Annotated in this window: 51 protein-coding genes (1 of these 51 running past the window's edge); 27 read left to right on the top strand and 24 right to left on the bottom strand. The window is 68.5% G+C overall.

Features of this window, described 5'->3' with window-relative positions; genetic code table 11:
• The 4 genes in view from AC07VX_RS25115 to AC07VX_RS25100 are tightly spaced (at most 16 nt apart) and all read right to left on the bottom strand, a layout consistent with a single transcriptional unit that may run on beyond the window.
• Positions 1-847 carry the 5' portion of an SMP-30/gluconolactonase/LRE family protein gene (locus AC07VX_RS25115; protein ID WP_493167586.1) on the bottom strand. The gene continues 74 nt to the left of window position 1, outside the view, so 847 of the gene's 921 nt are visible here — the first part of the coding sequence; the start codon lies at positions 845-847; the stop codon falls past the left edge of the window.
• The gene (locus tag AC07VX_RS25110) at positions 834-1,319 is read right to left on the bottom strand and encodes an acyl-CoA thioesterase (protein ID WP_493167585.1); all 486 of its coding nucleotides are present in this window, start codon (positions 1,317-1,319) and stop codon (positions 834-836) included. Before AC07VX_RS25110 ends, AC07VX_RS25115 begins: the two co-directional genes overlap by 14 nt.
• A gap of 16 nt (positions 1,320-1,335) precedes the next feature.
• Complete coding sequence (locus AC07VX_RS25105) at positions 1,336-2,397, bottom strand: aldose epimerase family protein (protein WP_493167584.1); 1,062 nt, start codon at positions 2,395-2,397, stop codon at positions 1,336-1,338.
• A complete protein-coding gene (locus AC07VX_RS25100; protein WP_493167583.1) occupies positions 2,397-3,164 on the bottom strand; it encodes an SDR family NAD(P)-dependent oxidoreductase in 768 nt (255 codons plus the stop codon). Before AC07VX_RS25100 ends, AC07VX_RS25105 begins: the two co-directional genes overlap by 1 nt.
• A gap of 219 nt (positions 3,165-3,383) precedes the next feature.
• Between AC07VX_RS25100 and AC07VX_RS25095 the strand changes: the two genes are divergently transcribed.
• From AC07VX_RS25095 to AC07VX_RS25035, 13 genes are all read left to right on the top strand, one after another.
• Positions 3,384-4,313, top strand: coding sequence for a dihydrodipicolinate synthase family protein (locus tag AC07VX_RS25095; protein ID WP_493167582.1), 930 nt, complete (start codon positions 3,384-3,386; stop codon positions 4,311-4,313).
• Positions 4,313-5,236 carry an arabinan endo-1,5-alpha-L-arabinosidase gene (locus AC07VX_RS25090; RefSeq protein ID WP_493167580.1) on the top strand — a complete coding sequence of 308 codons (924 nt, stop codon included), beginning with the start codon at positions 4,313-4,315 and terminating at the stop codon, positions 5,234-5,236. The genes AC07VX_RS25095 and AC07VX_RS25090 overlap by 1 nt, the downstream gene beginning before the upstream one ends.
• A gap of 16 nt (positions 5,237-5,252) precedes the next feature.
• Complete coding sequence (locus AC07VX_RS25085) at positions 5,253-6,344, top strand: ABC transporter ATP-binding protein (RefSeq protein WP_493167579.1); 1,092 nt, start codon at positions 5,253-5,255, stop codon at positions 6,342-6,344.
• Positions 6,341-7,231: a carbohydrate ABC transporter permease gene (locus AC07VX_RS25080; protein ID WP_493167578.1), complete on the top strand. Its 891-nt coding sequence runs from the start codon at positions 6,341-6,343 to the stop codon at positions 7,229-7,231. Before AC07VX_RS25085 ends, AC07VX_RS25080 begins: the two co-directional genes overlap by 4 nt.
• Entirely contained in the window at positions 7,228-8,064 is an 837-nt protein-coding gene (locus AC07VX_RS25075) for a carbohydrate ABC transporter permease (protein ID WP_493167577.1), read from the top strand. The genes AC07VX_RS25080 and AC07VX_RS25075 overlap by 4 nt, the downstream gene beginning before the upstream one ends.
• Entirely contained in the window at positions 8,061-9,389 is a 1,329-nt protein-coding gene (locus AC07VX_RS25070; RefSeq protein WP_493167576.1) for an ABC transporter substrate-binding protein, read from the top strand. Before AC07VX_RS25075 ends, AC07VX_RS25070 begins: the two co-directional genes overlap by 4 nt.
• Positions 9,389-10,915, top strand: coding sequence for an arabinosylfuranosidase ArfA (gene arfA / locus AC07VX_RS25065; protein ID WP_493167575.1), 1,527 nt, complete (start codon positions 9,389-9,391; stop codon positions 10,913-10,915). The genes AC07VX_RS25070 and arfA overlap by 1 nt, the downstream gene beginning before the upstream one ends.
• The gene (locus AC07VX_RS25060; protein ID WP_493167574.1) at positions 10,912-11,853 is read left to right on the top strand and encodes a glycoside hydrolase family 43 protein; all 942 of its coding nucleotides are present in this window, start codon (positions 10,912-10,914) and stop codon (positions 11,851-11,853) included. Before arfA ends, AC07VX_RS25060 begins: the two co-directional genes overlap by 4 nt.
• 3 nt (positions 11,854-11,856) lie before the next feature.
• The gene (locus AC07VX_RS25055) at positions 11,857-13,752 is read left to right on the top strand and encodes a glycoside hydrolase family 97 protein (protein ID WP_493167573.1); all 1,896 of its coding nucleotides are present in this window, start codon (positions 11,857-11,859) and stop codon (positions 13,750-13,752) included.
• A 29-nt stretch (positions 13,753-13,781) separates the two neighbouring features.
• Positions 13,782-14,534 carry a FadR/GntR family transcriptional regulator gene (locus AC07VX_RS25050; protein ID WP_493167572.1) on the top strand — a complete coding sequence of 251 codons (753 nt, stop codon included), beginning with the start codon at positions 13,782-13,784 and terminating at the stop codon, positions 14,532-14,534.
• A 2-nt stretch (positions 14,535-14,536) separates the two neighbouring features.
• The gene (locus tag AC07VX_RS25045) at positions 14,537-15,517 is read left to right on the top strand and encodes a LysR family transcriptional regulator (RefSeq protein ID WP_493167571.1); all 981 of its coding nucleotides are present in this window, start codon (positions 14,537-14,539) and stop codon (positions 15,515-15,517) included.
• A 364-nt stretch (positions 15,518-15,881) separates the two neighbouring features.
• Positions 15,882-16,139 (top strand): type II toxin-antitoxin system RelE/ParE family toxin, encoded by a 258-nt coding sequence (locus AC07VX_RS25040; RefSeq protein WP_493167570.1) that lies wholly within the window; start codon positions 15,882-15,884, stop codon positions 16,137-16,139.
• A gap of 39 nt (positions 16,140-16,178) precedes the next feature.
• Positions 16,179-16,484, top strand: a complete 306-nt coding sequence (locus tag AC07VX_RS25035; protein ID WP_493167569.1) for an addiction module antidote protein — start codon at positions 16,179-16,181, stop codon at positions 16,482-16,484.
• Between the two features lie 10 nt (positions 16,485-16,494).
• On the opposite strand, the gene AC07VX_RS25030 is transcribed toward AC07VX_RS25035, so the two are convergent.
• On the bottom strand, positions 16,495-16,800 hold the full coding sequence (locus tag AC07VX_RS25030; RefSeq protein ID WP_493167598.1) for a hypothetical protein: 306 nt from the start codon (positions 16,798-16,800) through the stop codon (positions 16,495-16,497).
• Between AC07VX_RS25030 and AC07VX_RS25025 the strand changes: the two genes are divergently transcribed.
• Positions 16,714-17,286, top strand: a complete 573-nt coding sequence (locus AC07VX_RS25025) for a DUF6998 domain-containing protein (protein ID WP_493167568.1) — start codon at positions 16,714-16,716, stop codon at positions 17,284-17,286. The genes AC07VX_RS25030 and AC07VX_RS25025 overlap by 87 nt on opposite strands.
• A gap of 345 nt (positions 17,287-17,631) precedes the next feature.
• On the opposite strand, the gene AC07VX_RS25020 is transcribed toward AC07VX_RS25025, so the two are convergent.
• From AC07VX_RS25020 to AC07VX_RS24965, 12 genes are all read right to left on the bottom strand, one after another.
• A complete protein-coding gene (locus AC07VX_RS25020; RefSeq protein WP_493167567.1) occupies positions 17,632-18,588 on the bottom strand; it encodes a glycoside hydrolase family 43 protein in 957 nt (318 codons plus the stop codon).
• Positions 18,588-19,565, bottom strand: a complete 978-nt coding sequence (gene yjfF / locus AC07VX_RS25015) for a galactofuranose ABC transporter, permease protein YjfF (protein WP_493167566.1) — start codon at positions 19,563-19,565, stop codon at positions 18,588-18,590. Before yjfF ends, AC07VX_RS25020 begins: the two co-directional genes overlap by 1 nt.
• Entirely contained in the window at positions 19,562-20,557 is a 996-nt protein-coding gene (locus AC07VX_RS25010) for an ABC transporter permease (protein ID WP_493167565.1), read from the bottom strand. The genes yjfF and AC07VX_RS25010 overlap by 4 nt, the downstream gene beginning before the upstream one ends.
• Positions 20,558-20,574: 17 nt before the next feature.
• The gene (locus AC07VX_RS25005) at positions 20,575-22,116 is read right to left on the bottom strand and encodes a sugar ABC transporter ATP-binding protein (RefSeq protein WP_493167564.1); all 1,542 of its coding nucleotides are present in this window, start codon (positions 22,114-22,116) and stop codon (positions 20,575-20,577) included.
• An 87-nt stretch (positions 22,117-22,203) separates the two neighbouring features.
• A complete protein-coding gene (locus AC07VX_RS25000) occupies positions 22,204-23,157 on the bottom strand; it encodes an ABC transporter substrate-binding protein (RefSeq protein ID WP_493167597.1) in 954 nt (317 codons plus the stop codon).
• Between the two features lie 32 nt (positions 23,158-23,189).
• Entirely contained in the window at positions 23,190-25,547 is a 2,358-nt protein-coding gene (locus AC07VX_RS24995; RefSeq protein WP_493167563.1) for a beta-L-arabinofuranosidase domain-containing protein, read from the bottom strand.
• 2 nt (positions 25,548-25,549) lie between these two features.
• Positions 25,550-27,097 (bottom strand): glycoside hydrolase family 43 protein, encoded by a 1,548-nt coding sequence (locus AC07VX_RS24990; protein WP_493167562.1) that lies wholly within the window; start codon positions 27,095-27,097, stop codon positions 25,550-25,552.
• A gap of 200 nt (positions 27,098-27,297) precedes the next feature.
• Positions 27,298-28,842 (bottom strand): alpha-N-arabinofuranosidase, encoded by a 1,545-nt coding sequence (locus tag AC07VX_RS24985; protein WP_493167561.1) that lies wholly within the window; start codon positions 28,840-28,842, stop codon positions 27,298-27,300.
• Positions 28,843-28,880: 38 nt separating this feature from the next.
• Entirely contained in the window at positions 28,881-30,467 is a 1,587-nt protein-coding gene (locus AC07VX_RS24980; RefSeq protein ID WP_493167560.1) for an aldehyde dehydrogenase (NADP(+)), read from the bottom strand.
• Positions 30,468-30,474: 7 nt separating this feature from the next.
• A complete protein-coding gene (locus AC07VX_RS24975; protein ID WP_493167559.1) occupies positions 30,475-32,229 on the bottom strand; it encodes an IlvD/Edd family dehydratase in 1,755 nt (584 codons plus the stop codon).
• Between the two features lie 113 nt (positions 32,230-32,342).
• A complete protein-coding gene (locus AC07VX_RS24970) occupies positions 32,343-33,296 on the bottom strand; it encodes a glycoside hydrolase family 43 protein (protein WP_493167558.1) in 954 nt (317 codons plus the stop codon).
• An 84-nt stretch (positions 33,297-33,380) separates the two neighbouring features.
• The gene (locus tag AC07VX_RS24965) at positions 33,381-36,254 is read right to left on the bottom strand and encodes a TonB-dependent receptor (protein ID WP_493167557.1); all 2,874 of its coding nucleotides are present in this window, start codon (positions 36,252-36,254) and stop codon (positions 33,381-33,383) included.
• Between the two features lie 172 nt (positions 36,255-36,426).
• Between AC07VX_RS24965 and AC07VX_RS24960 the strand changes: the two genes are divergently transcribed.
• On the top strand, positions 36,427-36,810 hold the full coding sequence (locus AC07VX_RS24960; protein ID WP_493183973.1) for a hypothetical protein: 384 nt from the start codon (positions 36,427-36,429) through the stop codon (positions 36,808-36,810).
• Positions 36,811-37,009: 199 nt separating this feature from the next.
• Here the strand turns inward: AC07VX_RS24960 and AC07VX_RS24955 are convergent, their stop codons facing one another.
• Genes AC07VX_RS24955 through AC07VX_RS24945 form a run of 3 tightly spaced genes read right to left on the bottom strand, consistent with a single transcriptional unit; the run spans position 37,010 to position 39,456 of the window.
• On the bottom strand, positions 37,010-38,287 hold the full coding sequence (locus tag AC07VX_RS24955) for an AGE family epimerase/isomerase (RefSeq protein ID WP_493167555.1): 1,278 nt from the start codon (positions 38,285-38,287) through the stop codon (positions 37,010-37,012).
• The gene (locus tag AC07VX_RS24950; protein ID WP_493167554.1) at positions 38,277-38,510 is read right to left on the bottom strand and encodes a DUF2805 domain-containing protein; all 234 of its coding nucleotides are present in this window, start codon (positions 38,508-38,510) and stop codon (positions 38,277-38,279) included. The genes AC07VX_RS24955 and AC07VX_RS24950 overlap by 11 nt, the downstream gene beginning before the upstream one ends.
• A 31-nt stretch (positions 38,511-38,541) precedes the next feature.
• Positions 38,542-39,456: a LysR family transcriptional regulator gene (locus AC07VX_RS24945; protein WP_493167553.1), complete on the bottom strand. Its 915-nt coding sequence runs from the start codon at positions 39,454-39,456 to the stop codon at positions 38,542-38,544.
• Between the two features lie 85 nt (positions 39,457-39,541).
• On the opposite strand from AC07VX_RS24945, the gene AC07VX_RS24940 reads away from it, so the two are divergent.
• The gene (locus AC07VX_RS24940; RefSeq protein WP_493167552.1) at positions 39,542-40,906 is read left to right on the top strand and encodes a Kelch repeat-containing protein; all 1,365 of its coding nucleotides are present in this window, start codon (positions 39,542-39,544) and stop codon (positions 40,904-40,906) included.
• 12 nt (positions 40,907-40,918) lie between these two features.
• Here the strand turns inward: AC07VX_RS24940 and AC07VX_RS24935 are convergent, their stop codons facing one another.
• On the bottom strand, positions 40,919-42,181 hold the full coding sequence (locus AC07VX_RS24935; RefSeq protein ID WP_493167551.1) for an acyl-CoA dehydrogenase family protein: 1,263 nt from the start codon (positions 42,179-42,181) through the stop codon (positions 40,919-40,921).
• Positions 42,182-42,250: 69 nt separating this feature from the next.
• Positions 42,251-44,242 carry a cation:proton antiporter domain-containing protein gene (locus AC07VX_RS24930; protein ID WP_493167550.1) on the bottom strand — a complete coding sequence of 664 codons (1,992 nt, stop codon included), beginning with the start codon at positions 44,240-44,242 and terminating at the stop codon, positions 42,251-42,253.
• A 182-nt stretch (positions 44,243-44,424) separates the two neighbouring features.
• Between AC07VX_RS24930 and AC07VX_RS24925 the strand changes: the two genes are divergently transcribed.
• From AC07VX_RS24925 to AC07VX_RS24900, 6 genes are all read left to right on the top strand, one after another.
• Positions 44,425-45,696 carry a Glu/Leu/Phe/Val family dehydrogenase gene (locus AC07VX_RS24925; RefSeq protein ID WP_493167549.1) on the top strand — a complete coding sequence of 424 codons (1,272 nt, stop codon included), beginning with the start codon at positions 44,425-44,427 and terminating at the stop codon, positions 45,694-45,696.
• Positions 45,697-45,962: 266 nt separating this feature from the next.
• Positions 45,963-46,916 (top strand): ABC transporter substrate-binding protein, encoded by a 954-nt coding sequence (locus AC07VX_RS24920; protein ID WP_493183972.1) that lies wholly within the window; start codon positions 45,963-45,965, stop codon positions 46,914-46,916.
• On the top strand, positions 46,913-47,497 hold the full coding sequence (locus AC07VX_RS24915; RefSeq protein ID WP_493167547.1) for an SCO family protein: 585 nt from the start codon (positions 46,913-46,915) through the stop codon (positions 47,495-47,497). The genes AC07VX_RS24920 and AC07VX_RS24915 overlap by 4 nt, the downstream gene beginning before the upstream one ends.
• Entirely contained in the window at positions 47,494-47,922 is a 429-nt protein-coding gene (locus AC07VX_RS24910; protein WP_493167545.1) for a cupredoxin domain-containing protein, read from the top strand. The genes AC07VX_RS24915 and AC07VX_RS24910 overlap by 4 nt, the downstream gene beginning before the upstream one ends.
• Complete coding sequence (locus AC07VX_RS24905; protein ID WP_493167544.1) at positions 47,919-48,680, top strand: ABC transporter permease; 762 nt, start codon at positions 47,919-47,921, stop codon at positions 48,678-48,680. Before AC07VX_RS24910 ends, AC07VX_RS24905 begins: the two co-directional genes overlap by 4 nt.
• Entirely contained in the window at positions 48,670-49,437 is a 768-nt protein-coding gene (locus tag AC07VX_RS24900) for an ABC transporter ATP-binding protein (protein WP_493167543.1), read from the top strand. The genes AC07VX_RS24905 and AC07VX_RS24900 overlap by 11 nt, the downstream gene beginning before the upstream one ends.
• On the opposite strand, the gene AC07VX_RS24895 is transcribed toward AC07VX_RS24900, so the two are convergent.
• Complete coding sequence (locus AC07VX_RS24895) at positions 49,427-49,870, bottom strand: OsmC family protein (protein ID WP_493167542.1); 444 nt, start codon at positions 49,868-49,870, stop codon at positions 49,427-49,429. The two genes, AC07VX_RS24900 and AC07VX_RS24895, sit on opposite strands and share 11 nt — an antisense overlap.
• A 26-nt stretch (positions 49,871-49,896) precedes the next feature.
• A complete protein-coding gene (locus AC07VX_RS24890; protein WP_493167541.1) occupies positions 49,897-50,562 on the bottom strand; it encodes a hypothetical protein in 666 nt (221 codons plus the stop codon).
• Positions 50,563-50,687: 125 nt separating this feature from the next.
• On the opposite strand from AC07VX_RS24890, the gene AC07VX_RS24885 reads away from it, so the two are divergent.
• From AC07VX_RS24885 to AC07VX_RS24865, 5 genes are all read left to right on the top strand, one after another.
• Positions 50,688-51,245 carry a DUF2242 domain-containing protein gene (locus tag AC07VX_RS24885; protein ID WP_493167540.1) on the top strand — a complete coding sequence of 186 codons (558 nt, stop codon included), beginning with the start codon at positions 50,688-50,690 and terminating at the stop codon, positions 51,243-51,245.
• An 86-nt stretch (positions 51,246-51,331) separates the two neighbouring features.
• On the top strand, positions 51,332-53,854 hold the full coding sequence (locus AC07VX_RS24880; RefSeq protein ID WP_493167539.1) for a putative bifunctional diguanylate cyclase/phosphodiesterase: 2,523 nt from the start codon (positions 51,332-51,334) through the stop codon (positions 53,852-53,854).
• Positions 53,855-54,031: 177 nt separating this feature from the next.
• A complete protein-coding gene (locus AC07VX_RS24875; protein ID WP_493167538.1) occupies positions 54,032-54,226 on the top strand; it encodes a PEP-CTERM sorting domain-containing protein in 195 nt (64 codons plus the stop codon).
• A gap of 44 nt (positions 54,227-54,270) precedes the next feature.
• Positions 54,271-54,918: a hypothetical protein gene (locus AC07VX_RS24870; protein WP_493167537.1), complete on the top strand. Its 648-nt coding sequence runs from the start codon at positions 54,271-54,273 to the stop codon at positions 54,916-54,918.
• 345 nt (positions 54,919-55,263) lie between these two features.
• Positions 55,264-55,719, top strand: a complete 456-nt coding sequence (locus tag AC07VX_RS24865; RefSeq protein WP_493167536.1) for a hypothetical protein — start codon at positions 55,264-55,266, stop codon at positions 55,717-55,719.
• Positions 55,720-55,799 lie beyond the last annotated feature (80 nt).

Raw genomic sequence — 55,799 nt, 5'->3', positions numbered from 1 at the left:
GCGGACGGGCCATCAGCTCGGCGCTGCTCAGGCCCTCGCGGGCGGTGGTGACGAGCAGCTGGTCGCCGCCCAAGCCGCCGAAGGCAGGGCAGGTGGTGTTGCTGACGGGCACGGTGTAGCGGCCCATGGCGCGGCCGTCCGGCGCGTAGCGGGCCACGGTGCCGGCGCTCCACTCGGCGTTCCACAGGTGGCCCTGGGCGTCGATGCAGGAGCCGTCGGGGTAGCCCTCGCCGGCTTCCTTCTTCACGAACACGCGGGGCTCGCTGACGCGGGCGCTGGCGCTGTCGTAGTCGCACACCAGGATGCGCCGGGTGGGCGTGTCGCAGTAGTACAGGCGCCGGCCGTCGGGGCTGAAGCAGATGCTGTTGGCGATGGCCACGCCGTCCAGCGGCAGGCGGCGCAGGCCGCGGGCCAGGGTGAACTGGTAGAAGCCGGCAATGGTCTGGCGTGGCTCGGCCTCGTCCAGCGTGCCGAAGACGAAGGCACCGCTGCGGTCGCAGCGGCCATCGTTGGCGCGGGTGGTGGGCAGGTGGGTTTCCAGCGGAGCCAGCGTCTGGACGTCGGCCTCGACGGCGCCGGTGGCCTGCAGGTCGGGCAGCACGAGCCGCGCCACGCGCTTGGCCATGGCCAGGATGAGCGCGCCGGAGCGGGTGTGCACGAAGCTGCCCACCCGCTCGGGCAGGCGCACCTGCAGGCAGGTGCCGGCGCCGGGCGTCCAGGCGTGCAGGCAGCGGCCCTCGATGTCGGTCCACCACCAGCGGCCGCTCGCCGCATGCCATTGCAGGCCTTCGCCCAGCATGTTGGCCTGGGCGAGGGCGAGGGTGAAGGGGTGTTCAGGCTTGCTCATCAGGGCGGGCGGCAGACTTGGATTCAAGGGCGGCGCGGGCCTGCTTGCGCGCGATCGCCGAGGCATGGCGCTGGCGCTCTTCGGGAGTAAAGGGGCGCAGCGGCGGCACGGGCACGGGCTTGTTGTCGTCGCCCACGGCCACCATCGTGAAATAGCAGCTGTTGACGTGGCGGGTTTCCTGGGTGCGGATGTTCTCGGCGACGACCTTGATGCCCACCTCCATCGACGAGGTACCGGTGTGGTTGACGCTGGCCAGGAAGGTGACCAGCTCGCCGACGTGGATGGGCTGGCGGAAGATGACGCGGTCAACCGACAGCGTGACGACGTAGCGGCCGGCATAGCGGCTGGCACAGGCATAGGCCACCTGGTCCAGCAGCTTGAGGATGTTGCCGCCGTGGACGTTGCCGGAGAAGTTGGCGGTGTCCGGCGTCATCAGCACGGTCATCGTCAGTTGGTGGGCGGGCAGGTCCATGGCGTTCTCGTTGCGTTCAGCAGAAGCGATGGATTGTGGTGCTGCGGAACACCTCGCCGGGTCTCAGCACCGTGGATGGCCAGCCGGCGCCGGCTTCGTGATGCGGGGAGTCGGGGTTGTGCTGGGTCTCCAGGCACAGGCCGTCGCCCTGGCGGTAGATGCGCCCGCCGGGGCCGGCAAGGCTGCCATCCAGGAAGTTGCCGGAATAGAACTGCAGCGCCGGCTCGGTGGTGAGGATGTCCATGCGGCGGCCGGAGTGCGGGTCTTCCAGCGTGGCGGCCGGGCGCAGGCCGTGGGCGTCCGGCTCGCCGTCGAGCAGCCAGTTGTGGTCGTAGCCCTTGGCCCGCAGCAGCTGCTGGTGGGCCTGGCGGATGCGGGCCACGATGGCGGTGGACTCGCGGAAGTCGAAGGGCGTGCCTTCCACCGGCGCGTGGCGCAGCGGGATCAGGTGCCGGTCGACTTCGCTGTAGCGCGACGCGGGAATCGTCAGCCGGTGACGCAGCACCGAGCCCTGGCCGGCGAGGTTGAAGTAGTCGTGGTGCGTGAGGTTGACGACGGTGGCGCGGTCGGTGGTGGCCTCGTAGTCGATGCGCCAGGCGTTCTCCGTCGCGCTGACCGAATAGCGCACGGTGACGCGCAGCTCGCCGGGGAAGCCTTGGTCGCCGTGCGGGCTGGTGAGGCGCAAGCGCAAGGCTTGGGCTTCGCCCGGGCGGGGCTCGGCCGGCTCGGCTGCCCACAGCCGGTGGCCGAAGCCCTCCGTGCCACCGTGCAGGCAGTTGGGGCCGTCGTTGCGGGCGAGCGCGTGGGTCTGGCCGTCCAGCTCGAAGCTCGCGCCAGCGATGCGATTGCCATAGCGGCCCACGATGATGCCGAAGGACGGGTTGCGGTGGGCGTAGTCGTCCAGGTTGTCGAAGCCCAGCACGACGTTGTCGCTCGCGCCCTGCGCGTCGGGCACCCACAGGCCGGTGACGATGCCGCCCAGCGTGAGCGCGGTCAGCTTCAGGCCGAGGCTGTTTTCCAGCGTGTACTCATGCACCGGCCGGCCGTCCGGCAGCAGGCCGTAGTCGCCGCGCTCCATCAGACCCAACCGCCGTCGACGATGAAGTCCTGCGCGGTGCACATGGCCGAGTCGTCGGCAGCGAGGAAAAGTGCCATGTTGGCGATGTGCTGCGGCATCAGCGGCTCGTTGATGCACTGGCCTTTGGCGATCTCCTGCTTGGTCTCTTCGGTGACCCAGAGCTTCAGCTGCTTCTCGGTCATGACCCAGCCCGGCACCAGCGTGTTGACGCGGATCTTGTGCGGCCCGAAATCGCGCGCCAGGCAGCGTGTCAGCCCCTGGGCGGCGGCCTTGCTGGCCGTGTAGGCCGGCATGCCGCCCTGCTTGAGCATCCAGCTGATGGAGCCGAAGTTGATGATGGAGCCGCCGCCCAGCGCCTTCATGTCGGGAAGCACGGCCTGGGCCGTGAAGAACTGGTGCTTGATGTTGACGGCCACGCTGGCGTCCCAGAACTCGGGCGTGGTCTCCTCGACGGCGTGGCGCTTGTCGTTGGCCGCGTTGTTCAGCAGCACCCCGATAGGGCCGATCGCGCCGCGCAGGGCGGCGATGGCTCCGCGCAGCGCCTCGACGTTGGACAGGTCGGCCGCCATGAACTGCGGCGCATGGCGCGAGATGGGCGCCAGCCGGGCGGCCAGCGCGATGCCTGCTTCGGCGGCCAGGTCGATGAAGGCCACCTTGGCGCCCTGGGCGGCGAAGGCCTCCACCAGGGTTTCGCCGATGCCGGTGGCCCCGCCGGTAATCAGGACGCCCCGGTCCTGGAGGCTGGGGTAGCGGGCGTAGGAACTCATGGGGCGGTCTCCGTTCAGATGCGGCCAGGCTGCTTTGGCCCGGCAATGGACGAATTATTAGTCATACTTTTTTGTTTGCAAAGTCGGCAAATTGCGGGTTAACCCCGATGATCCAGCATAAATAGTCATACTTTAATTGCGGCATGCCGGCGACAACAGCCGGTCATGCGCCGCGTGCCGGCGCCTGCAACAACCCCCATCGAGACAAGGGCCCGCCCCATGAGCGCCTCCGCCACCCGCCCCTACCGCGGCGTCTTTCCCGTCGTGCCGACCATCTTCCACGCCGACGGCACGCTGGACATTCCCGGCCAGCTGCGCTGCGTCGACTTCATGATCGACGCCGGCTCCACCGGCCTGTGCATCCTCGCCAATTTCTCCGAGCAGTTCGTGCTGTCGGACGCCGAGCGCGAGACGCTGACGCGCGCCATCCTGGCGCACGTGGCCGGCCGCGTGCCCGTCATCGTCACGACGACGCACTACAGCACGCAGATCTGCATCGAGCGCAGCCAGCTGGCGCAATCTCTCGGTGCGGCCATGGTCATGGTCATGCCGCCGTACCACGGCGCCACCTTCCGCGTGTCCGAAGGACAGATCGAGAGCTTCTACCAGCGCCTGTCCGACGCGATCTCGATTCCCATCATGATCCAGGACGCCCCGGTGGCCGGCACGCCGCTGTCGGTGCCGCTGCTGGCCCGCATGGCCAACACGACTGCCAACGTGAAGTACTTCAAGCTGGAGATGCCACAGGCCGCCAGCAAGATGCGCGAGCTGATCCGCGTGGGCGGCGCGGCCATCGAGGGACCGTGGGACGGCGAGGAAGCCATCACGCTGCTGGCCGACCTGGACGCCGGCGCCACCGGCGCGATGACGGGCGGCGGCTTCCCGGACGGCATCCGCAAGATCTTCGACGCCTTCCACGCCGGTGACCGCGAGACCGCCGTGCTGGAGTACGGCCGCTGGCTGCCGCTGATCAACTACGAGAACCGCCAGGGCGGCATCCTGACCGCCAAGGCGCTGATGAAGGAAGGCGGCGTCATCAAGAGCGACGCACCGCGCCACCCCTTCCCCGAGATGAGCCCCGAGGTGCGCGCGGGCCTGCTGGACGCCGCCAAGCGCCTTGATCCCCTCGTGCTCCGCTGGGGCAAGTGATGCGCCGGCTGGCAGCGCTGCTGGCGCTGTGTCTGAGCGCATCCGCGCTTGCGCTGGAACCCCAGGGCGACACCGGCGCACACGACCCCACGCTGCTGATGCAGGGCGAGCACTGGTTCGCCTTCACCACCGGCCGCGGCCTGCAGCGGCTGGAATCCACCGACGCCGGCAAGACCTGGCGCCGGCTCGCGCCCGTGTTCAGCGAACCACCGGCCTGGTGGGCCGAGGCCGTGCCCGAGCACAAGGGCCTGGACGTCTGGGCACCCAAGCTGTTCCAGCACGACGGCCGCACCTGGGCGCTGTACTCGATCTCGACCTTCGGCAAGAACCGCTCGGCCATCGGCCTCGTCAGCAGCGACAGGCCGGACGGTGCCGACTGGCGCGACGAAGGCCTCGTCGTGCAGAGCCGCGCCGAGGACAACTTCAACGCCATCGACCCCGACCTTTTTGTCGACACCGACGGCAAGCTGTGGCTGAGCTACGGCTCGTTCTGGGGCGGGCTGCGCCTGACCGCGTTGAGCGCCGACACGCTGCGCCCCATCGGCGAGACCCGTTTCATCGCGCGCCGCAAGGGCGGCATCGAGGCGCCCACCCTCGTGCGGCATGGCGACTGGGTCTACCTGTTCGCGTCCTACGACCTCTGCTGTCGCGGCGCCGACAGCACCTACAACGTCCGCGTGGGCCGCGCCCGCAGCGTGACGGGCCCCTACCTGGATCGCGACGGCAAGGACCTGATGGACGGCGGCGCGACGCCGCTGCTGGCGGGTGGCGCGCGCTGGAAGGGCCCGGGCCACCAGGACGTCGTCGGCGACTGGTTCGTACACCACGCCTACGACACCGAACGCGGTGGCAAGCCGCATCTGCGCATCAAGCGCCTGAGCTGGTCCGACGATGGCTGGCCCGTAATCCCTCAAGAAGAATGAACCGGAGACACCCGACGTGGCTGGCCTGACGCTGGAGAACATCTGCAAGCGCTACGGCGCGGTGCAGGTCATCGAGAACCTGTCGCTGGACGTTGCGCCCGGCGAGTTCGTCGTCTTCCTGGGGCCCTCGGGCTGCGGCAAGACCAGCCTGCTGCGCATGATCGCCGGGCTCGAAGAGGTGACGGGCGGCCGCATCCTCATCGGCGACCGCGACGTGACGACGGCCGCGCCGGGCCAGCGCAACCTGGCCATGGTGTTCCAGCACTACGCGCTCTACCCCCACATGACCGTGCGCGACAACCTCGCGTTTGGCCTGAGGAACATCGGCATCCCGGCGGACGAGATCGCCAGGCGCATCACCGAATCGGCCCGCATGCTGGAGCTGGACACGCTGCTGGACCGCAAGCCCGGCCAGTTGTCCGGCGGCCAACGCCAGCGCGTGGCCATCGGCCGCGCGGTGGTGAAAGAGCCGGGCATCTTCCTGTTCGACGAGCCGCTGTCCAACCTCGACGCCGCGCTGCGCGGCCGCACGCGGCTGGAGCTGGCTCAGCTGCACCAGCGCCTGGGCGCGACGATGGTGTTCGTCACGCACGACCAGGTCGAGGCGATGACGCTGGCGACGCGCATCGTCGTCATGAAGGGCGGTGCCATCGAGCAGGTGGCCACGCCGGCCGAGCTGTACCGCCGGCCGGCCACACGGTTTGTGGCGAGCTTCATCGGCACGCCGGGCATGGGCTTCGTGCCGGTGCAGCGCGCACCGGACGAGCGGGGCCGCGTCGTCGTCACGGTGCCTGGTGGCCAGTGGGTCAGCACGCGCGTTGCCGCGGAAGACGTGCCTGCGCGAGACCTGGTGCTGGGCGTTCGACCCGAGAACCTGCGCGTGGCCGACCAGGGCCCGCTGCGCGGCCGCGTCGAACTCGTCGAGTTCCTCGGCGAGCGCACGCTGGCTCATCTGAAGCTGGAAGGCGACAGCCCGTTGATCGTCACCGTGCCGGCGGGCGTGTCGCCCAGGCTGGGCAGCTACGTCGCTGTCAGTGTGGACATGGCCGAGGCCCATCTGTTCGACGAAACCGGCCGCGCCCACCACGCCCAGGAGTCGCTCGCATGAGCGCGCGCGCCGTCGGGCTGCGCGCCTCGCGCCCGGCCTATGCCCTGTTCGTGCTGCCCTTCGTGGCGATGTACGCGCTGATGCTGCTGTGGCCGCTCGCCAAGGGCGTGTGGATCAGCTTCCACGACCACGACCTGCTGTCCGACGACAGCTTCTGGGTGGGCCTGGCCAACTACAAGGAGCTGTGGAGCGACGAGGTCTTCCAGCAGGTCGTCTGGAACACCATCCGCTTCGTCGCCATCAGCACGCCCATCTTCGTCGTGCTGTCGCTGATGCTGGCGCTGGCGCTGAACCGCCCCGGCAAGCTGGCCACCTTCCTGCGCGCCACCTTCTTCTGCGCCTCCGTCTTCTCGGTCACGCTGATCACGCTCGTGTGGAAGCTGGCGCTGATGCCCGAGCGCGGCCTCATCGCGCAGATGTTCGCCGCGCTGGGCATCCCCGAGCTGCCGCTGCTGACCAGCGATTCGCTGGCGCTGACCACCATCGCCCTCGTGACGGTGTGGTGGATCATCGGCCTGCCGATGATCCTGTTCCTGTCGGCGCTGCAGCAGATCCCCGGCGACATCTACGAGGCCGCGGCGCTGGACAACACGCCGCGCTGGCGCGTGCTGACGCACATCACGCTGCCCAGCCTCAAGCGTGCCATCGTGCTGGTGGCGTTGATCGAGGTGATCCGCCAGTTCCAGGTCTTCCCGCAGATCATGCTGATGACCAACGGCGGGCCCAACAACACCACGCGGTCCATCGTGCAGTTCACCTACGAGCAGGCCTTCATGCAGCTCTCGCTGGGCTATGCGACAGCGGCCTCGCAGATCCTGCTGGCCATCATGCTGGTGGGCGTGTCGGCTCAGCTCTGGCTGGAACGCGACAAGGGAGGCAGGCGATGAACCCGTTGCTTCGCCGCGGTTGGTTCGACCGCTTCGTCATGGCAGCCCTCACGCTGCTGGCCCTCGCCTGGATGGCCCCGCTGCTGTGGGTGCTGGCGCTGTCCTTCAAGCCCAACGAGTTCCTGCTGCGCCACACGGACGTGTTCCTCGCGCCGCCCTACACGCTGGCCAACTACCTGGACATCCTGCAGACCTCGCAGGTGTTCCGCTGGCTGGGCAACAGTGCCGCGGTCGCGCTGCTGCAGACGGTGGGCGTGCTGGTGCTGTCGTCGCTGGCGGGCTACGGCTTTGCGCGCTGCGAGTTCCCGGGCCGCCGGCTCCTGTTCGCTCTCGTCATGTTTGGCCTAGCCGTGCCGGCGCAGTCGGTCTTCATCCCGCTGCACCGGCTGTTCTCGGAGTGGAACCTGCAGAACACGATTGCCGGCCTTGCGCTGCCGGGCCTGGCCGCGCCGTTCGGCGTCTACCTGATGACGCAGTACTTCAAGGCCATCCCGGCCGAGCTGGAAGAGGCCGCGATGCTGGACAACGCGTCGCGCTTCAAGACGTTTCTCACCATCATCCTGCCGCTGACGCTGCCGGCGCAGGCCACCCTCGGCATCTTCACCTTCCTGGCCTGCTGGAACGACTACCTCTGGCCGCTGGTCATCGCCACGCAGCCGGACATGTACACGCTCACGCGCGGCCTGGCTTCCACGCAGACCAACTTCGCGCAGTCGGAAGGCCTGGGCTTCCTGATGGCACAGGCCGTGTTCGCGGGCGTGCCCGCGCTGATGCTGTATCTCTTCTTCCAACGCCACCTCGTCACCGCAGTCGCAGGGACGGGCAAGTCATGAGGCGCCTGCTGATCTGCCTTTCGGCCGCATTGCTGGCCGCCTGTGGCGCAAGCAAGGACAACGCGGGCAAGACCGAGATCACGCTGATGCGCTTCTTCGGCAGCTGCGAGTCTCAGTTCGGCCAGCTGGTGAAGGCGTCCGAAGGCGTGGGCGAGTGCGGCATCGTGACGGCGCTGGTCAACGAGTTCAACGCCACCCACCCCGGCATCGTCGTGAAGACGCAGATCGGCGAGTGGGGCCCGTACTACGACCAGCTCACCGCCCGCCTCGTGTCCAAGGACATCCCGACCGTGGCCGTGATGCACGAATCGGCGCTGGGCGACTACGTGCGCCGCAAGCTGGTGCTGCCGCTGGACGCCGACTTCGCCCGCATCGACATCCCGGTGGATGACTTCACCGAGCATGCGCGCAAGGGCACCTCGTTCAACGGCCAGACCTACGCGCTGCCTTTCGACACCTGGGCCTGGCTGTGGCACATCAACACGCGGCTGATGAAGCAGGCCGGGCTGACCAGCGCGAACGGCGAGCCAGTGCTGCCACGCTCGCCCGACGAGCTGCTGGCGCAAGCGCGCCGGTTCAAGCAGAAGACCGGCAAGCCCTACTTCGCCTGGGCCGTGGCCAACGAGACGGCGGCCAACGACCGCACCTTCCAGACCCTGGTGGCCCAGCAGGGGGCCGCCCTGTTCGCGGCCGATGGCAAAAGCATCCACATGCAGCAGCCTGCCGTCGCCAAGGCGCTGGCGCTGATGCAGACGCTCTACCAGGAAGGCCATGTGCGGCCCAACCTCGACTACGCCGCCGCCAACCAGGCCTTCCTGAACGGCGAGGCGGGCGTCGTCGTCGTCGGCACCTGGACCATCGACCAGTTCCTGCGTGAATCGAAGAAGCCCGACTCGCCGCTGCAGGGCGGCTATGCGGTGCGGCCGTTCGCACAGCTGTTTGAGAGGCCGGCCGTGTTCGCCGACGGCCACTCGTGGGCGCTGTTCAAGGGCGGCACCACCGACGCCAAGGGCCACGAGGCGGCGCTGACCTTCCTGAAGTTCGTCTGGGACCGCACGGCCGAGTGGTCGCGCACGGGCCACCTGCCGGTCAGCAAGACCGTCGCGCAGAGCCAGGCTTTCCGCGCGCTGCCGCAGCGCGAGTCGCTGGCCGAGATCACGCACACCGGCGCCTCCATGCCGGGCAACGTGCCCACGCAACGCAACATCGAACTGCTGATCGGCGAGGACGTGGCCAACCTGTTGCTGTCGGGCAAGCCCGTGGCCGAGGTGCAGGCCAGCGTCGAGAAGCGCGTCAACAAAGCCCTGCAGAAAGCCCGCCGCTGATGACCTTCCAAGCCTCCCTCATCGTCGACCGCGACTTCACCATCGCGCCGTTGGACCGCCGCCTCTTCGGCGTCTTCGTCGAACACCTGGGCCGCTGCGTCTACAACGGTATCCACGAGCCCGGCCACCCGACCGCCGACGAGCATGGCTTTCGCGGCGACGTGGCCGAGCTGACCCAGGAGCTGGGCGCCACCATCGTGCGCTACCCCGGCGGCAACTTCATGTCGGGCTACAACTGGGAAGACGGCGTCGGCCACAAGGACCAGCGCCCGCGCCGGCTGGACCTGGCCTGGTTCTCCACCGAGACCAACCAGGTCGGCACGCACGAGTTCATGGCCTGGTGCCGCAAGGTGGGCATCGAGCCCATGTTCGGCGTCAACCTCGGCACCCGCGGGCCGGACGAGGCGCGGCACTACCTCGAATACTGCAACCACCCCGGCGGCACGGCGCTGTCGGACCTGCGCCGCGAACACGGCGCCGAGGCCCCACTGGGCATCAAGTTCTGGTGCCTGGGCAACGAGATGGACGGCCCCTGGCAGATCTGCCAGAAAACGCCGGACGAGTACGGCCGCATCGCTAAGGAGACCGCCAAGCTGATGCGCTGGGTGGACCCGACGATCGAGCTGGCCGCCTGCGGTTCGTCGGCCTACGACATGCCGACCTATGGCGTGTGGGAAGACCGCGTGCTGGAGCACTGCTTCGAGTTCGTGGACTACCTGTCGCTGCACAGCTACTTCGTGAAGCCGCCGGCGGACACCAGCACCGAGAGCTTCTTCGCGCAGATCGAGACGAACGCGCGCTACATCGAGGACACGGTGGCGATTGCCGACGCGGTGGCCACGCGCAAGCGGTCGAGCAAGCGGCTGATGCTCAGCTTCGATGAGTGGAACGTCTGGTACCGCGCCCGCCACGGCGAGCACCTGAAGCAGGCCGGCTGGCCCGAGGCGCCGCGGCTGCTGGAAGAGGTCTACACGGCCGAGGACGCGCTGCTCATCGGCGGCATGCTGACGATGATGATGAACCATGCCGACCGGCTTAAGGTCGCCTGCATGGCGCAGCTGTGCAACGTCATCGCGCCCATCATGACCGAGCCCGGTGGCCCGGCCTGGCGGCAGACCATTTTTCACCCGTTCGCGCAGGCGGCGCGCTGGGCGCATGGCGAGGTGCTGCGCTCGGTGGTGAAGTCGCCGGGCTTTGCCAACGCCCGGCACGGTGAGCTGCCTTATCTGTGCGCCAGCGTCGTGGACGACCCGGCGACCGGCCAGACGGCCGTGTTCCTGCTGAACCGCAGCCTCACCGACGAGATGGACCTCTCCGTCACGCTGCGCGGCCTCGGACACGAACGCCGCCTCGTCAGCGCCGAGCAGCTCTTCAGCGCCGACCTGAATGCCACCAACACCGCCGACGCGCCCGACCGCGTCGCGCCGCACCCTCTCGACGACATCGCCATTGCCGGCGAGCAGCTGCGCGTGAAGCTCAAGCCCGCCTCGTGGAACGTCATCGTCACGAAAGCACAGCGCGCATGACCGCCTGGAACAACCCCCTCATCGAACAACGCGCCGACCCGCAGATCACGCTCGCCGACGGCCGCTACTGGTTCACCGCCTCGGTGCCGCGCTACGACGTCATCGAGATCCGCAGCGCCGACAGCATCGCCGGCCTGGCGACGGCCACGCCCAGGACCATCTGGCACAGGCACGACAGCGGACCGATGAGCTTCCACGTGTGGGCACCCGAGCTGCACCGCATTGATGGCCGCTGGTACGTGTACTTCGCAGCCAGTGAGCGCGGCGACATCTGGAAGCTGCGCATGTATGTGCTGGAGTGCTTGGGGCAAGACCCGCTGCGCGACGCGTGGGTGGAGCGCGGCCAGATCACCACGCCCGAAGAAGGCTTCTCGCTGGACGCCACGCCCTTCGAGCACGGCGGCCGCCGCTTCCTGTGCTGGGCGCAGAAGAGCCCGCCGACGGAGAGCAACCTGTACATCGCCGAACTGGCGAACCCTTGGACGCTGAAGACCGAGCCGGTCGTCATCACGCGGCCCGAATGGGCCTGGGAGCGTGTCGGCTTCTGCGTCAACGAGGGCCCCGCCGTGCTGAAGCGCCACGGCCGCGTCTTCATCGCGTACTCGGCCGCCGCGACCGACGCGAACTACTGCATGGGCCTGCTTTGGGCCGACGAGAACGCCGACCTGCTGAGCCGGTTGAGCTGGCACAAGTCGCCCGTGCCGGTGTTCAAGACGGACGAGTCGGTCGGCCAGTTCGGCCCCGGCCACAACAGCTTCACGACGACGCCCGACGGCAGGACCGACCTGCTGGTCTATCACGCGCGCAACTACCGCGACATCGTCGGCGACCCGTTGAACGACCCCAACCGCCACACCCGCGTGCAGGCCTTCGGCTGGCGCGACGACGGCTTCCCCGACTTCGGCGCACCGGTCGCCGACGGCCCTTATTCCATCTAAGCCATGCGCCTCGTTGCTTCGCTCCTGATTGCGTTTCCCGCTCTGGCTCAGGCCCTGAGCAGCCCCGACGGCCAGCTGCAGGTCGATGTGTCCGTCAATGCCCAGCAGCAGCTGGTCTACACGGTGCAGCGTGCCGGCCAGCCCGTGCTGCTGGCCTCGCGGCTGGGCCTGGTGCTGGAGCAGGGCGACTTCGCCCATGGCTTGAAGCTGCTGTCCAGCTCGCCCGTGAAGGCGCACCGCGAGCAGTACCTGCTTGCGGCCGGCAAGAAGAGCAGCATCGAGGTCCGCGCGAACGAGCAGCGCTTCACCGTCGCCAACGCGGCCGGCCAGAAGTTCACCGTCACGCTGCGCGCCTCCAACGACGGCCTGGCGCTGCGCTACACGGTCGACGGCGCGGGCCGGAAGACCTTCAAGGACGAGCTGACCAGCTTCGCCTTCCCTCTTGAGGCCCGCGCCTGGCTGCAGCCCATGTCCGTCGCCAGGACGGGCTGGAAACGCACCAACCCGTCCTACGAAGAGCACTACCTGACCGACATGCCCGTCGGCACCGCAGCGCCGTCGCACGCGGGCTGGGTGTTCCCGGCGCTGTTCCGCTCGGGTGCCAACTGGGTGGCATTGACCGAGGCCGGCATGGACGGGCGCTTCCACGCATCGCGGCTCGCGAGCGACTCGACGGGCGGCACCTACCGCATCGGGCTGCCCGAGCCGAGCGAGGTGTTCACGGGCGGCCACCTGCTTGCGGACGTGGACGGCCCGCTCTCGACGCCCTGGCGCGTGCTGGCCATCGGCCCGCTGAAGACGGTCATGGAGTCGACCCTCGGCACCGACCTGGCCGCCTCGGCCATCACCTTCGACAAGGCCAAGCTCAAGCCCGGCCCCGCTTCGTGGAGCTGGGCGCTGCTGAAGGACGACGGCACCGTGTTCGAGGTGCAAAAGCACTTCATCGACCACGCCGCCGACATGCACTGGCCTTACACGCTGGTGGACGCCGACTGGGACCGCAAGATCGGCGACGCCAGGATGAAGGAACTCGCCGACTACGCCAAGACCAAGGGCGTGGGCCTGCTCGCCTGGTACAACTCCTCCGGCGCCTGGAACGACACCGAGTACAGCCCCAAGAGCGCGCTGCTGACGAAGGCTGACCGCGCCAGGGAATTCGCCCGCATGAAGGCCATCGGCGTGAAGGGCCTGAAGGTGGACTTCTTCGGCGGCGACGGCGCCTCCATGCAGGCCTACTACGTGGACCTGCTGAAAGAGACGGCCGCCGCCGGCCTGCTGCTGAACTTCCACGGCGCCACGCTGCCGCGCGGCTGGAGCCGCACCTTCCCCAATCTGCTGACCACCGAGGCCGTGAAGGGCTTCGAGTTCGCCACCTTCACGCAGGAAGACCAGGACAAGGTCGTGCGCCACGCGGCGATGCTGCCGTTCGCGCGCAACCTGTTCGACCCCATGGACTTCACGCCCATGGTGTTCGGCGACATTCCCAACATCAAGCGCGCCACGCGCAACGGCTTCGAGCTGGCCGAGAGCGTGCTGTTCCTGTCGGGCATCCAGCACTACGCCGAGACGCCCGAGGGCATGGCCACCGTGCCTGCCTACGTGAAGGGCTTCCTGCGCGAGCTGCCGCGGCACTGGGACGAGGTTCGTTTCCTCGACGGCGAGCCCGGCAAGTTCGTCGTGCTGGCCCGCCGCGCCGGCAGGCAGTGGTTCGTCGCCGGCATCAATGCCGACGACACGCCGCGAGAGGTGGCGCTGGACCTCGCCTGGCTGGGCCAGCGCGAAGGCCAGCTCATCACCGATGGCGCCGGCCCGCGCGAGTTCGCCGAGGGCAAGCTCGCAGCGCCAGCCACCAAGCTGACGCTGGCCCCTCACGGCGGCTTCGTCGCGCGCTTTCGATAATGCGGTCTTTGTTCGCCAGCCTGCCGCCGATGAAAACCAGAGCGGACCATTCCACCTACAGCGCCCCGGCCGAGGGCAAGAGCCAGCACGGCCGCATCGTCAGCGAGCTGGGGCTGGCCATCGTCGGCGGCGAGCTGCAGCCCGGCGACAAGCTGCCGCCCGAGGCCCAGCTGCTGGAGCGCTACGAGATCAGCCGCCCCGTGCTGCGCGAGGCCGTGCGCGTGCTCGTGGCCAAGGGCCTCGTCGTGTCGCGCCAGCGCGCCGGCGCCATCGTGCGCCCGCGCAACGAGTGGCACATGCTGGACCCCGACGTGCTGTACTGGCTCATCCAGGCCCAGCCCCAGCGCGACTTCGTGGGGACGCTGCTGGAAGTGCGCCGCATCTTCGAGCCCGCCGCCGCCGCGCTGGCCGCCAAGGCGGCCACCGACGAGCAGCTGGCCGACATCGCCACCGCCTACGACGGCATGGCCGCTGCCCGGACGACCGAGGAGCTGCTGGAACCCGACCTCGCCTTCCACCGCCGCATTGCCGAGGCCACGGGCAACGACCTGCTGGCCTACATCGGCAACATGCTGTCGCTGGCGCTGCGCGAGTCCATCATCCTGAGCAGCCAGCTGCCCAACACGCATGAGCTCTCGCTGCCGCGCCACAAGGCCATCCTGACCGCCCTGCAGGCCCGCGACCCGCTCGGCGCGCGGCAGGCGACGCTGGTGCAGCTGGAAGAGACCGGCGACGACATCGACACCGTGCTGGCGGCCGATGGCCGCGTCAACCTGGCTTGACCATGGCACGCGACGACGACGATGACACCGGCGGCCTGACCGACGCCAGCCCCAACCCGAACTGGTTCCTGCGCGCGCGGCTGAAGACGCGCCAGCTGCTGCTGCTGATCGCGCTGGACGACGAGCGCAACATCCACCGCGCCGCCGAAGTGCTCTGCATGACACAGCCGGCGGCCTCCAAGCAGCTCAAGGACCTGGAGGACATGCTGGACGTGAAGCTCTTCGACCGCCACCCGCGCGGCATGGAGCCCACGCTGTACGGCGAGACCATGATCCGCCACGCGCGCATGGCGCTGACGTCGCTGTCGGCCGCGCACGACGACATCGTGGCGCTGAAGAACGGGCTGAGCGGCCAGGTGGAGGTGGGCGTCATCATGACCCCCGCCATGGGCCTGCTGCCGCGCGCCATTTCTCGGATCAAGCTGCAGGCGCCAAAGCTGCGCATCGGCGTGCAGATGGAGAGCAGCAAGGTGCTGCTGGACATGCTGCAACGGGGCAAGCTGGACTTCATGATCGGCCGCATCGTCGAGGAGGAAGGCGCCACGGGCCTGCACTACGAGGAGCTGACGGTGGAGCCCGCCTGCGCGGTGGCGCGCGTGGGGCATCCACTGCTGAGGGAAGAAAACCTGAAGTTGGCCGACCTGGCGAATCAGCCGTGGATCCTGCCGCCGCCGGGGAGCGTGCTGCGGCATCGGTGGGAGGTGATGTTCCGCCGCGCTGCGCTGGAGCCGCCAGGGAATGTGGTGGACACGACGGCGTTGCTGCTCATCACGGCCTTGCTGCAGCAGACGGATTCGCTGCATGTGATGCCGGTGGAGGTGGCGCGGTATTACGCGTCGCTGAAGGTGCTGTCGATCTTGCCGATCGAGTTGCCGTGTCACATGGATGCGTTCGGGATCATCACGCGGGAAGGGCATCTGATGTCGCCAGGGGCTCGGCAGCTGCTGCACGAGGTGCGGTTGGCTGCCCGAGATCTGTATTGAAGTTGTGGGTTGCTTTTGCGGGGGCGTGCGCGTGCTCGCTGCGTTGCCGGGAGTCCCGCCCGGCGGCGGGGTAACTTTCTTCTGCGGGGCCAGAAGAAAGTCACCAAATAAGAGGCCCTGAACCGCACACCATCACGACGCTCGCATCGAGCGGCGCGCGAAAACATCCAGCGGTATGGTGGGCAGACGCGAACCGCTGCGCTCTCGCGTCTGACTTGTCACGAGCCCGCCTTATCGCACCGGCACCCCGTCCGACGCGCGGCTGCACGCCGTGCTCATCAAAACAGCCCAATGCAGCGCCGCTCGGGCGGCGCGGTGGGGATGCTGCGGTGACGCTTTCGTATCCCATGGGATACATTTACGTATGCGAGTCCAGATCACCGAGGTCTATCGCGATTGGATCAACGGGCTGAAGGACCGTGTCGGCCGCGCGAGGATTCAGGTGCGGGTGGATCGGCTGGCGCACGGCAACCCGGGCCAACACCGGCATCTGGGCGAAGGAGTCTCCGAGCTGAAGATCGATTTCGGGCCGGGCTACCGCGTCTACTACACAGAACGAAATGGCGAGCTGATCGTGTTGCTGGCCGGCGGCGACAAGTCGACCCAGCAGCAGGACATCTAGGCTGCCCTCGCGCTGGCACGCAACCTCTAGGAGTACGACATGGCCCCGACAGCAACGAAAACCAAGACCGTGGCTTACGACCTGGCGGAGCAGCTGCGCACGCCCGAGGAAATGGCGGCTTACCTGGACGCCTGGCTGACCGAAGCGCCGGACGACGCCGCCGGCATTGCCCGTGCTTTGGGCGACATCGCCCGCGCCAAAGGCATGACCCAGGTCGCCCGCGACGCCGGCCTCAGCCGCGAGAGCCTCTACAAGGCACTCAGCGAAAACGGCAACCCGAGCTTCGCCACCGTCCTGAAAGTTGCCCGCGCGCTGGGCGTTCGCCTGCACGCCGAAGCGGCGTAGGCCACACGATTCAGTCGTCCGCGTCGTTCTCGCCAAACGTCGCCTGAAACGCCTCGGCGAACTCCGCCGACGCACTGAACGTCAGCGTCACCGTCACCCAGCCGCCCGCCTCGTGCTGCACCAGCAGCTCGTGGTCCCAGGCGTTGCCATCCTCCACCGGCCCCTGCCGGCCACCGAACTCGGCCTGCGCCCAGGCGAGCACCTGCTCTACCTCTTTCATCACAGCCGCATGCTCGGCCTCGTGCGTCGAGGCCATCGCTTCCAAAGTGAGGATGTCGTCAGAGCCGTCGGTGAGGTCGAAGGTGAGGTAACGCATGGCAGAAGTGTCGGAGCAAATGCGTTCCGTGCGGCGGTTGCACGGCGGGCGGCCAGAGTCCGCCGGTGCTGTCCGGCTCCTGTCGAATACTCTCTTCGGTTGGACGGTCGACTGGTGGGAGATATCGCGGAGGCCATGGCGTTAGAACACTTTGCGCTTGGTCTGCCCAGCAAGCGCACAAAGGGAGTCGATGCGTTGACCGCCTCTGGTGACTCAGTGCAAATCAAGGCCACTGGCCTGGCGAATGCTGGGCCAGCGTTCACACCTGGGACAGGAGTCGCTCGCTATTTGCTGTTCTTCGTGTTCGACTTCGCAGCCGGCTCCGCAACCGTGATTTACAACGGATTAGAGGCGCCAATTCGTGATCGGCTGCTTCCAAGAGCATGGACTGGCACCAAGGTTGTCAATTTGCCAGCGCTGAGATTGCTTGCTCAAGAACTCGGAGAAGCCCATGCGCTACCTCTGCTGCACCAGGTGAGTAGCTAACAGTGAACCCCAACGATTCCTCAACGCAACGGCAGGCTATGCGAACGCTGCGTGCGTCGCCCGAGCGACGCTGAGCGTGCAGCCGGCGTTAACCGGCGTGAAGGGGCGATGGATGGTACTCGTCACAGGGACAGTAGCGAGAGCGCAGCGGGTCGCGTCTGGGCGCAAAACCAACGGACGTTTTCGCGCGCTGCTCATGGCGGCGTCACGCTCGTGTGTGGTTCAGGGCCTCTTCTTTGGTGACTTTCTTCTGGCCCCGCGGAAGAAAGTTACCCCGCTGCCGGCCGGGACTCCCGGCACTGCAACGGGCAAACGCTCTCTACCCGAAAGCAACCCAACAAAACCTCACTGCTTGCAAGCCGCCGAAGGATTCGCCTTCGGCCCCGTCTTCGTCTGATGGATGAACGGAATCGTCCCATCCGCCCGGTACGCAAACTCCTCCACCGCCACCGACCGCCGGTACTCCCCGCCCCCCGGCAACTCAGCGTTGTGATACGCCACATAGCTGCGCCCGTTGAAGTCGAAGAAGGCCTGATGAATCGTCTTCGTCTTCACATTCCGCTCCATGACAACGCCCTGCGGCGTCCACGGCCCGGTGGGTGACGGCCCGGTCATGTAGGCCGTCTCTTCGGGGAAATGCTGCGAGTAGCTCAGGTAGTAGGTGCCGCCATGCTTGTGCAGGTAAGAAGCTTCCACGAAGTTCGCCACCGGCACCACCGAAATCGGCCCATCCAGCTCCGTCATGTTGGCCTTGAGCCTGGCCACCTTCAGCACCGTGTTGCCCCAGTAAAGGTAGGCCTGGCCGTCGTCGTCCACGAACACGGCGGGGTCGATGTCGTCCCAGGCGATGTCGGTCTGGGTCGTCATGTCGTTGGTGATGAGCGCCGAGCCGCGCGCATCCTTGAACGGGCCGGTGGGCGAGTCGGACACCGCCACGCCGACGGCGAAGCCCGGTACCGTTGCATGCTCCACCGTCGAGTAGAACCAGTATTTGCCGTGGCGCTTGACGATGTCCGACGCCCAGGCGCGGCCCTTGGCCCAGGCGAAGTCGCGGGCCTTGATGGGCACGCCCTCGTCCTTCCAGTTCACCATGTCGCAGGTGGAGAACACGCGCCACTCGTGCATGACGTAGTCCTTGCCTTCGGGCGGCGCCTCGTCGCGGCCGGTGAAGAGGTAGACGCGACCCGCATCCACCAGCACGGCCGGGTCGGCGGTGTAGAGCGGGGCGAACAGCGGGTTGGTGGCGGCGTGGGCCAAGCCGGCGCCGGCGACCAGCGCGGCGGCAAGAAGGTGCTTCAACATCAGGCTTGAGCCTTCTTCAGAGAGAGCAGCCGCTGCACGGCGCAGAACACGAACAACAGCGCGCCGATGACGATCTTGGTCCACCAGGAGCTGAGCGTGCCGTCGAAGGCGATCAGCGTCTGGATCAGGCCCAGCACCAGCACACCGGATAGCGCGCCGGCCACGTAGCCATAACCACCCGTCAGCACGGTGCCGCCGATGACCACCGCAGCGATGGCGTCCAGCTCCACGCCCTGCGCATGCTGGCCATAGCCGCTGAGCATGTAGAACGCGAACAGCAGGCCGGCCAGCGACGCGCAGAAGCCGCTCAAGCCGTAGACGGCGATCTTGGTGCGGCCCACGGCCAGGCCCATCATCAGCGCCGAGGTCTCGTTGCCCCCCAGCGAGTAAACGGTGCGGCCGAAGGCGGTGCAGTGCGCCACCCACAGGCCGGCAGCCAGCACCACGAGCGCGATGACCGCACCGGGCGACAGGAAGGCGCCACCAAAGAGCGGGATCTGTGTCTGCGACAGCGTGACGAACAGCGGCGCGTCGATGGTGATGCTGTCCACGCTGATGAGGAAGCACAGGCCGCGCGCCAGGAACATGCCGGCCAGCGTGACGATGAAGGCCTGCAGCTTGAAGACGTGGATGACCACCCCCTGCAGCGCACCGAACGCCGCGCCGCCCAGCAGCACGACGACGATGACCAGCTCCGCCGGCCAGTGCGCCACCTGCAGCAGCCAGGCAGCGACCATGGTGGTGAGCGCGAGCACGGAGCCCACCGACAGGTCGATGCCGCCGGACAGGATCACGAAGCTCATGCCCACCGCGATGACGAGCAGGAAGGCGTTGTCGATGAGCAGATTCAGCACCACCTGCGTGGAGCCGAAGCCGGTGTAGCTGCTGGCGCCGGCGATGAACAGCAGCGCCATCAGCACGACGCTGACCCAGGCGGTGAAGGAGGGAGCGGCCATCGCCGCGCGGAGGACCTTCATGTCTTCCTCCAGGTGGACCAGGCCGAGGACTGCGAGATGCAGACCGCGAACACGACGACGGCCTTGACGACCATGGTCACCTGCGGCGGCACGCCCAGGGCGTAGATCGTGGACGTCAGCGTCTGGATGATCAGCGCGCCGACGAGGCTGCCGGCCAGGCTGAACTTGCCACCGCTGAGCTGACCGCCGCCCAGCGTGACGGCCAGGATGGCGTCCAGCTCCAGCAGCAGGCCGGCGTTGTTGGCGTCGGCGCTCTTGATGTTGGACGAGATCATCAGCCCCGCCAGCCCGGCGCCGAGGCTGCAGTAGACGTAGACGAAGAAGACTATTGCCGCAGTGCGCACGCCCGCCAGGCGCGCGGCGACGGGGTTGATGCCGACGGTCTGGATGAACAGGCCCAGTGCGGTGCGCTTCATCAGCAGGCCGGTGAGGCCGGCCACGGTGGCGACGACGAACAGCGACACCGGCAGACCCAGCAGGTAGCCACCGCCCAACCAGAAGAAGCTGGCGGGCTCGTAGACGGTGAGGATCTGGCCGTCGGTGAACAGCTGCGCGAGGCCGCGGCCGGCCACCATCAGGATCAGCGTCGCGATGATGGGCTGCAGGCCCAGCGCCGACACCAGCAGGCCGTTCCACAGACCGCACAGCAGCGCGGCGCCCAGGGCCGCGGCGAAGGCGACGACCACGCCGTGCGTGCCGACCAGCAGGCAGCCCACGGTGCCGGCGATGGCGACGACGGCGCCCACCGACACGTCGATGCCCCGCGTAGCGATGACCAGCGTCATGCCCAGGGCCGCCAGCATTAGCGGGGCGGCGCGGTGCAGGATGTCGACCAGGCTGCCGTAGAGGTGGCCGTCCTTGATCTCCAGGTGCAGGAAGCCGGGCACGAAGGCGGCCGCGACGGCCAGAAGCAGCGCGAGCGCGGCGACGGGCCGCGCGAGCGGATGCTTGCAGACCCTCGATGCGGCTGAGGGGGTGCTTGGCGTTGACATGGCGAGATGCGGGGCGTTCATGCGGAGACCGGCTCCGCGGCGATCACTTCGAGCACGCTACGCTCGTCCAGCTCGCCGCGGCGGTAGACGCCGGCGGCGCGGCGGTCGCGCAGCACGAGGACACGGTCGCTGCAGTGCAGGACCTCGGGCAGTTCGGACGAGATGAAGAGGATGGACATGCCCGTGCCGTCCTCCCTGTGCGCCAGCGCGCGCACGGCGTCCATCAGGTCTTCCTTGGCGCGCACGTCGATGCCGCGCGTGGGCTCGTCGAGGATGAGAACGACCGGCTCGGTGGCCAGCCAGCGGGCCAGCAAGGCCTTCTGCTGGTTGCCGCCGCTGAGCTGGGCTATGGGCGTGTCGGCGCTCGCCGTCTTGATGCCCAGCCGCTGGATGTAGTCGTCGGCCAGCGCCTGCTGCTGCTCCAAGCTCATGCACAGCCGCAGGCCGGTGCGGGCCTGCAGCGCCAGCAGGATGTTGTCGCGCACGGAGAGGTCCAGGATGGCACCCTCGTGCTTGCGGTCCTCGGAGCAGAAGGCGATGCCCGCGGCGATGGCCTGGCGCGGTGAGTGCCAGCGGCCGGTGTGCGCTTCGGTCTGCACCTGGCCGCCGTCGGCCGTGTCGGCGCCGAACAGCAGGCGCGCAGCCTCGGTGCGGCCGGAGCCCAGCAGGCCGGCCAGGCCCAGCACCTCGCCGCGCCTGAGTTCCAGGTCCAGCGGGTGCAACGCGCCGCGGCGGGTCAGGCCCTCGGCCTTCAGCACGGCGGCGCCGGTCTTGGGGGCGCGGCTGTCCAGGCGGGTGGGCTGCTGGTCGGGCGGTGCGCCCACCATCTTGTTGACCAGGGCCAGGCGGCTCAGGTCCTTGGCCAGGTATTCGCCCTCGGTCTCGCCGTTGCGCATGACGGTGATGCGGTCGGACAGCGCGTAGGTCTGGTCGAGGAAATGGGTGACGAAGAGGATGGCCAGGCCCTGGTCACGCAGGCGGCGCAGCACGGTGAACAGGCGCTGCACGGCGGCATCGTCCAGACTGGACGTGGGCTCGTCGAGGATGAGCACGCGCGCCGAGATGCGCAGCGCGCGAGCGATGGCCACCATCTGCTGCACGGACAGCGAGTAGCGCGACAGCGGCGCGGTGACGTCGATGTCCAGGTCCATCTGCGCGAGGACGCGCTTCGCTTCGGCATTCACCGCCGCCCAGTCGATGCGGCCCCCACCCAGCCATGATTTGCGGGGGAAGCGCCCGGCGCAGATGTTCTCTGCGACGCTGAGGTTGGTGCAGAGGTTGACCTCTTGATAGACCGTGCGGATGCCGTGGGCCTGCGCGTCTTCGGTGCGCTTCGGCTGGATGGGCTTGCCGTCCAGCGTGATGGTGCCGGCGTCGGGCTGGTACAGCCCCGTCAGCACCTTGATCAGCGTGGACTTTCCGGCGCCGTTCTGGCCCATCAGCGCATGCACCTCGCCCGGGAAAAGGCGCAGGCTGACGTCGCTCAGCGCCTTGACGCCGGGGAAGCCTTTGTGGATGCCAGACAGCGCCAGCACTGGCACGGATTGATTGACGTTCATGGCTCTCGACTCATGCCTCGGCGCTTGCAGGCGCCGAGTCCTTCACCGGGCGTCGGACAGGACGCAGGTCCTGTCCTCGGTCCTGCCTCAGTACTTCCGGTTCGGCAGTTCCTTCGCCGCCACTTCGGCCGGGAACACACCCTCGTTGACGGTGATGCGCTTCTCGACCGGCTTCTTGGCGACGATGTCCTTGGCCAGCTGCATCAGCTGCGGGCCCAGCAGCGGGTTGCATTCGACCGTCACGTTCAGCTTGCCCGCCTTCATGGCCTCGAAGGCGCCACGCACGCCGTCGATGGAGATGATGACGATGTCCACCCCCGGCTTCAGGCCGGCTTCCTCGATGGCCTGGATGGCGCCGATGGCCATGTCGTCGTTGTGCGCGTAGAGCACGTCGATCTTCTTGTCGCGCTGCTTCAGGAAGGACTCCATCACCTCCTTGCCCTTGGCGCGCGTGAACTCGCCGGACTGCGAGCGGATGATCTGCAGCTTGGGGTTGATCTTGATGACTTCCTCGAAGCCCTTCTTGCGATCGATGGCCGGGGCCGAGCCTACGGTGCCCTGCAGCTCGACGATGTTGAGCGCCGCATTGGGCGTCTTGGCGGCACGCTCCAGCAGCCACTTGGCGGCCTTGCGGCCCTCCTCGACGAAGTCGGAACCGATGAAGGTCACGTACAGCGAGGGGTCGGCCACCTTGACGGCGCGGTCGGTCAGGATGACGGGGATGCCGGCGGCCTTGGCCTCCTTCAGCACGGTGTCCCAGCCGCTCTCGACGACCGGCGAGAAGGCGATGACATCGACCTTCTGCGCGATGTAGCTGCGGATGGCCTTGACCTGGTTCTCCTGCTTCTGCTGCGCGTCGGCGAACTTCAGCGTGATGCCGGCCTCCTTGGCCGCGGCCTTGATGGAGGCCGAGTTGGCCGTGCGCCATTCGCTCTCGGCACCGACCTGGGAGAAGCCCAGGGTCAGCGGGGCGGCCAGCGCAGCGAAGGCGGGCAGGGCCAGCGCGGCGGCGAGCAGCGTGCGGCGGGCGATGAGTTTCATCATGGCTTGTCTCCTGGTGGTGAATGTGTTGTCTAACGCAGCAGCCGCAGGCCGTAAAGCCCGCCGGCGATGGAACCGGGTTGGGCCACGAACTTCACGGTGAGTTTGCCGCCGGCGGCACGCACCAACTCGGCGGGCAGTGGGAAGTCTCGGGTGTAGATCTCGTCCGGGCCGTCGGGTCCGGCCAGCTCGATTTCGGCCAGGGGCTGGCCGTTGACGGTGAGGTCGAAGCGGCGGCCGGCGTCGCTCTTGGCGAAGCTCAGGCGCAGCGTCCTGGCCTGGCCGTCGCGGTCGTTCAGGTCGTAGCTGAACCACTGCCTGGCATGCCGCCAGCGCCCGGCCGGCGCGATGCCGTTCTCGGCGCCCTCGCCCTTGAAGCCGTGGTCGCTCTCGGGCTGCTGCTCGCCGGGGGCGACCTGGTCGATGGTCTGCGCGTCCAGCGCCAGGCGGGCTTGCTCGGCCTGGGCCAGCTCCACGCGCAGCAGGCTTTGCTGGGCGCTCGTGCTGCGCGGCCAATAGAGCATGTAGCGCGAGTCGTGCAGGCGGAAGAAGGGGATGAGCTGCAGCCGGTCCGCATCCTTGCGACCTTGAATCAAGCCAGGTGCCGTGAAGGTCAACGGCTGGCCGGGCACGGGCTTGAAGCGGCGGATGAAGTCGGCCTGGTCGCTGACGAACACCGGCGCGGCGTCCTGCGGGCAGACGGCGCCTTGCGCGATGTGGCCCATGCGGGAGCCATCGGCCTTGAAGTTCAGCGTCTCGCCCGGCTGCGGCGTCTTGGCGGCCAGCACGATGGGGCCGTGCAGCACGGCGACGTAGTTCTTCAAGCCGGGCATGGGCTCCAGCGTTGTGCGCATGGGCAGCACGACGTCGACCCGGTCGCCCGCCTGCCAGGCGCGGCGCAGCTCGACATGCCCGCCGGGCCTGGCCATCACCTGGACGGGCTTGCCGTTGATCTTGACCTTCAGCGCACCGGGTGCCACCCAGCCGGGATAGCGGATCTTCAGCGCGAAGCCGCCCGCGTCATGCACCGTCAGCCGCGTGCGCGACTCGTCGGGGAAGCGGGTGCTCTGCGTGATGTGGATGCCGCGCTCGCGCCAGTCCAGCGCGGACGCGATGAAGAGGTTCACGTACAGCGCGTCGCCGTCGTGCGCGTAGATGAACTCGCCGTGCCGCGCGTGGCTCTCGATGCCGGAACCCACGCAGCACCACATGCCTTCGTCCACCTTGGAGTAGACGCGGTAGTGCTGCGGCCGCATGGGCGTGAAGTAGACGAAGCCGCCCTCGCCCGGGTGCTGCGACGCGAGGATGTGGTTGTAGAGCGTGCGCTCGTAGTAGTCGGCGTACTTGCCCTGCTCCGGTGACGCCTGCGCCAGGAGCGCCGTCAGCTTCAGCATGTTGTAGCTGTTGCAGGTCTCCGGGCCTTCCACCTCGTTCAGCATGGGCTTGAAGTCGGTGTCGGGGTGGAAGTGCTCCTTCACGCTGTTGCCGCCGATGGCGACGGTGCGCTGGTTCACCACCGTGCGCCAGAAGAACTCGGCGGCGTGGCGGCCTTCGTCCTCACCGGCCAACTGCGCGATGCGCGCGAAGCCGATGACCTTGGGGATCTGCGTGTTGGCGTGCAGGCCGTTGAGCTTGTCCTGCTCGTGTGCCAGCGGCTGCAGGATGGCCTGGTGGCTGAAGCGCCGCGCCAGCGCGAGGTAACGCGGGTCGCCGGTCATCTGGGCCACGTCGGCCAGCACCTCGTTCATGCCTCCGTGCTCGGCGCGCAGCATGTCCTGCATCTGTGCGTCGGTCAGCGGCGTGGTGAGGCGCAGCGCCCAATCGCTCAAGGCGATGAGCATGGCCTTGGCGTCGGCGTTGCCGGCATGCACCCAGGCGTCGCGCAGGCCGGCGAACATCTTGTGGATGTTGTACCAGGGCACCCAGCGGCCGTTGACCGAGAAGCTGTCGACCTTGAGCTGGCCGGCGCCGATCTCGGCCCAGGCCTTGGCGCCGTCGGGGATGCCGCCGAGGTAGCCGCTGCCGATCTTGTCCTGGCAGCGCTTGAGTTCGGCAATGACGTAGTCCAGGCGTTGCCTGACCTCGGCATCGCCGGTGGACGCCCACATCAGCGCCAGCGCCGACACGTAGTGCCCACCCATGTGGCCGTCCAGGCCCGAGGACTCCCAGTTGCCGTAGCTCGGTGTGGGCACGGGCAGGCCCGCCTCGCGGCGGAAGGGGGCGAGCAGGCGCTCGGGGTCCAGCGCCATCAGGTAGCGCAGATCGGTGCTTTGCGCCTCCAGGAAGGGGCCGTCGAGCAGGCGGACGTTGTTCAGCGGAAAGGCCTGCGTTGCCGCACCTGCGCCGTGGGCACACAGCACGAGGGTCAGGGCGGCAAGCAGGCGCTTCATCGTCAGCTGCTGAGGCGCACAGCCCACAGCGCAACGCCTGTCGCCGCTGCAGTGGCGGCCGTCGACGACAGCGCGCTGAAGCTCACGACGAAGGCGCTGGAGTTCGTATTCCACTGACGGGACAGTACGCCCTTGTACGTCACGCCACCGCTCACGATGGTGATCTTGTTGCTGCCGTTGTGCGTCCACGTGCCGGTCATGCCGCCCGTACCGCCCACGCTACCGTCGGTGTTGAGCGTCACGAGGATGGAGCTCTTGCTCGTGGCCGTGATGTCCTTGCCGTGGTTGACCAGCTTGTAGGTGCCGGCCGCCTGCGCGGCGGTCACGTCCGCGGTCTGCGCGGGGCTGGCCAGGCTCAGCGGCGCGTAGCGCAGCGCGGCGACGACGGGCCAGCCGTCGTCGTTGAAGTGCATCTCGTGCACGCGCACCTCGTGGGCCTCGCCGGTGCCCGGGAAGCGCGAGTGGAAGACCATGAAGTACTTGCCCGTCGCCGCGTCGTAGTAGGCCGAGTTGTGGCCCGGCGATACATAGCCCAGCGCCATGCCGGTCTCGAAGGCGGCGTTGGTGTACTGGTGGCCGCCCATCAGCTTCACGCCGTAGTCCTGGATGCTGGGGCGGTCGAAGGCCACGCTGGCGCGGACGCTGGCCATGTCCTTGCCGAAGGCGTCCAGGTACGGACCATTGGGCGCCAGCGACCGCGCCACGCGCACGTTGTAGCCGCCGTTGGCGGCCAGGCCGCCCCACGACGTGAACATGTAGTAGTACTTGGTCGTCGGGTTGTAGATGACGTAGGCGCCCTCGATCTCGGCGTGGTTGCCGCCCAGCAGGTGCGTGCCGTAGCCCTGACCGGCGAGGGGAAGGCCCGTCGTCAGGTCGAGCTGCAGGATGTAGATGCCGCCAGAGTAGGAGCCGTAGATCATCCACAGCTTGCCCGTCGCGTCCCTGAACACGGCAGGGTCGACGACGTTGGGATGCCTGGTCGCGTCGTAGACGGTGCCGTCCTCCGACATCGTCGGGCTCACCATGCCGGACTTCAGCAGGATCTGCTTGTTGGTGTATGGCCCTTCGATGCTGCTGGCCGTGGCGACGCCCAGCGCCGACAGCGGCGAGTCGCCCTTGCAGGCGCAGTAGTACATGTAGTACTTGCCGTCGTCGAGCTTGATGACGTCGGGCGCCCACAGCGTGGTGGTCTGCGCCCAGGCCAACGTGGCCGCCAGCTCGACCGTGACCTTGTTGAACAGCGGATTGGCGTCGGTGACGAGGTCGGCGAACTTGGTCCAGTTCATCAGGTCCGTCGTCTTGGCGGCGGCGAGGTGAGAACCGAAGACGTAGTAGGTGCTGCCGTCCTTGACGATGGACGGGTCATGGACCGAGGTGTTACCGAAGCTCAGCGCGGTCTGGACCGGGTTGGGGTTGGTGGGCGTCGGCTCGACGGGCGTGGTCACCGGAGGTGCTGTGGTGGTGCTGCCGCCACCCCCACCGCCGCCGCAGGCGGTCAGGGCGAGGACGGCAGAGCCCGCAAGGAAGTTGCGTCGGTTCTGGAAGGCCATGATGTGTTTGTCTCCGGGTCTGTGGTTTGGGGCCCGCGCAGCCTAGGAGGCCGGGCCGCCGCGCACCAATGACATTGCAGACACGGTCGATCCTGGTTTTGATATGCCCCGTGCTGGCCACGGAGACAGCGCAAGGCCTGGGCGAGCAGCATGGCGGGCCCAGGTGTTGCGGGTCAGGAAGTCGCCGGTCGAAGGGGCGGTCAGCCCTCGACGGCGACGACGACGATGGACTTGGCCGGCAGCTTCAGCGTGAGCTTGCCGTCGGCGGCCTGGGCCTCGAAGGGCACGGGCGTGACCTGCGGGGCCTTGCCGAGCTCGTTCTGCGCGTCCATCGCGCCAGCCGTCAGCAGTTGGCCCTTGACGGCCTTGGGCGCCGCGGCGCCGACCTGCACGGTCAGCTCGGCCGCCTGGTTCGCGTTGGAATTGACCAGGCCGATGTAGAGCTTGCCGTCCTTGCCGCGCGCGGCGGTGGCGGAGAGCGCCGGCATCTCAAACTTGTCGACCTTGTAGGCCGGGTTGTTCTCGATCCTGGCGGGCAGCGAGGTGGCGTCCTGGAAGGGCGTGTAGAGCTTGAACGCGTGGTAGGTCGGCGTCAGCACCAGCTTGTCCTTGGCTGTAAGGATCATGGCCTGCAGCACGTTCACCATCTGCGCCACGTTGGTCATCTTCACGCGGTCGGCGTGGCTGTGGAACATGTTGAAGTGCAGGGCCGCCAGCATGGCGTCGCGCAGCGTGTTGCGCTGGACCAGGAAGCCGGGGTTGCTGCCGGGCTCGGGGTCGTACCAGCTGCCCCACTCGTCGAAGTAGATCGCGAGCTTCTTCTTCGGGTCGTTCCTGTCGAGGATGACGGTGCTGCGCGTCAGCGTGTCGTCGATCTTGCTGACCTGGGACAGCAGCGAGATCCACTCGCTCTCGGGGAAGCCGGCGGCCGAGCCCTTGCCTTCCCACTTGCCGCTGGGGAAGGTGTAGGCGTGGTGGGCGATGGCGTCGAAGTTGTGGCGGATGCTCTTGCTGAGCACGTCGGTCCACGTGGTGTCGGTGTCGTTGCCGCCGCTGGCGATGAACTTGGGCCGGTTGTTCTCGGGCGTCTTCAGGAAGGTGGCGACCTGGCGGTACTGGTCGGCGTAGTACTCGGGGCGCATGTTGCCGCCGCAGCCCCAGGTCTCGTTGCCCACCGCGAAGTAGCTCACCCGGAAGGGCTTGTCGCGGCCGTTCTTGCGGCGCAGGTCGGTGAGAGTCGACTTGCCTTCACCGGTCATGTACTCCAGCCATTCGGCCATTTCCTGCGCGCTGCCGGTGCCCAGGTTGCCGTTCACATAGGCCTCGGCGCCGAGCTGTTCGACGAGGTCGAAGAACTCGTGCGTGCCGACGGCGTTGTTCTCCTGCACGCCCCCCCAGTGGGTGTTGATCTTGACCGGACGCTTGGCGCGCGGGCCGATGCCTTCACGCCAGTGGTATTCGTCGGCGAAGCAGCCGCCGGGCCAGCGCACCAGCGGCACCTTCAGGTCCTTCAGCGCCGCGACGACATCCTTGCGCCAGCCGCGCACATTGGGGATCTTGGCGTCGGGGCCGACCCACATGCCCTCGTAGATGCCGGTGCCGAGGTGCTCGGCGAACTGACCGTAGATGTTGCGGTGGATGACGGGGCCGGGCTGGTCGGCGTTGACGACCAGTTTCACCTCGGCGGCCAGCGCGCCTGCGCTGACGGCCAGCATCGCCACGAGGGCGAGCAGCTGCTTCTTCATATTGCTTGTCTCCTGGATTGTTCTTCGGGCCTGACGCATCAGTTGCGCGTCAATGCTCCATCGCGGCGCCGCCAGACGCCGCGCTCGTTGGGCTCGCGCAATACTGCCGGCAGCAGCGCGCGCGGCAGGTTCTGGTAGCAGACCGGGCGCAGGAAGCGCTGGATGGCCGCCGTGCCGACCGAGCTGCTGCGGCCATCGCTGGTAGCAGGGAAGGGGCCGCCGTGGACCATGGCCGTCGAGACCTCGACACCGGTGGGGTAGCCGTTAGCCAGGATGCGGCCGACCTTGCGCTCCAGCGCCGGCAGCAGGCGGCGGGCGGCCGTCAGGTCGGCCTCGTCATCGTCCTGCAGCTGCAGCGTGGCGGTGAGCTGGCCTTCCAGGCCCTCGATGACGGCGAGTAGCTCGTCCATGTCGCGGCAGGCGACCAGCAGCGAGGCCGGGCCGAAGATTTCGGCGGACATCGCGTGGTTGGCCAGGAAAGCGGCGCCCGTCGTCTTGAACAGGCTGGGCGCACCCTGGCAGCCGGCGGACTCGCCGCGCAGCAGCGTGTTCACCTGCGGCTGGCCGGCGAGCTGGTCCTCACCGCGCTGGTAGGCGCCGGCAATGCCGGGGGTCAGCATCGTCGCGGCGGGCACGGGCCTGAGGGCCTCGGCAGACGCCGTGGCGAAGCGGTCGAAGTCGGCACCGGCGAGGCCCAGCACCAGGCCGGGGTTGGTGCAGAACTGGCCCACGCCCATCGTCAGCGAGGCGGCGAAGCCGGTGGCGATCTCGGCGCCGCGCGCCTTGAGCGCGCCGGGCAGCAGGACGACCGGGTTAATGCTGCTCATCTCGGCATAGACCGGGATGGGTTGCGGACGGGCCGCGGCGGCGGCCATCAGCGCCGTGCCGCCGCTGCGCGAGCCGGTGAAGCCGACGGCCTGGATGGCGGGGTGGCGCACCAGCGTGTCGCCAATGCCGTGGCCGCTGCCGGTCAGCAGCGCGAACACGCCGGCGGGCAGGCCGGACTGGCGCACGGCTTCGACGACGGCACGGCCGACCAGCTCCGACGTGCCCGGGTGGGCCGAGTGCGCCTTGACGACGACGGGGCAACCCGCGGCCAGCGCGGCGGCGGTGTCGCCCCCGGCGACCGAGAAGGCGAGCGGAAAGTTGCTGGCACCGAACACGGCCACGGGGCCGACGCCGACGAAGCGCAGGCGCAGGTCTGGCCGCGGCGGCGTGCGCGTGGGCAGGGCGGTGTCGATGCGGGCGTCCTGCCAGCTGCCTTCACGCAGCAGCTCGGCGAAGAGCTTGAGCTGGTTCATCGTGCGGCCACGCTCGCCTTCCAGGCGGGCGCGCGGCAGGCCGGTCTCGGCCATGGCGCGCACGATGAGCTCGTCGCCGATGGCAAGGATCTGCGCGGCGATCAGGTCCAGCAAGTCGGCGCGCTCGTGGTCGCTGGTGGCGCGGTAGGTGTCGAAGGCGGCGCCGGCCAGCGCGCAGGCCTGCTCGACCTGGGCGACGTCAACGGCATTGAAGTCGGGGCCGAGGGCTTCGTTCTTGCTCGGGTCGAAGGCCTGGAAGGGCTTGCCGTTGCCGCGCACGGCCTGGCCGTCGATCAGCGCCAGGCCTTGAATCGTGTTGCTCATGGGAATCTCAGTGGGAGTGACGCGGCACGGCGGAGCCGCGGCAGCCGCGCAGGAAGTCGAAGTCGCAGCCCTCGTCGGCCTGCAGCACATGGTTCACGTAGAGGTGGCGGTAGCCGGTGGCGTCGGCCGGGTCCACGGTCTGCGCGGCGGCCCAGGCTTCGAGGCGCTTCGCCAGCTCTTCCTCGGGCACGTCCAGGTGCAGGCGGCCGGCGGCGCAGTCCAGCTCGATGAAGTCGCCCTCCTGCACGACGGCCAACGGGCCGCCGGCGCGCGCCTCGGGCGCCACGTGCAGCACGACGGTGCCGTAGGCGGTGCCACTCATGCGCGCGTCGGAGATGCGCACCATGTCTTTCACGCCGGTGGCGAGGATCTTGGGCGGCAGGCCCATGTTGCCCACCTCGGCCATGCCGGGGTAGCCCTTGGGGCCGCAGTTCTTCATGACGAGGATGCAGCTGGCGTCGACGTCCAGGTCGGGGTCGGCGATGCGGGCCTTGTAGTCGTCGAAGTTCTCGAACACGACGGCACGGCCGCGGTGCTTCATCAGCTCGGGCGTGGCCGCCGAGGGCTTGAGCACGGCGCCGCGCGGCGCCAGGTTGCCACGCAGGATGCAGATGCCGCCGTCTTCGATCAGCGGCTTGTCGAGCGGGCGGATGACCTCGTCGTCGTAGATGGGCGCGTCCAGGCAGTTGTCCCACAGGCTCTTGCCGTTGACGGTCAGCGCCGTCGGGTTGGGCAGCAGGTTGGCTTCGCCCAGGCGGCGGATGACGCCCGGCAGGCCGCCGGCGTAATAGAACTCTTCCATCAGGAAGCGGCCCGAAGGCAGCAGGTCCACGACGGTGGGCGTGCCGCGGCCGATGCGAGTCCAGTCTTCCAGCTCCAGATCCACGCCGATGCGGCCGGCGATGGCCTTCAGGTGGATGACGGCGTTGGTGGAGCCGCCGATGGCCGCGTTGACGCGGATGGCGTTCTCGAAGGCCTCTTTGGTGAGCACCTTGGACAGGCGCAGGTCTTCCCACACCATGTCGACGATGCGCATGCCGGAAAGATGCGCCAAGACATAACGTCGTGCATCGACGGCGGGGATGGCCGCGTTGTGCGGCAGCGAGGTTCCGAGCGACTCGGCCATGCAGGCCATCGTCGACGCGGTGCCCATCGTGTTGCAGGTGCCGGCAGAGCGCGAGTGGCCGGCCTCGGCGGCCAGGAAGTCGTGCATCTTGATCTCGCCGGCCTTGACCTGCTCGTGCAGCTGCCACACGGCCGTGCCCGAGCCGATGTTCTTGCCGTTGAGCTTGCCGTTGAGCATCGGCCCGCCGGTGACGACGATGGCCGGCACGTCCACGCTGGCCGCACCCATCAGCAGCGCAGGCGTGGTCTTGTCGCAGCCCACCAGCAGCACGACGGCATCGATGGGGTTGCCGCGGATGCTTTCCTCGACGTCCATGCTGGCGAGGTTGCGCGTCAGCATGGCGGTGGGGCGCAGATTGCTCTCGCCGTTGGAGAACACCGGGAACTCGACCGGCCAGCCGCCCGCCTCCAGGATGCCTTTCTTCACATGCTCGGCTAGCTTGCGGAAGTGGGCGTTGCAGGGCGTCAGCTCGCTCCAGGTGTTGCAGATGCCGATGATGGGCTTGCCCTGGAACTCGTGGTCGGGGATGCCCTGGTTCTTCATCCAGGAGCGGTACATGAAACCGTTCTTGTCCTGGGTGCCGAACCACTCGGCGGAGCGCAGCTTGACCTTGCTCTTCTTGTCCTCAGTCGTCATGTCTTGTCTCGATGTCGTTCTTCGGGGCCATCCAGCCGTACGGAACCGATGCTAGGCAGCGGGAGATACGCAATCCAATCAATTAACTCGGCGTACCGATACTGAAACCGGCATCAGTCGAGCCGGGAGGGCTTGCCGAAGACGGGCATGCCGTCGGCCGACCAGCGCAGCGGCTTCACGAAGGTGTGCCGGTCGGGGTTCCACAGCGGGTCGCCCTCGATCTCGGTGTAGGTGCGGGCGTGGTAGACCAGCAGCACCTCGTCGGGGTTGTCCGTCACGGTGAAGCTGTTGTGGCCGGGGCCGAAGACGCTGTCCTCGGCGCAGCTGCGCATGACCGGCGTGGGCGACTTGTGCCAAGCTGACGGGTCCAACAGGTCGGCGTTCTCATCGGCCCACAGCAGGCCCATGGCGTAGTTCTCGTCGGTAGCGCTGGCCGAGTAGCTGATGAACACGCGGCCATGCTTCTGCAGCACGGACGGCCCCTCGTTGACGAGAAAGCCGCGGCACTCCCAATCGAACTCGGGCTTGCTGAGCATGACGGGCGCGCCGGCGAGCTGCCAGGGCGTGCTCATCGGTGCGATGTAGAGGTTGGAGTTGCCGGCAATGGCCCGGTCCTTCTGAGCCCAGAGGTAGTACAGCTGGCCCTTGTGGGTGAAGGTCGTCGCGTCCAGGCAGAAGCTGTCGATGCCGGTATCGACCTGGCCGAGGAAGGCCCAGCTGTTGGTGAAGGGGTCGGCCGCAAGGTTGCGGAGGGCGTACATGCGGTGCTGGAACATGCCCAGCTCGTCCAGCGCGCGGGTGGGCGCGGCGGCGAAGTAGACGTACCAGGCACCCAGGTTGAAATGCAGCTCGGGCGCCCAGATCAGCTCCGAGTACGGGCCGGTGTCGGGCTTGCGCCAGGCGACGAAGGCCGGCGCGTTGACGAGGCCGTCGATGCTGGCGGCCCGGCGCAATTCGATGCGGTCGTACTGCGGCACCGAGGCGGTGAAGTAGTAGTGGCCGTCGGTGCGGCGGGAAATGTGGGGGTCGGCGCGCTGGAGGATCAGCGGCTCAAGCAAGTCAGACATACAGCAAAGAAAAAGGGCGCTGCCCGGGAAGGCCCGTGCAACGCCCGAACGAGGATCAACCTCTCAGATCAACCCGGTGTCAGATCAGATCTTCCAACGGAAGCCAACCGAGAACGCGCGACCGATCTGCACGGTGCCGAAGTTGGTCAGCTCCGGGTTGCCGGCATCGCCGAAGTGGTAGTACTGCTGCTGCATCTCGTTGGTCAGATTCACGCCGCTGAAGTCCACCGACATGGCGTCGTTGATCTTGTAGCTGACCTGCAGGTCCACGCTCTTTTCCGGCTGGCGCCAGATGCCGATCGGGTTGGCGAACAGCGCGGCCTCGTTGCCAGCCAGGAAGGCGGAGCGGCGGACGTAGGACAGGCGTGCGCTGGCCGGGCCCTTCTCATAGGCCAGCGTGGCGTTCCACGACAGCTTGGACACGCCGAAGAACGGGCCTTCCAGCTGCGCGACGATGTTGCCGGCGCTGTCGGCCGTCGGCACGTTTTGCGACGAGGTCAGTCGCGTCACGCTGCCCTGGAAGCCCAGGCCATCCAGGTAGGACGGCAGGCCCTTCGGGAAGTAGATCGCGCCCAGCTCCAGGCCGCTGATCTTGCCGTTGGAGGCGTTGACCGGCGAACTGATGACGTAGTCATAGCCGTTGGCATGGCTGAGACCCGAGGTGGAGTTGCGGAACGGATCGTCGGCGGCCGACAGGTGGATGCGGCGGCGCAGCGGCACGACCAAGCCGTCGATCTTGCGCTGGAACACCGTGCCGTACAGCGCGCTGTCCTTCTGGAAGTACCACTCGCCCGTCAGGTCCAGGTTCTTGGAACGGGTCGGCTCCAGGTCGGGGTTGCCGCCCGCGCCGCCACCGTAGCCGACCTTGGACACGTCGTCGCTGGGCTGGATGATGGGGTTCAGGTCGCCGAAGTTCGGACGGCGCAGCGTTTCACCGTAGTTGAAGCGCACCAGCACATCCTTGGCCGGCTCATAGCGCAGCGTCAGGCTGGGCAGGAACTTCTTGGCCGTCTTCGAACCGTTGGTCGGCGTCACCACCTTGGTGGTGGCATCGACCTTGTAGGCCGTCATGCTGGTGTCGACCTGCACGTAGCGCACGCCGAAGTTGGCACGCAGGCGATTGCCGAACACCTGGTTGTCGGTGTCCGCCATCAGGTAGAGGTTGGTCGTGTCTTCTTTGACGTCGAAGGTCTTCTGCAGGAACAGCTTGTCGGTGGTCTGGAAGTTCGCGTCGGCCGCGTTGTAGAGCTTGCGCCAGGCGTCGATGTTGTCGCGGATGTAGTAGCCATTCGGCTCGATCCAGGAGCGCGGCACGTCCGAGATGTCCGTGCCGAAGTTCGAATTGACGTGGTAGTAGTTCGAACCCAGCGTGGCCAGGTTCTTGCCCAGGAAGGCCGATTGCGTGCGGTTGGCTTCGGACGCCTTGCGGGTGTCGAAGCGTGCGCCGAAGTTCAGCGACTTCACGAAGCCCCAGTCAGCGTCGTAGACACCGTTCAGGCTGGCCGTGCCGGCACTGCCCTGGTTGCGGTTGGCGTTGTCGTAGAACTGCGCCACGTTCCATTTGCTCGGGTCCACCAGGTCGGCGTTGTTGTTGAACTTGAACGCCATGTTGCCGCCGCCGGTGTTGAAGTCGACGGTGACCGACGGCGCCACGCGGTCGATGCGGGTGGCGGTGAATTCCGAATGGAACTTGCTGGTCTGGTAGGACACATCGCCTTCCAGACGCAGGCGGTCGCCCAGATTCCACTTGCCGTTCAGCGCGTAAACATAGGAATCGGTGGCCGACGTGGTGTAGTCGCCGCTGTTGAAGCCGTAGACGTCATTGACCGTGCGCGTCTTGATGACGTTGGTGCCCGGGAAGGTGGTGATCGTCGAGGCCGGATTGCTGCCCAGGCTGCCCCACCAGTCGACGAAGGTGAACAGCAGGTTGTTGAAGGTCTTGTTGCGGTAGCCGTTGTACATCGTCTCGAACGTGTACACCGAGTCTTCATTGGGCTGCCACTGCAGTGCGATGTTGGCGGCGGGGCGCTCGCGCTTGCCCTCGACGTCGCTCTGGAAGATGGCGTCGCGCGACAGGTAGTAGGGCTTGGCCGTGCCACCGAAGTTCAGCGTCGAGCCCGCCTTCTGCGACAGACCGGTGTAGGTGCCGGGCGTCCAGACGTTGTTGTCGAAAATGCGCTGCAACGGGGTGTAGCCGGCCGGATCTTCGGAGGCATTGGGGCTGGTGAACGGCACCATGGCGCCCGGCGTCACGCTCTCGTTGCGGTAGGTCGTCTTGACCATCGACAGGTTGACCAGCGCGCCGACGTCGCCGATGTCCGTCTTCCAGCGATTGCTGGCCATGCCGCTGATCTGCGGATTCGCCTTCTTGGCCGGGTCGAGGTAGGTTTCACGCGCCAGCAGCGAGAACTTGGAGCCGCTGAAGTCGAAGGGGCGCAGCGACTTCACGTCGATCTGGCCGGCGATGCCGTTTTCCAGCTGGCTGGCGTCGCGCGTCTTGTAGACGTCGATCTGGCGCACCAGCGTCGACGGGATGTCCTGCAGCGCCACCTGCGTGCCGGACGCGGTGAAGATGTTGCGGCCGTTCCAGGTGGTCGCGATGTCGGGCAGGCCGCGGATGGAGATGGTGCCCACTTCGCCACCGGCGCGGTTGGTGACCTGGATGCCCGTCACGCGCTGCAGCGCCTCGACGACGTTGTTGTCGGGCAGCTTGCCGATGTCTTCGGCAACGACCGACTCCACGACCTGGTCGGCGGTGCGCTTGTTCGCCAGGCTTTTGGTCAGCGAGGCCCGCACGCCGGTGACGGTCACCGTTTCCAGTTGAGTCTCGGTCTTGGCGGCTTCCTGGGCCACGGCGGTGGCGGACAGGGCGGCCAGCGCGGCGGCGGCCGTCAGGCTCAGGGCGAAGCGCTGGGTATCGGTGCCTGCGCGCAGCAGCACCAGGGCGGGTTTCTTCATCGTGTCTCCGGAATCGTTATGGGAATCGGCCAACCCTGAGCCGTTCTGAGCCTCTGGAGCGGGCCGTGGGCTGGGGTCTGAATTCATGCTATGAGCCCGACCGATTCGCGACTAATCACATTTTTGGACTTCTCGATGCCGCTTTTCGCATCGTCACCACGGGTATCCCCTGATGGGAACACCAGCCACTCAAACCAGCGGCGAAGCCGACGCCGGAGTATCAGAAACCAGCTCCCTGTCGCTTGATTCCCTGCCCTCCATGGCAGTTTCCCCAGTCACGAAAAATCCCCTGCACCCGACGGTCTGCGGGTATGGATCGATGTCGAAACAAGGGGTGTATTCAATTTCTCCGGTGTGTGCCCGCTGCTGCACCCCATATATCGCCGAGGTATTGCATCGTTCCCGCACCATCGCCTGCGACTGGGCGGCCGACTGCCTCTCGCCCGGCCTGACCCCGGGTTTGCCGGCGGTGGCCGCCGACCGGTCAAACACCGCGACGACCGCCAAGGTCGGTGCACCGTATCTGCCCGACGGCGGCAGGCGCCAGGGCGAGTAACGGTTTTATCCGGGCATCCATATCGGTGCGACCTTTTCGGTGCCAAGGATGAATATCCGGCCCGGCACCCTGGCGGGGTTATGGCTTCATGGCCACGGCGCCCGGCGTGGCGCCGGGTGCCGCCGTTCGCATGGCGGGCCGGCGCCGGCACTGATGCGCGGGCGCGACGCCCGGCGGCGCTGCACCCGCATCGGCAGACTCAGGTCGGCGGTCTGAGCGCCGCCTGGTGCAGGCGCACCATGTGGTACGGGTCCGGCTGCTCGTCCTTGCAGCCGCCGCTCTTGCAGGGCAGGGACTCGGCGGCTTGCCAGCCGCCATGCTCGCCATCGACGAGTTGCGACTTGATCAGGCCCTGGGTCTGCTCATAGCGCCGCCACAGGTCGTTGCGGCCGCTGGCCTGGGCCGCCACGATCAGGGCGTGCAGGCATTCGGCCTGCTGCCACCAGCCCTTGCGCCCGTCGGTCTTGCTGCCGTCGGGAAAGGCGCGCGTGGCGCAGCCGCCGTCGATCTCGTCATAGGCGGCCGGCAGGGCATAGGCCAGCACGCGCTCGGCCACCTGGGCATAGATCGGCGACACGACGGCACCGGCGGACAGCAGATGGCTCCATTCGAACTGGTGGCCCAGGTCGACATAGCCGCCGGCGGCCTTGGTGGGCAGGGGCGTCCAGTTCTCGTCGTACCACTCCGGAACGACGGCGCCGCCGTCCGCCTGGCCTTGCAGCAGCTTGTTGGCGACGAAGTCGCCCAGGCGCCGCGCGACGTTCTCTGCCTGCTTGTCGCCGCTGGCTGCGCGCAGCACCAGCAGGGCCTCAAACATGTGCATGACCGGGTTCTGCGTGCGCCCGCCAGGCATGGGCTTGAAGTCGCCGTTGCACTCGTTGTAGAGGCCTCCGGCGGGGTCGGTGAAGCCGAGCTCGATGTCGCGCAGCGCCTGCTGGGCCGCGTCGCGGTAGCGCAGGTCGCCGCTCACGCGGTAGACCTCGGACAGGGCCAGCAGCGCAAAGGCATGGTCATAGGCCCGCTTGGTCGTGGACAGCGGGCGGCCATCCGGGCCCACGGTGTGGAAGAACCCCCCGTTCAGGCCGTCGCGAAAGCGCTGCAGCATGAAGTTGGCGCCGTGCCGCGCCACGTTGAGATAGCCCGCGTCCTGGAAGAACTCGTGGCCGGCGGCGAAGGCATAGACGAGGCGGGCCTGGCCGGTCAGCTCCAGCTCGGGCTGGAGCAGGGGTTTCCAGGCGCGGTCGAAGCGCAGCTGGAAGCTGCCGTCGGGCCGCGGGGCGTGGCTGTGCCAGCGCAGCAGCAGGGCTTCGAGGTCATCACGGTGCCAGCCGGTGTCGATGCGGTTGCGGTAGCTGCCGTCGGGATCGCTGCAGCCGGCCAGGCCGGCCAGCAGCGCGAGCGTGCTGCGCCGGGTCAGCGGCGCCGGGCCGGGCACGGCAGGCAGGGCTGTCGTCGGGCGCTTCACGTCAACGTCCATGGGGCCAGGTGGCCTTCTTCGTCGGACCCTTGCCCGCCTTGCCGCGGGCAGCCCAAAGCTTGTAGGCGGCCGGCGTCAGCTCGCGCTTGAGCAGAGCCACCAGCTCGCCATGGCCGATGCCATGCGTGAGCAGGACCTTGTTGTAGGGCGGCGTGTCCTCGAAAGCGGTGGCGATGACGCGCTTGACGTCTTCGGGGCTGAGTCGGGGTGCAGTCTTGGCCATGGCGGCATTGTGGCGTCGCGTCCGGCGCCGGTCAGTCGATGGCGACCCGGAAGAGGTCGCGCTGTTCGGTCAGGGCCTGCGCGAGGGCAGGCTCCAGCGTTTCGCTGAAGACGAGGTGCAGGTCCACGCTCACCTCGTCGAGCAGGCGGCGGTAGGCCACGCCCGGGTAGCGCTGGCGGGCCAGGGCCGTCGGCAGCAGCGTGCAGCCGCGGCCGGCCGCGATCTGCGCGATGGTGGCCGAGGTGCCTGGTGCGTCGGCCTCGCGGGCGGGCCTGAAGCCCAGGGCGTCGTACTGGCGCTGGTAATGCGTCCACAGCGCCGGGTTGGCGCGCTTGGCAAAGCGCAGGAAGACGGGGCCGTCCTGCAGATTGGCCAGGCGCAGCGCCCGCCTGCGCGCCAGCGGGCTGTCGGCCGGCACGACGGCCACATGCCGCAGCCGCGCGACCTCGACATGGCGCAGCCCCTGCAGGTCGTGCGGCATCGCGATCAGCGCGGCATCCAGCGTCTGGCGCAGCAGGCCGGCGAGCAGCTCCGGGCCGATCTCCAGCTGCGGCTCAAGCGGCGCCAGCCCGGTGGCCCGGCGCCAGTCGCGGTCCAGCGTGGCGAAGGCGCTCATGTCCATCCACCAGGGCAGGCCCAGGCGCAGGCTCCGGCGCGGCGCAGCGGCGCGCGCGGCAACGTCCGCGAGCGCCGCATCGAAGGCGCGCACCGCCTGCTCGAAGGCGCCGCGCGCCTGCTCCCCGGCCGGCGTGAGCCGCGTGCCCGGCCTGCTGCGGTCCAGCAGGGCCAGGCCCAGGGCCTGCTCCAGCGCCGCGATCTGGCGCGACAGCGGCGGCTGCGTCAGGTGCAGGCGCTCGGCGGCGCGACGGAAGTTGAGCTCCTCGGCCACGACCAGGAAGTAGCGCAGCTGGCGGATGTCGATGCTGCGGTGACCGGCCGGATTCATGCCGAAAAGGTATCACCAATTCTGGAATTCACGGTGACGCCGGCACCCCCCAGCATGCAGGCCCTTGCCGCCCCGGAGCCCTTCGATGCCCGCCCTGATCCCTCGGCAGCCCGCCTCCAGCCGCCGCCAGTTCCTGGCCGCCGGCGCCGCCCTCGGCCTGTCCGCCTGCGGCGGCGGCGGCACTGCGCCTGATCCCGCGCCGGTCCCGGCCATCCAGGACCTGGCCGCGTCCCCGGCGGTCGTGGGTGAGGCCACCCGCCTCACCGCCACCTTCAGCGGCGGCGAGGGCCGCATCGAACCCGACATCGGCGCGGTCCGCAGCGGTGTGGCGGTGTCCACGCCGGTGTTGGCTGCGCCGCGCCGCTACACGCTGATCGTCCAGGCGCCGGGCCAGCCAGCCGCGCGCCGGGAGCTGGACGTGCTGCCGCAGTACCGCGACCGCTACCTGCCCATCGCGACGCCCCAGCCCCTGCAGTACCACGCCGCCGTCGTCGCCGGCGACGGCAGCGTCGTCGTCTTCGGCGGCTCGCGCGGCCTCAGCGCACTGTCCGAGGCCATCGACCGCTTCGACCCCGCGACGCGTAGCTTCACCCGCATCGGCAGCATGGCGACCGGCCGCGCCCAGCATGTCGTGCTGCGCCTGGCCGACGAGCGCGCGCTGGTGATCGGTGGCGCCACCAGCCTCAGCGTCGGCGGCTACGCCGAGCTGGTGGACCTGCGCACCGGCGTCGCCGAGCCGGCCGGCCGGCCGCTGCGGCCGCGCCTGCGCCATGACGCCGTGGTGCTGGACGATGGCCGTGTGCTGGTCGTGGGCGGCATCCAGAACGACAGCGTCGAGTTGTGGGACCCGGCGACGCGGCGCTTCCGCCTCGTCGCGGCGCGCATGAAAAACGCGCGCGAGTTCCCGACCGCCACGCGCCTGGCCGACGGCCGGGTCCTTATCGTCGGCGGCGACCACACCGGGCCCGAGCAGCGCCTGGCCGAGGTGTTCGACCCGCGCACCGAGACCTTCGAGCCCGTCGCCTCGCCGCTGGACGCCGAGCGGCGTGCCATGCATGCCGCCCATGCGCTGCCGGACGGGCGCGTGCTGGTGCTGGGCGGCGAGATACGCACCAGCACCGACCTGCAGCCCCTGGACAGCCTGCTGATGTTCGACCCGGCGGCGCTGACGCTCTCACCGCAGGGCCGCCTGGACACGCCGCGCAGCCTGGTGCGCAGCCTGCTGATGCAGGACGGCCAGGTGCGCCTGTTCGGTGGCCAGACCGCGACTGAGCTCGCCGCCCGCTCCGCCAGCGCGCTGACGCCCGGCACGGCGGCGCGCAGCCTGGCGGCGATGCCGGCCGGGAGGTCCTGGCACACCGTGTCGGCGCTGCCGGACGGTCGCGTGCTCATCCTCGGCGGCGACGACGCGAGCGGCGGCCCCGCCGGCGGGGCACTGCTCTACGAGTAGGCGCTCAACCTCTCAGGCGCCGCGCGTGATCGGCATGCCGATCCTGTCCTTGGGCAGCTTCATGTGGCTGGCCAGCTCCAGCTTGGCCAGCGAGTTGCGGTGCACCTCGTCCGGGCCGTCGGCCAGGCGCAGCGTGCGCTGGTGGGCCCACATCATGGCCAGCGGAGTGTCCTGCGACACGCCCGCGCCGCCGAAGACCTGGATGGCCCAGTCGATGACCTTCAGCGCCATGCTGGGCGCGACGATCTTGATCATTGCGATCTCGGCCTTGGCGACCTTGTTGCCCACGGTGTCCATCATGTAGGCGGCCTTGAGCGTCAGCAGGCGCGCCTGCTCGATGCTGCAGCGCGACTCGGCGATGCGCTCCTGCGTGACGGTCTGCTGGGCGATGGTCTTGCCAAACGCGGTGCGGGCGATGGCGCGCTCGCACAGCAGCTGCAGCGCGCGCTCGGCGGCGCCGATGGAGCGCATGCAGTGGTGGATGCGGCCCGGGCCCAGGCGGCCCTGGGCGATCTCGAAGCCGCGGCCCTCGCCCAGCAGGATATTGCTGGCGGGCACGCGCACGTTCTTCAGCTCCACCTCCATGTGGCCGTGGGGCGCATCGTCGTAGCCGAAGACCGAGAGCGGGCGCACGACGGTGATGCCGGGCGCGTCGGCCGGCACGACGATCATGGACTGCTGCTCATGCTTGCCGGCGTCGGGGTTGGTCTTGCCCATGACGATGTAGACGGCGCAGCGCGGGTCGCCGGCACCGGAGCTCCACCACTTGCGGCCGTTGACGACGTAGTCGTCGCCGTCGCGCTCGATACGGCACTCGATGTTGGTGGCGTCGCTCGACGCCACGGCAGGCTCGGTCATCAGGAAGGCCGAGCGGATCTCGCCGCGCAGCAGCGGCTCCAGCCAGCGGTCCTTCAGCGCCTCGCTGGCATAGCGCTCCAGCGTCTCCATGTTGCCGGTGTCGGGGGCCGAGCAGTTGAAGACCTCGGGCGCCCAGAACACGCGACCCATGATCTCGCACAGCGGCGCGTATTCGAGGTTGGACAGGCCCTCGGGGGCGCGGCTGCTCTTGGGCAGGAAAAGGTTCCACAGGCCGGCGGCACGGGCCTTGGGCTTGAGCTCCTCGATGACCTGGGTTGCCAGCCAGGCGTTGCCCGCGCGGCGGTTGGCCTCGACCTCTTCGAGATAGCGACGCTCGTTGGGGTAGATGTGCTCGTCGAAGAAGGCGAGCAGGCGCTCGCGCATCTGCTGGACCTTGGGGCTGTAGTCGAAGTTCATGGCGCGGCTCCTCAAGCGGGTGCGCCAGTGTGGCGCAGCAAGGCCGCGCCGCTTGTCACGCAGGCGGCATCAGGCCAGCAGCTTCGCTTCGGCCAGGGCCAGCGCCGCCGGCATGCCGCTGATGACCAGCGTGTCGCCGCCGGCCAGGGCCGTCCGGCCATCGACCAGCACGGCCTTGCCGTTGGCCCGGCGCAGTGACACCACGGCGACACCCATGGCCTGCAGCTCCAGCTCGTCCAGCGGCTGGCCGGCCAGCACGCTCGCGCTGGGAAGCGTGACCGAGGCCAGCCGCGCCTGCTCGATCTCGTCGGCGGTGTCGTCGTCGGCGCCGTGGAAGTAGCCGCGCAGCAGGCCGTAGCGCTTGTCGCGGGCATCGCGGGTGATGCGGATGACGCGGCGCATCGGCACGCCCACCAGCGCCAGCGCATGCGAGGCCAGCATCAGCGAGCCCTCGATGGCCTCGGGCACGACCTCGGTGGCGCCGGCGCTCCTGAGCTTCTCCAGGTCGCTGTCGTCGATGGTGCGCACGACCACCGGCACCTTGGGCGCATGCGTCTGCACGAGGTGCAGGATGCGCATCGCCGAGGGGGTGTCGTGGTAGCTGACGACGACGGCGCTGGCGCGCGCCAGGCCCGCGGCCATCAGGCTTTGCACCTTGGCGGCGTCGCCGAAAACGACGCTCTGCCCCGCGGCGGCGGCCTGGCGCACACGGTCGGGGTCCAGGTCCAGCGCCATGTAGGGGATGTGCTCGCCTTCAAGCAGCCGCGCCAGGTTCTGGCCCGAGCGGCCGTAGCCGCAGATGATGACGTGGGCCTCGGTCTTGATGCTCTTCTTGGCAATGCTCGTCAACTGCACCGACTGCATCAGCCAGTCGCTGCTGGACAGCTTCATGACGATGCGGTTGCTGTACATGACGATGATGGGCGTGGCCAGCATGGACAGCACCATGCTCGCCAGCACCGGGCTGACCCATTGCGGGGCGATGAGCTTGTGCTGGGCGCCCAGCGTCAGCAGCACGAAGCCGAACTCGCCGGCCTGGGCGAGATAGAGGCCCGTGCGCAGCGCCACGCCGGGCGGCGACTTGAACAGCCGCGCCAGGCCGGCGATGAGGGCGAACTTGGCGAGCACCGGCAGCGCCGTCAGCATGATGACCAGCCACCAGCTGTCCACCAGCGGCCGCCAGTCCAGCTTCATGCCGATGGTGATGAAGAACAGGCCCAGCAGCACGTCGTGGAAGGGCCGGATGTCGGTCTCCACCTGGTGCTTGTATTCGGTCTCGGCGATCAGCATGCCGGCCACGAACGCACCCAGCGCCAGGCTCAAGCCCGCGTGCTCGGTCATCCAGGCCAGGCCCAGTGTGACGAGCAGCAGGTTGAGCATGAAGAGCTCGTCGCTCTTGCGCCGCGCCACCAGCGTCAGCCACCAGCGCATCAGCTTCTGTCCGCCGTAGAGCAGCAGCGTCAGCAGCACGACCGCCTTCAGCCCGGCCCAGGCCAGGGCATTGGCCATCTCGCCGCCGCTGCTGTTCAGCGCCGGGATCAGCACCAGCAGCGGCACCACGGCCAGGTCCTGGAACAGCAGCACGCCCATGACGAGCTTGCCGTGCGGGCTCTCCAGTTCCAGCCGCTCGGCCATCAGCTTGACGACGATGGCGGTCGAGCTCATGGCCATGGCCGCACCCAGCACAAGGGCGCCCTCCCACTCCAGCTGCCAGGCCCGGCCGAGCAGGGAAAAGCCGGCCACCAGCAGCGCGTTGCCCGCCAGCGCGCCGGCGATGGTCAGCAGCACCTGCGACATGCCCAGGCCAAAGACGGCGGTCCTCAGCGCACGCAGCTTGGGCAGGTTGAACTCCAGCCCGATGGCGAACATCAAAAAGACCACGCCGAACTCGGCCAGGTACTGGATGCTGGCCGAATCGTGGGCGAAGGCCAGCGCGTTCGGCCCGATCAGCACGCCCACGGCCAGATAGCCCAGCATGGGCGGCAGCTTGAGGCTGCGGCAGACGACCACGCCGAACACCGCGGCGACGAGGTAGAGCAGGGCGAGGTCGAGGGAAGTCACCGGGCGATGGTATTCGGGCGCCTGGGGTTTCCCCGCCACACCCGATGGGTGTGAAATCCACCACGGGAAACCGATGCCATGCGTTGCGTGCATGAGGGCATGAACACTTGGCTAGACAAGTCCTGGCGAGAAGGGGGAGCTTCGGGATACCGTTCGCCCCACTCAAAGTTACGGAGCATTTCATGCCCAACCTGTCGTTTGTTTCGCCCACGCGCAACAGCCCGTGGGGAACATATCTGTCGCAGATCGATGCCGTCGAGCCTTATCTGGGCCACCTGCGCCGCTGGATCGAGACGCTGCGCCGCCCCAAGCGCGCGCTGATCGTCGACATCCCCATCGAGATGGACAACGGCACCATCGCCCACTTCGAGGGCTATCGCGTCCAGCACAGCCTGACCCGCGGCCCCGGCAAGGGCGGCGTGCGCTACCACCCGGACGTGACGCTGGAAGAAGTGATGGCCCTGTCGGCCTGGATGACGGTCAAGAACGCCGCGGTCAACCTGCCCTACGGCGGCGCCAAGGGCGGCATCCGCCTGGATCCGTCCCTGCTGTCGATGAAGGAGCTGGAAAAGGTTACGCGCCGGTACACCAGCGAGATCGGCATCATCATCGGCCCCAACCAGGACATCCCGGCGCCCGACGTCAACACCAACGGCCAGATCATGGCCTGGATGATGGACACCTACTCGATGAACACCGGCGCCACGGCGACCGGCGTCGTCACCGGCAAGCCCATCCCGCTGGGTGGCTCGCTGGGCCGCGTGGCAGCCACCGGCCGCGGCGTGTTCGTCGTCGGCCGCGAGGCGATGCGCCGCCTGAACCAGCCGCTGGACGGTGCCCGCATCGCGGTGCAGGGCTTCGGCAACGTCGGCTCCATCGCCGCCAAGCTGTTCGCCGCCAACGGCGCCAAGATCGTCTGCGTGCAGGACCACACCGGCACCATCCTGAACGAGAACGGCTTCGACATGACCAGCCTGCTGGAGCATGTGGCCACCTACAAGGGTGTGGCGGGCTTTGCCGGCGGCGACAAGATCGACGACGAGAACTTCTGGGACGTGCAGAGCGACGTGCTGATCCCGGCCGCGCTGGAAGGCCAGATCACGGCCGAGCGCGCCAAGCGCGTGCGCACCCGCCTCGTGCTGGAAGGCGCCAACGGCCCGACCACACCGGACGGCGAGGCCGTGCTGGCCGACCGCGGCATCGTCGTCGTGCCGGACGTGATCGCCAACGCCGGCGGCGTGACGGTGTCCTACTTCGAGTGGGTGCAGGACTTCTCGTCCTTCTTCTGGACCGAGGACGAGATCAACGTGCGCCTGGACAAGATCATGATCGGTGCCTTCAAGCACATCTGGGAAACCAGCGAGCAGCACAAGATCACGCTGCGCACGGCCGCCTTCACGGTGGCCTGCACGCGGGTGCTGCAGGCGCGCGAGGAGCGCGGCCTCTACCCGTGAAACCCTGAACGACCACGCACCCCCGGGCAGCCCACTGCCCGGGCCTGCCAGGCCAACCGACCGCCGCCAGTGCCGCAAGGCCTGGCGGCGGCGTCATTTCCAGGTAGGTACGTAGGCACAACACGGTCAGTCTGCATGGACAGTCGCCGGCAAGTGGGCAAAGTCGTGCGCCCTGGACCATGACGCCTCCCTTACCCGATTTCCCGTCCGCAGATCTTGATCGCCGGCAACTGTTGCGCGGGGCGCTGGCGTCCGCGCTGCCGGCCTTGAGCCTGCCCGCGGCGGCGGGGTCGGGGCCGCTTGTCGTCGGCGGCCTGCCCGTCACCTGCAATCTGACGCTGCCTGTCGCCTGCACGGCGCGCGCTGCCTCCAACAAGGCCGGCGGCAGCTCGGCCTTCGAGTTCGAGTACAGCAAGTACAACGGCTGGCCCGAGATCAAGGAATCGCTGATGACGGGCCGCATCCAGGCGGCCTACATGCTGGCGCCCCTGGTCATGGACCTCGCGGACAAGCGCATCCCGGTCAAGATCGTCTCGCTGGGCCACCGCTCGGGCGCCGTCATCATGGTGCGCACCGACTCGCCCTACAGGAAGTTCAAGGACTTGGGCGGAAAGCGCATCGCCATCCCGAGCCGCTTCGCGGTGGACTTCCTGTTCCTGCGCAAGATGCTGGCGCAGGAGGGCATGAGCCCGAAGGACATCCAGATCGTCGAGATGCCGCCCCCCGACATGCCGGCGGCCCTCTACGCCAAGGCGGTGGACGGCTATTGCACCGGCGAGCCCTTCGGCGCCGCCGCCCAGCGCGCCGGTTACGCCAGGCCGCTGCGCATGACGCGCGACGAATGGCGCAACTACATCTGCTGCGTGCTGACGGTGCGCGAGGAGCTCATCAAGGACAACCGGCCGCTGGTGCAGAACCTCGTGGACCACGTGCAGGGCGCCGGCAACTGGCTGGACCAGCAACAGGCCAACCGCGAGAAGGCCATCCAAATCGCCGCCGGCCGCAAGTTCTTCAACCAGGACCCGGCCATCCTGCGCTTCGTGATGGAGAACCCGACCGACCGCGTGACCTACGGCGACCTGCGCATGATCCGCGCCGAGTTCGACGAGCTGATGCAGCTGTCCATCGAGGCCGGCACGCTCAAGGCCCCGGTGGCCTACGAGAAGTACGTAGACGAGAGCTTCGTCAAGGCGGCCAAGGCCGCGCCCATCCCGATATGAAGCGCCGCGCCCTGATGCTGGCCGCGCTGCCGCTGGGCGCTGCGGCCACGAACGACAAGCCGGGGCGGCTGAAGGCCGGCGTGTTCGACCCGGCACAGCCCGCACCCGAGTTCGCCCTCAAGGGCAGCGACAGCGCTGCGCTCAACCTCGCCCGCTTCAAGGGCCGGCTGGTGCTGCTGGTGTTCGGCTTCACGCACTGCCCCGAGGTCTGCCCGACGACGCTGGCCACGCTGGCCCAGGCGCGCAAGGGGCTGGGCCCGGACGCCGCCGACGTGCAGGTCGTCTACGTGACGGTGGACCCGGAGCGCGACGACGTACCGCGCATCCGCCAGTACCTCGCGGCCTTCGACACCAGCTTCATCGGCGGCACCGAAGCGCCGGCCACGCTGGCCGCGATGCGCCAGCGCTACGGCGTCGTCGCCGAGAAGATCGCGTCCAAGCAGCCCAACGCCTACGGCATGAATCACTCCACGTCGGTCTGGCTGATTGACCGCGCCGGCAAGCTGCGGGCCATGATGCCCTACGGCCACGAGGCCAGGGACTTCGTGCACGACCTGAAGATCCTGCTGGCCGCGAAGTGAAGCGCCTGCTCTGGCTCCTGCCGGCGGTGATGCTGGCACCGCTCGTCTGGGCCGCGCTCGCGCCCATAGAGCTGCCCACGCGCGACGAGCTGTTCGAGATCCCGCCCGGCACCTATGCCCGGCGCATGGCGGGCGACAAGGTCGAGATCCTGCCGGACCGCATCGACCTGACGCTGGGCCTGAACGACCAGCTGCTGCTGCGCAACCACGACGAGGTGCCGCAGCAGTTCGGGCCCGTGCTCATCATGCCGGGGCAAAGCTTTCGGCTGCCCTTCGAGGTCGCGTCGACCTACAGCTTCGCTTGCAGCGCGCATGCCAGCGGGCAGATGAGCATCGTCGTCGCACCCATGCCCGGGCGCGGCTGGCCGGCGCTGCAATGGCGCTGGCAGCGCTTCATGAAGAACCACTGGAAGGAGGTGCGGTGAACCTGCGCCTGAACCGAATCCTCCCGCCGCTGGCGGTCATTGCCCTGGTCATCGCGGCCTGGTGGGGCATCGTCGTCTACACCGATAGCCCCATCTTCCCGACGCCCTGGCAAGTGGTCACCGGCACGCTGGAGCTGGCCCGGGACGGCACGCTGTGGGAGCACATCACCGCCTCGCTGATGCGCGTGGGCATCGGCTTCGGCCTGGCCATGCTGGTGGGCATTCCGCTGGGCCTGTGGATGGGCTGGGTGGACGGGGCCTACCGCACCTTCAACCCCATCTTCCAGATGCTGCGGCCCATCTCGCCCATCGCCTGGATCCCGCTGGCCATCCTGTGGTTCGGCGTCGGCGACGTGTCGCCCATCTTCCTGATCTTCATCTCGTCGGTGTTCCCGCTCATCGTGCAGACGACCTCGGGCGTGCACACCATCGACCGGCGCTACCTGCGCGCGGCGGCCAACTTCGGTGTGTCGCGCAGCGTGATGTTCCGCCGCGTCGTCATCCCGGCCGTGCTGCCGGAAATCATCATCGGCATGCGCATCGGCATCGGCGTGGCCTGGCTGGTGGTGGTGGCCGCCGAGATGATCGCCCTGCGCTCGGGCCTGGGCTATCTCATCATGGACTCGCGCAACGCCGGCAACCGCTACGACCTCGTCATCGCCAGCATGATCCTCATCGGCGTCATTGGTCTGCTGCTGGACGGCATCACCCGGCTGCTGGAAAAACTCAAGACCGTGCGGTGGCGCTATGTCCGATAACAACAAGCCTCCCAAGATCGCCGTCCAGGGCCTGAGCAAGAGCTTCAAGGCTGCCAAGGGCGGCCTGCTGCCCGTCATCGATGGCGTTGACTTCGATGTCGCCGAGGGCGAGTTCGTCGCCATCGTCGGCCCCTCGGGCTGTGGCAAGTCCACGCTGATGAACATCCTGGCCGGCTTCGAGAAGCCCGATGCCGGCCGCCTGCTCATCGACGGCAGGCCCCACCCTGGCCCCAGTCCGCAGGGCATCGTCATCTCGCAGTACGGCTCGGTCTTTCCCTGGCTGACGGTACAGCAGAACCTGATGTTCGGCCTGGACGCCAAGGCCGGCGGCGCGGCCAATGCCGAGCTGGCGGACCACTACGCCGCCATGGTGGGCCTCAAGGGCTTCGAGAATGCCTACACGCACGAGCTCTCGGGCGGCATGCTAAAGCGCGTGGAGCTGGCGCGGGCCTTCATCGTCAAGCCCGAGATCCTGTATCTCGACGAGCCCTTCTCGGCGCTGGACGCGCTGATGAATCTGCGCATGCGCAACGAGCTGCTGCGCATCCTGGCCGAAGAGAAGCACACCGTGCTGCTCATCACGCACGACGTCGACGAGGCCCTCTACATGGCCGACCGCATCCTCGTGCTGTCGCCGCGACCCACGCGCATCCAGGCCCGCTTCGGGCTGGACATGCCACACCCGCGGCGCCTGATCAGCCCGGAGATGGACGCGCTGCGGGAAGCCATCCTGAGGGAGCTGGGCCTCAACCTTTGAGGACGGTGCCCGTGCTGTCCAGCACCCGCAGCGTCACGGCAATGGCAGGCGCCACGCTCTGGGTGACGGTGCAGTAGTCCTCGAAGGTGTCGAGCACGCGCTGGATGTGGCCGAGTTCGCCGGCCGGCTTGCCGAGGTGCAGGTCCACGGCCAGGCCCTGCACCCGGTTGCGCGCCTTCTCGTTGCGCCCGACCGTGGCCTTCACCTCGGTACGCAGCGGCGAGGGGTCGTCCTTGTACTTCTGGCAGGCGAACCACAGCGAGGCGCTCAGGCAGTTGCCCACCGCCGAGGCCAGCAGCTCGACCGGGTCGGGGCCCAGACCCGCGCCGATGGGCGCCGGTTCGTCGGACAGCAGCACCGCGATGCCCGGCGCGTAGTGATGCTCGAACTGGTAGCCCTGGCGCTGGATGAGGGTGACGCTGGGTTGGTCCATGGGGCCTCCTGGTTGGACCGGCATTCTCAGCGCAGGTCGTCGGTCTCGAAGTAGATCTCGGTGAAGCCCCTGGCCTTGAAGGCCTGCTGCACGTCGGGCCGACCGATGCCCTGCAGCGCGACGTCGACCTGGCTGCGAAGCTGCGGCGCATCCAGACGCACGATGTGGTCGAAATCCGGCCGCCGGTCGATGGTTTTCACCGCGAACCACTCGCTGCCCTTGCCGATCAGGCGATAGCGCCCCGAGGCGGCCTCGCGAGGCAAGGCGCTCAGGCGGCGGAACAGCAGCACCTCGTCGACGACGACGCGTTGCTCGCCCGCCTGCAGCTTGCCGCCGCGCTCGAAATGGCCCTCGAACAAGCGCGCCTTGAACCCGCGCAGCGGCTGGGCATGGCCGGGTGCCAGGCGCAGCAGGTCGAAGGTCTCCGGGTCCAGCGTCCACAGGCGGGGCTCGCGCGCCAACGCGTCGCGCAGGGACCGGTCGGCGGCGGCGTCGGCCAGGTGAAAGCGCAGCAGCACCTGGCTGTCGTGCGGCGCGTGGAACATCGGCAGGTGCGAGGCGTACAGGCCCTCGCGTCCGCCGAAGACGGCCATGCCGTGGCCACCGATGGCGGACTCGGCGCCAGCCACGGCGGGCAGGCCAGCGGCCAAGGAAATGAAGAGCAAGAGGACCGGGCGTCTGCGGATTTCCATGCCACGATTCTGGAACGCGCCCTGCCGGTGCGCCGGGCTGGGGTTGCTCCTGTCATCGCAAGGCGCGCCCGGCGCGTTGGCGCCTGCCATCAGCCGCGGTCCGCCGACGACGGAATAATCCTCCCATGCATCGCCTTCGCTCCCTGTTCCTGCCCCTGCTGCTCGGCGCCTCGCTGAGCGGCTGTGGCGGCCTGCCCGCCAGCATCCCGGAGAAATCCAGCAAGGTCTACAGGAGCGAGAGCTTTGCCGCCGAAGAGACCTTCTCGCGCCTGTTCGACGCCAACGTGGACGCCACCTGCGAGGCCGCGCGCCGTGCGCTGCTGAGCCAGGGCTACGTCATCAGCAAGGCCGACGGCGGCCTGGTGCGCGGCGCCAAGCACTTCCAGCCCGAGGGCGAGGTGCATGTCGAGATCGCCTTCAACGTCGTCTGCGTCGGCGACGGCCCCAAGCAGCAGATCGCCACCGCCTATGTCAGTGCCCAGCAGGACCGCTACGCGCTGAAGAAGAGCCCGCAGGCGGCCAGCCTGGGCGTCAGCGCGCTGGGCTCCATCTCGGTGCCGCTGTCGTCCACGCAAGACTCCCTCGTCAAGGTCGCCTCCGAGACCATCCCCGCCGGCGAGTTCTACGACCGCTTCTTCACGCTGATGCAGCGCATGCTGCGCGAGAACACGACCGACCGCTGAGCCCGGCGGCCGGCCGCCGATTCAGCGCCGAATCAGGAATTGCGTCACAACCACGCCGGACACGGCCCGCCTAGGATGGCCCGGCCATGGCCGAGCCAATGCCCACCTTCGCCGTGCCCGCGACACCGGGCTGGCGTCCGCTGGCGGGGCTCAAGGGCCTGATCGCGGCAGCCTGGCAGGTGCCGGGCGAGAGCGCCGAGGCCGTGGCCCGGCTGCGCGACGACCAATGGCGCGCCACCGTGGACCAGCTGCCCGCCTCGGCCATGGCCACCGCCATCGCCATCGCGCTGCTGATGGCCGCCCTGGGCGCGCAGGCCGACTGGGCGGCGCTCGCGCCCACGCTGGCGGCACTGGCACTGCTCAACGGCTTCAATTTCGCGTTGTGGTGGCACGAGCGCTACCGCCGCCCGCAGGGTGCGCCGCTGCGGGGCGTGCGCGCCGGCCTGCTGCTGGCGCTGGACCTCTTCGTCGGCGGCGTGCTGGACGCGGTGCTGGTACTGCAGGCCGGCCAGCAGATCCCGTCCGGCCTGCATGCGCCGCTCGTGGCCGGCCTGGCCGGCGCCATCGCCAGCGCCGCCTGGATGTTCGCGCTGCTGCCGGCCGTCGCCCTCGCCTGGGTGCTGGGCTCCTGCGGCGCGCTGGCCACGGGCATCGTGCTGCTGCCGCTGGCCTGGATGGACGGGCTGCTGCCGCTGCTGCCCCTGTATGCCATCGTGCTGTGCATGTCGGCGCTGCTCAACGCCAGGCTCTTCCTGCTGGGCCGGCATGCCCAGCACGCAGCCGCGCGTGACCGGCTGACCGTGTCGCTGCTGCTGCGCGATTTCGAACAGCATGCCAGCGACTGGCTGTGGGAGATCGGCCGCGATGGCCGGCTGCGCCATGTGTCGCGCCGCCTCGCCGAGCGCCTGGGCCAGCCAGCCGAAGCCCTCATCGACCAGCCCCTGCTGGCGCTGCTGGCCCGCCATCTGCCGCCCGGCGATGCCGATGCCCGCGAGCGCCTGGACCGCCTGGGCAGCGCCCTCGCGGCGCAGGAGCCGCTGCACGACCACGACCTGCACCTGCAGCTGGCCGGCGAGGACGCCTGGTGGTCCCTGAGCGGCAGGCGCCTGGACGACGAAGGCTGGCGCGGCGTGGGCAGCGACGTCAGCGAAGTGCGCGAACGCGAACGCGAGCTGCTGCGCATGGCCGACCAGGACGCCGTCACCGGCCTGGCCAACCGCCACCAGTTCCAGCGCCGCCTGGCCCTCTACCTCGGCGGCGGCGGGCCGGTCTCGCCCTGCACCGTGCTGCTGCTGGACCTGGACTGCTTCAAGCAGGTCAACGACAGCCTGGGCCACGCCGCCGGCGACCACCTGCTGGCCACCGTCGGCGAGCGCCTGGCCGACAGCCTCGCCGCACGGCGCGGCAACGGCGACCTCGTCGCGCGGCTGGGCGCCGACGAGTTCGCGCTGCTGCTGCGCGGCGAACTCGACGCCGACGGCATCCAGCGCCTGGGCACGCAGCTGCGCTCGGCGCTGCACATGCCCGTCGTCATCGACGGCCACGAGATCGACGTGCGCGCCAGCATCGGCGCGGCCTGCGCACCGCGGCACGCGCAGGCACCCGACCCGCTGCTGCGCGCTGCCGACCTGGCCCTGTTCGCCGCCAAGGCCGCCGGGCGCGACCGCCTCATGCTGTTCGAGCCCGAGCTGCAACAGGAGGCCCACAACCGCCTGGCCCTGCTGGCCGACCTGCGCCTGGCCCTGGACAGCGGCCAGCTCGAGATGCACTACCAGCCGCAGATCGAGCTCGCCAGCGGCCAACTGCTGGGCTTCGAGGCGCTGATGCGCTGGCGCCACCCCGCGCGCGGCCTGGTGCCGCCGTCGGTCTTCATTCCGCTGGCCGAGGAGAGCGGCCTCATCGTCGCCATGGGGGCCTGGGCGCTGCTGGTGGCCTGCCGCGATGCCGCACGCTGGCCCGGCACGCTGCGCGTGGCCGTCAACGTCTCGGCCCACCAGTTCGAGCGCAGCCCGCTGGAGCTGCATGTGCTGGAGGCGCTGGAGCGCAGCGGCCTGCGCGCCGACCAGCTGGAGATCGAGCTCACCGAGTCGGCCCTGCTGCACGACAGCCAGCGCGCCATCGACCTGCTGACCCGGCTGCGCGCCGTGGGCGTGCGCATCGCGCTGGACGATTTCGGCACCGGCTTCTCGTCGCTGGCCTACCTGCGCCGCCTGCCGCTGGACCAGCTCAAGATCGACCGCGCCTTCATCGCCGACCTCGACCACCCGCGCGCCGGCCCCACGGCGCGCGCCATCGTCTCGGCCATCCACGAGCTGGCCCAGGCCCTGGGCCTGCACACCGTGGCCGAGGGCATCGAGACCCCCGAGCAGCAACAGGTGCTGACCGAGCTGGGCTGCGGCCTGGGCCAGGGTTTCCTGTTCGCCCAGGCACTGCCGCCCGACGCCACGCAGGCCTTCGTCGAGCTGGCCCACCGCGGCGGCCTGGCCGCGGCCCGCGAGGCCCATCTGGACTCGGTCAACACGCCGCCGCGGGCCTGGCCCTCGACGCGCCTGCAACTGCGCAGCCTGACGCAGCTGCCCGACACGCGCTTCGGCGGCGGAGACTTCTGAAGCCGCGGCGCCGGCCGGCCGACAGCACCTGACGCGGCGCGGCCATACCGGCCTGGCGCCGCTGCAGCCCCCGATCCGCGGGGTTTGCCACCGGTTTGCAGGACAGCCCGGATTTGAAACCGGCCCTGGCACCGCCCAAGCTCTGCGCACCGGAGGGAATCCGGGCTAGGAGACACCATGAGAACCCTGTCCACCCTGACGGCCCGAATCGCCGTGGCCGCCCTGACACTCATCCCCGCGCTGTCGGGCGCCCAGGTCAACTGCGGCCAGCCCGGCACGCCGCCCTGCCCGACGCCGGAGCCCGGCAGCTGGCCCCTGGTGGCCCTGGCCCTGGGCGTGCTCGTCGCGGTGAAGTTCATCCGCCGCAAGTAGCGGCGCGGGCCAGCGGCGGCGCGCGTAGTAGATTCCCGCGCACCATGCGCCGCCTGCCGTCCGAACTGCATCGTCTCTACCACTCGCCCGAGCCGGGCAGCACCCGGGCGCTGCTGCTCGAGATCGCCGCGCCGGCCGACTGGGCCGCCCTGGGCGCGGTGTGGCGCGGCGTGCAGGTCGACCTGACGCTGCCCGCGCCCGGCATCGCCGTGTCCGGCACCGACGGGCTGCAGCTGTGGTTCTCGCTGCAGCAACCCGTCAGCGCCGCGCGCGCCACCGACTTCCTCGCCCGGCTGCAGGCGCGCTACCTGCCCGAGCTCGCCCCCGCCCGGTTGCGCCTGCGGGCCGACGGCGGCCTGCCCCGGGTGCCCGCGCAGGACGCAGCGACGGGCAACTGGTCCGCCTTCGTCGCGCCCGACCTGGCGCCCGTCTTCGCCGACACGCCCTGGCTAGACATCGAGCCCGGCGCCGACGGCCAGGCCGACCTGCTGGCCAAGCTTGAAAGCATCCCGCCCGCCGCCTTCGACGCCGCGATGCAGACGCTGCAGCCGGCCGCGCCCGCTGCAGCGCCCCCGGGCGAGGCCGGCATCGACGTGGATCCGCGCCAGTTCCTGGAGCGCGTGCTGAACGACGAAGGCGCGCCGCTGGCGCTGCGCGTCGAGGCGGCGAAGGCGCTGCTGCTGCACCGCTGAAGCCGCGCAATCTGCGCGATTCGCGCTGGATTGCTGCCGAGGTGGAATCGGGCGGCTTGCGGCCAGGAGCCGTCATCCGCGGGCGGCCAGCATGTCCGCTCGGCAGAGGTCCGGTCACCAGATCGCCGCGCGGGAATTTCCACCGTTGCGCCGGGTTGGAGCAGCTGGCAGAGTTACATCGTTGAACGCCGCTTTCCACATCAATTTAATGACGCTGACTTCAGGGCTGCCGGGTGAATTTTCTTTTCGCCACAAGGCCTTGCCGTGAATCGCTTGGCCTTGGTTAAGCAGCAGCCGTCGGAGTTATGCGGCACGACGCGCTGGCTAAACTAGCAGTTAGCCCTCATGAGTCGCCGCCTGTCCACTGAGCGCGAGCAGGAGTTCGAAGAGCTGCTGGCATTTCTTGAATTCCATATGGAGCACCTGCAAAGGAATCGAGTCGCCCCGCCTCCCGGACTCACGGTCCGCTCGGTTTCCGAGCAGATTGCAAGAGAGCATGGGCGCTCCAAAGCCTTGGAAGGTGCCCGTCAAGCCGTAAACGACGCGATCGAGGAACTGGCCTATCTCAAGCCCGAAAACGTGACGATCGTCGACGAGGCCCTGCGGGCCGCCGGGCTGGTCACCCTTTCAGAACTGCGCAGGCGGTACTCATCAACGTTTCGAAGGATCGTGAAGCGTGGATCCATCAAGACAGAGACGGAATACCACTTGGCTAACGGATTGGTTGTCGATCTTGCGTCCAACCTCACGCCATCTGAGCGACAGCAGCTCCAGACGATGATCGATGGGTATGAGGGCTAACAGGTCTACAGGGACTTCCCAGTTGATCAAGCAGGTTGATTCGGACCGTTTTCAATAGGCGCCTTTGCTGTTTTCCTCAA

It is taken from the genome of Roseateles sp. GW821-FHT03B02 (assembly GCF_059421025.1).
Note: the sequence above shows the minus strand (reverse complement) of the source record. Positions and strands in the feature narration are given on the sequence as shown.

What these genes read in the sequence shown, in the direction of transcription:
- AC07VX_RS24895 (WP_493167542.1), bottom strand. Translation starts at nt 49,870, where the DNA reads ATGGACCAACCCAGCGTCACCCTCATCCAGCGCCAGGGCTACCAGTTC.
- AC07VX_RS25030 (WP_493167598.1), bottom strand. Translation starts at nt 16,800, where the DNA reads ATGCGTTACCTCACCTTCGACCTCACCGACGGCTCTGACGACATCCTC.
- AC07VX_RS25075 (WP_493167577.1), top strand. Translation starts at nt 7,228, where the DNA reads ATGAACCCGTTGCTTCGCCGCGGTTGGTTCGACCGCTTCGTCATGGCA.
- AC07VX_RS25025 (WP_493167568.1), top strand. Translation starts at nt 16,714, where the DNA reads ATGCTCGGCCTCGTGCGTCGAGGCCATCGCTTCCAAAGTGAGGATGTC.
- arfA (WP_493167575.1), top strand. Translation starts at nt 9,389, where the DNA reads ATGACCTTCCAAGCCTCCCTCATCGTCGACCGCGACTTCACCATCGCG.
- AC07VX_RS25035 (WP_493167569.1), top strand. Translation starts at nt 16,179, where the DNA reads ATGGCCCCGACAGCAACGAAAACCAAGACCGTGGCTTACGACCTGGCG.
- AC07VX_RS25045 (WP_493167571.1), top strand. Translation starts at nt 14,537, where the DNA reads ATGGCACGCGACGACGACGATGACACCGGCGGCCTGACCGACGCCAGC.
- AC07VX_RS25020 (WP_493167567.1), bottom strand. Translation starts at nt 18,588, where the DNA reads ATGTTGAAGCACCTTCTTGCCGCCGCGCTGGTCGCCGGCGCCGGCTTG.
- AC07VX_RS25005 (WP_493167564.1), bottom strand. Translation starts at nt 22,116, where the DNA reads ATGAACGTCAATCAATCCGTGCCAGTGCTGGCGCTGTCTGGCATCCAC.
- AC07VX_RS24875 (WP_493167538.1), top strand. Translation starts at nt 54,032, where the DNA reads ATGAGAACCCTGTCCACCCTGACGGCCCGAATCGCCGTGGCCGCCCTG.
- AC07VX_RS25060 (WP_493167574.1), top strand. Translation starts at nt 10,912, where the DNA reads ATGACCGCCTGGAACAACCCCCTCATCGAACAACGCGCCGACCCGCAG.
- AC07VX_RS24990 (WP_493167562.1), bottom strand. Translation starts at nt 27,097, where the DNA reads ATGGCCTTCCAGAACCGACGCAACTTCCTTGCGGGCTCTGCCGTCCTC.
- AC07VX_RS24900 (WP_493167543.1), top strand. Translation starts at nt 48,670, where the DNA reads ATGTCCGATAACAACAAGCCTCCCAAGATCGCCGTCCAGGGCCTGAGC.
- AC07VX_RS24985 (WP_493167561.1), bottom strand. Translation starts at nt 28,842, where the DNA reads ATGAAGAAGCAGCTGCTCGCCCTCGTGGCGATGCTGGCCGTCAGCGCA.
- AC07VX_RS25055 (WP_493167573.1), top strand. Translation starts at nt 11,857, where the DNA reads ATGCGCCTCGTTGCTTCGCTCCTGATTGCGTTTCCCGCTCTGGCTCAG.
- AC07VX_RS25080 (WP_493167578.1), top strand. Translation starts at nt 6,341, where the DNA reads ATGAGCGCGCGCGCCGTCGGGCTGCGCGCCTCGCGCCCGGCCTATGCC.
- AC07VX_RS25040 (WP_493167570.1), top strand. Translation starts at nt 15,882, where the DNA reads ATGCGAGTCCAGATCACCGAGGTCTATCGCGATTGGATCAACGGGCTG.
- AC07VX_RS25095 (WP_493167582.1), top strand. Translation starts at nt 3,384, where the DNA reads ATGAGCGCCTCCGCCACCCGCCCCTACCGCGGCGTCTTTCCCGTCGTG.
- AC07VX_RS24980 (WP_493167560.1), bottom strand. Translation starts at nt 30,467, where the DNA reads ATGAGCAACACGATTCAAGGCCTGGCGCTGATCGACGGCCAGGCCGTG.
- AC07VX_RS24915 (WP_493167547.1), top strand. Translation starts at nt 46,913, where the DNA reads ATGAAGCGCCGCGCCCTGATGCTGGCCGCGCTGCCGCTGGGCGCTGCG.
- AC07VX_RS25050 (WP_493167572.1), top strand. Translation starts at nt 13,782, where the DNA reads ATGAAAACCAGAGCGGACCATTCCACCTACAGCGCCCCGGCCGAGGGC.
- AC07VX_RS25010 (WP_493167565.1), bottom strand. Translation starts at nt 20,557, where the DNA reads ATGTCAACGCCAAGCACCCCCTCAGCCGCATCGAGGGTCTGCAAGCAT.
- AC07VX_RS24935 (WP_493167551.1), bottom strand. Translation starts at nt 42,181, where the DNA reads ATGAACTTCGACTACAGCCCCAAGGTCCAGCAGATGCGCGAGCGCCTG.
- AC07VX_RS25100 (WP_493167583.1), bottom strand. Translation starts at nt 3,164, where the DNA reads ATGAGTTCCTACGCCCGCTACCCCAGCCTCCAGGACCGGGGCGTCCTG.
- AC07VX_RS24945 (WP_493167553.1), bottom strand. Translation starts at nt 39,456, where the DNA reads ATGAATCCGGCCGGTCACCGCAGCATCGACATCCGCCAGCTGCGCTAC.
- AC07VX_RS25090 (WP_493167580.1), top strand. Translation starts at nt 4,313, where the DNA reads ATGCGCCGGCTGGCAGCGCTGCTGGCGCTGTGTCTGAGCGCATCCGCG.
- AC07VX_RS24865 (WP_493167536.1), top strand. Translation starts at nt 55,264, where the DNA reads ATGAGTCGCCGCCTGTCCACTGAGCGCGAGCAGGAGTTCGAAGAGCTG.
- AC07VX_RS24995 (WP_493167563.1), bottom strand. Translation starts at nt 25,547, where the DNA reads ATGAAGCGCCTGCTTGCCGCCCTGACCCTCGTGCTGTGTGCCCACGGC.
- AC07VX_RS24880 (WP_493167539.1), top strand. Translation starts at nt 51,332, where the DNA reads ATGGCCGAGCCAATGCCCACCTTCGCCGTGCCCGCGACACCGGGCTGG.
- AC07VX_RS25000 (WP_493167597.1), bottom strand. Translation starts at nt 23,157, where the DNA reads ATGAAACTCATCGCCCGCCGCACGCTGCTCGCCGCCGCGCTGGCCCTG.
- AC07VX_RS25105 (WP_493167584.1), bottom strand. Translation starts at nt 2,397, where the DNA reads ATGGAGCGCGGCGACTACGGCCTGCTGCCGGACGGCCGGCCGGTGCAT.
- AC07VX_RS24950 (WP_493167554.1), bottom strand. Translation starts at nt 38,510, where the DNA reads ATGGCCAAGACTGCACCCCGACTCAGCCCCGAAGACGTCAAGCGCGTC.
- AC07VX_RS25110 (WP_493167585.1), bottom strand. Translation starts at nt 1,319, where the DNA reads ATGGACCTGCCCGCCCACCAACTGACGATGACCGTGCTGATGACGCCG.
- AC07VX_RS24940 (WP_493167552.1), top strand. Translation starts at nt 39,542, where the DNA reads ATGCCCGCCCTGATCCCTCGGCAGCCCGCCTCCAGCCGCCGCCAGTTC.
- yjfF (WP_493167566.1), bottom strand. Translation starts at nt 19,565, where the DNA reads ATGAAGGTCCTCCGCGCGGCGATGGCCGCTCCCTCCTTCACCGCCTGG.
- AC07VX_RS24890 (WP_493167541.1), bottom strand. Translation starts at nt 50,562, where the DNA reads ATGGAAATCCGCAGACGCCCGGTCCTCTTGCTCTTCATTTCCTTGGCC.
- AC07VX_RS24960 (WP_493183973.1), top strand. Translation starts at nt 36,427, where the DNA reads ATGGGAACACCAGCCACTCAAACCAGCGGCGAAGCCGACGCCGGAGTA.
- AC07VX_RS24965 (WP_493167557.1), bottom strand. Translation starts at nt 36,254, where the DNA reads ATGAAGAAACCCGCCCTGGTGCTGCTGCGCGCAGGCACCGATACCCAG.
- AC07VX_RS24970 (WP_493167558.1), bottom strand. Translation starts at nt 33,296, where the DNA reads ATGTCTGACTTGCTTGAGCCGCTGATCCTCCAGCGCGCCGACCCCCAC.
- AC07VX_RS24955 (WP_493167555.1), bottom strand. Translation starts at nt 38,287, where the DNA reads ATGGACGTTGACGTGAAGCGCCCGACGACAGCCCTGCCTGCCGTGCCC.
- AC07VX_RS24925 (WP_493167549.1), top strand. Translation starts at nt 44,425, where the DNA reads ATGCCCAACCTGTCGTTTGTTTCGCCCACGCGCAACAGCCCGTGGGGA.
- AC07VX_RS24885 (WP_493167540.1), top strand. Translation starts at nt 50,688, where the DNA reads ATGCATCGCCTTCGCTCCCTGTTCCTGCCCCTGCTGCTCGGCGCCTCG.
- AC07VX_RS24870 (WP_493167537.1), top strand. Translation starts at nt 54,271, where the DNA reads ATGCGCCGCCTGCCGTCCGAACTGCATCGTCTCTACCACTCGCCCGAG.
- AC07VX_RS25070 (WP_493167576.1), top strand. Translation starts at nt 8,061, where the DNA reads ATGAGGCGCCTGCTGATCTGCCTTTCGGCCGCATTGCTGGCCGCCTGT.
- AC07VX_RS24975 (WP_493167559.1), bottom strand. Translation starts at nt 32,229, where the DNA reads ATGACGACTGAGGACAAGAAGAGCAAGGTCAAGCTGCGCTCCGCCGAG.